We start from the raw sequence: 54,954 nt of genomic DNA on the forward strand, positions 1-54,954 counted from the left end.
CCCCCGCCCCGCCTCCACTTCACCACCCCACCCCTCCTGACCACCCCCCACCCTCCGGGCCCGCCAACGCCCCCCACGGCCTGGCCCCCACCCCAGGAGCCGTCTCCCTCGGAGGCCACGCTTCCCCTGGAGGGCGCCTCCCAGGAGTGGACTCCACCCCTGGAACAGGCCCCCCTCCCGGAGGGTGCCTCCTTCCCGGAGGGGGCGCGTTCCCAGGAAGGGGCGACGTCCTCGAAGGTGGCGCTCTCTGCTGAGGGTGCGGCCTCTTCGGGGGCTGGGGGCCCTCAGGAGACGGTTCCGTCGGAGGCGGCGGGGCCGGGTGAGGGGCTGGTCCCCTCGGAGAAGGCGCGCCTCTCGGAGGGGGTACGCCTGGCGCAACGGCCCGCCTCGCCGGAGGCCGCAGGTGGGCCTGGGGAGGGCTCCGGGCGGTCGGAGGTCGTGGTGGAGGTGAGTGACCTCGTAGTACGGGGTCGGCTGTGGTTGGCGGGGCTGCGCGTACGCCAAGGGGAGCGGCTGCTGGTCACGGGCCCGAACGGGGCGGGCAAGAGCACGCTGATGCAGGTGCTGGCCGGGGAGCTGGCTCCCGACGGGGGGACGGTGCGGCGGCCGGCCCGGGTCGGGTACCTGCGGCAGGACCAGGCCCCGGCTGCCAGGGACCTGACGCTGCTGCGGGCGTTCGCCGAGGGCCGGGCGGGTGACCTGGAGGAGCACGCGGAGACGCTGCTGGCGCTGGGCCTGTTCCGGCCGCGGGACCTGCTGCTGCGGATGGGCGAGCTGTCGTACGGGCAGCGGCGCCGGGTGGAGCTGGCCCGGCTGGTGACGAGCCCGGCGGACCTGCTGCTGCTGGACGAGCCGACGAACCACCTGTCGCCGCTGCTGGTGGAGGAGCTGGAGGAGGCGCTGGCCGGGTATGGCGGCGCGCTGGTGGTCGTGACGCATGACCGGCGGATGCGCGCCGCCTTCACGGGTTCGCGGCTGGAGCTCAGGTCTCCCTGATCGCCGAGCCGACTTCGCGGACGCGGTCGGCGAGGAGGCCGAGGGCGCCGACGGCCCGGGTCATCGGGTCGTCGCCGCTTCCGCCGAGCGCCTTGGCGCGCACGTACGCGGCCTTGATCTCGGCCCAGCGGGCGGCCTGGGCGGGGGTGAGTCGGCCGCGGAGTTCGGCGAGTTTGAGCAGGTTGGCCTCGGCGTCGGAGGTGAGGGTCTGGGCCTCGCCGAGGTAGTGGTCGTCGAGCACGGCTTCGAGCTCGTCGTCGTTCATGGCGGGGACGATGCGTTCGGCGAGCTTGTTCATGTTGCGGTAGGAGCCCTGGAGCCGGTAGGGCGGTTCGGTGCGGGCGGCGTCGGACTGGGCGGCGGAGGCGATGTAGGCGCGGTTGTTGGCCAGCACCACCTCCTGGACGCGCAGGAGCTTGCGCAGCACGCTGAGCACCTGGTCGAGCTCGGGCTTGGTGTAGGGGTGCTTGAGCTGGTCGGGGCGCACGCCCTGGTCGCCGCGGGCGAGCCGGACGAGGAGTTCGACGTCGGAGCGGTCGCGGGCGGACAGGGGGGCGAGGACGGCGTTGGAGGTGAGCGCGTTGTCGATGAAGCTGAGCGCGAACAGCTCTTCGCGTCCGGAGAGCACGTCGCCGAGGTTCCACACGTCGGCCCGGTTGGCGAGCATGTCGGGGATGCGGAAGCGCTGCCCGGACTCGGTGTACGGGTTGCCGGCCATGCACACGGCGAACCGCTTGCCGCGCAGGTCGTAGGTGCGGGTGCGCCCGTTCCAGACGCCTTCGATGCGGCGTTGGGCGTCGCAGAGCGAGATGAACTTCTGGAGCAGTTCGGGCGAGGTGTGCTGGATGTCGTCCAGGTAGAGCAGGGTGTTGTTGCCCGTCTCCAGCGCGAACGAGATCTTCTCCACTTCCTGCCTGGCGGTGGCGTCGGGCGCTTCGGCGGGGTCGAGCGAGGTGACGCGGTGGCCCAGGGCGGGCCCGTTCACCTTGACGAACACGAGCCCGAGCCGGCTGGCGACGTACTCCATGAGCGTCGTCTTGCCGTAGCCGGGCGGTGAGATGAGCAGCAGGAGCCCCATCTGGTCGGTCCGTTTGCCCGCGCCCGCCGCGCCGAGCTGCTTGGCCAGGTTGTCGCCGATGAGCGGCAGGTAGACCTCGTCGAGCAGCCGGTTGCGCACGAAGGCGCTCATCACCTTGGGCTTGTACTCCTCCAGCCGGAGCCGGCGGCGTTCGGCGTCGACGAGCTCGCCGCGCCGCTTCTGGTAGGCGCGGAAGGCGGGGACGCGTTCGGTGGCGAACCGCCGGGTCCTGGCCAGCGTCTCGTCGAGGCGGATCTCCAGTGTGCGGCCGGTGATGCGGGTGTGGGCGCCGAGGAGCCCGTCGGCGGTGGCGGTGACGGCGGCGCCGGAGTCGTGCCGGGGCAGGTCGCAGAGCTGTACGGCGACGGCTTCGGTGAGCTCGGGCTCCTGGTCGAAGGCGCCGAGCCAGGCGCGGGCGAGCTGCACCCGTTCGGGCAGCGGGACGGCCTTCAGGTCCTGCTCGAACTCGCGGGTGCGGCCGGGCCCGAGCGCCTGGTGGAACCCGGCGACGAGGTCGCGCGCCGCCTTACTGGTCACGAACCCGGCGGGCTGCCCGGCCAGCTCCTCGACCAGGTATTCGCCGGCCAGGTCGCCGGCGTCCCAGGCTCCGGCGGTCGCCAGGAAGGCCGAGATGAGCGCGCCCAGCTCGGCGGCCAGTGACGGCAGCGCCGGGGTGGGGCCGAAGACGTCGCGGGCGCGCACCAGCGACACGGCCCGGGTGGTCAATGTTTTACGTGAAACCTCGTCGATCCCGTGCGCCCAGAAGAGCTGCGCCCCGGCCCGCGCCTCGGGCGGGTAGCGCAGCAGCCCGGCGCCGTCGCGGAGCCGGACGAGCACGTCGAGGATGGCCGCGGCGTCGTGGTCGTGGACGCCGCGCTCGTACCCCTCGTCGTAGCGGTCCTGGGCGGCCTGCCGTACGAGGGCCTGGAGGTCGGCGCCCGGCACGGCGGCGTCGAGGAGTGAGGCGGCGAGGTGTTCGGCGCGGTAGACCTCCGGCGTCTCGGAGACCAGGAGCTGGTCCCAGAACGGCCGGGTGTCGGCGAACGAGGCGGGGACGGGGGCGCGGTAGTCGGTGCCGGTGATGGCGAAGTGCATCTCGGAGCCGTGCGGCACCAGCGTGAGGTCGATGGGCTGGGTGTTGACGGCGAAGCGGTGGTGGCCGAGCCGGATGGTGTCGCCGCCGTCGGTGAACAGGTCGAGCCGGTCCCGCAGTGCCCGTCCGGCCTCCTGCTGCGCCGCCTTGACCCGGCCGTCCAGCTCCTCGGCGCGTACGGCGTCGCCCAGCTCGCGCAGTTCGGCGGCGACCGAGCGGAGCTTGGTGATCATGGGGTCGGTGGCGAAGTAGGTGTTGACCTCGTCGAGCGTGCCGAGGCCGCCGAGCCGCCGGGTGACGCCGGTCAGGATGCGTTCGGCGGAGGCGAACAGCCGGTCGGCGCGCCGGGCCAGCGCGTCGAGCTGTGACTGCTTGCGGGAGGAGAACGCCTCGTAGACGTCGTCGCGCTTGGCGGCGAGCTGGGCGGCGAAGTCGTCGAACTCGCCGAACCGCGACTCCAGGTTCTCCACCTGGATCATCAGCCGGCCGAGCTGTTCGTCGCAGCTCTCGGGGCTGTCGGCGACGGCGAGCGCGCCGGTGATGGCCTGCCCGAGCAGCGCGAACTCGGCGGCGAACGCGGCGCGGCCCTCGCTGCCGAGCAGTTCGCGCCGCCGTCCGTCGAGCACGGCCCGCGCCCGGTTGACGCCGCCGAGCACCTCGGCGATGCGGCCCAGGATGGCGGTGCGGACGGTGGCGTCGGCGATGTCGAGCGAGCCGACGACCTCGGTGACGACCTCCAGTCCTTCGGCCTGCGTCGACAGCCGGTCGGCGACGGGCTCGGCCTCGGCGGCGGTGGTGATCGCGCCGGCCTGGGCGGCCAGCTCCTCGACGGCGGCGTGGTAGCCGGTGAACGCGTCGGCGCCCTCCAGGAACGCCACCGCGCGCCGGCCCGCCGCGTCCAGCTCGGCGCGCACCTCGGCGGCCAGCTCGTCCAGCCGGGCCAGGTCGACGTAACGCACCTCGCGCAGCGTCACCAGGTGGCCCTGGGCGCGGCGGAGGGTGGCCAGCAGCGTCACCCAGGCGTCGGCGGTCGCGGGCGTGTCGCCGCGCGAGCGCCGGACGAGCTGGGTGACCTCGTCCTCGGCCTCTTCGAGGGTCCGCTCGGCCTGCCGGGTGAGCTGCTCGACGTTCTCGTACTCGTCGAGGACCTGTTCGGCGGTGGCGCGGACGTCGCCGAGCGGGCCGTCCAGGCCCTGCTCGCCGAGCCAGTGGTAGCTGTCGAAGGCGCGCGTGCAGGCGGCGATCAGCGCCTCGAACGTGGCCGCCGACGGCGCCATCTCCTCGATCATCCGGGCGACCGACAGGCAGTCGGAGATGCCGCGCACCAGCTCGGCGTTGCCGATCCGCTCCAGCGGCCCGGTGCCGGCGGGCTGCGCCGCCGCGTAGGTGTCGGAGACGTACGGCGTCTGCCACACCTGCATGGGGTGGACCCGCGTCGGCTCCTCGGAGGTGGCGCGGAAGACCACCATCGTGCCGTCGTCGAACAGCGAGTAGCCGTGGCACACGATGGGGTTGGCCACCTCCTTCCTGATCACGTTGTACGGCAGCAGCAGCGAGCGGCCGTCGCCCCTGGCGTGGAAGACGTAGAGCACGTCCTCGCCGTTGGGGGAGCGCACCACCCGCTCGAACTCCAGGTCGGTCACGTCGGTGTCGAACGTCTTGCTGACGCCGGTGGCCAGGTAGTAGCCGCCGGGGAAGATCAGGCCCTGGTCCTCGGGCAGCCGCTGGCAGGCCTGGCCGATGCCGTCGAGCCTGGTCACGGCCTTGGTGCGGGTGTTGAAGACGAGGTGGCGCCAGGCGGTCTCCTTGTACGGCCTGATCCGCATGAGGATGAGCGGGCCGACGCGGGCGTGCTCGACGTCGGCGTCGGCCAGGCTCTGCAACTGCTCGGTGACGGGTTCGGCGTAGATGCCCTCGCCCGACTCCGTGTTGTTCTCGATCTTGATGGTGAGGTCGCCGCCGACGGTCTCGACGAACACCTCGCCCTGCACGGAGATGTGCGGGTGGCGGCCGAGGACGTGGTCGTCGCGGGTGGTGGGCGTCCACTCGAAGTCGTGGGAGGGCGGGAAGACGTGGTCCCGCTCCCCACGGTTGTCCTGATATTTCGGGACCCCGGTGGGCGTGACCGTCCAGCGCAGCACCCGGATGTCCGCCGGCCCCGTCTTGAACACGGCCAGCAGCTTGCCCTCCACCCGCCTGAGCTGCGCCAGCCGGGTCTCCTTGTAGTAGCGGTAGAGCTCGGCGAAGTCCTTCCTGAACGCCTCGTCGTCCAGCGTCTCCAGCTTGTCCTGGTCGAAGCGGAACGCGTCCCCGTCACGGGTGAACCGGTGCACCGCGAACACGTCCGACACCGCGGTCTCCGGCTTGAGCCCGATGAACACGTTGTAGCCGAACAGCATCACCCCGCCCAGGGAGACGATGTCCCTGGGCACGCAGTTGTTCTCGGTGCGGATCCGCTCGGTGCCCAGCAGCCGCAGCTCGGCGCCGCCGAACACCTCCAGCCGCTGGGCGTTGACCGACTCGGCCGCCTTCGTCAGCGCCTTGGCCTGGGCCCCGAGCCGGTTCCTGAGCACCTCGTAGGTGCCGGCCTCCAGATCGGGCCGGACGTCCTCGGCCACGCGTCAGACCTTCGCCGGGGTCAGCGCCGCCACGGGGGAGTCGGCCACGCCCAGCCGGCGCGCCGTCTCCAGCAGCTCGCCGAGCGGCCCGGAGTCCGGCCCGCCCCGCTGGATGAGCTGCATGAGCAGCGCCGACACGGTCAGGTTCTTCAGGTCCTCGCTGCCGATCCCGCCGACCAGCCGCCCGATGTCCTCGACCAGGCTGGCGCTCCCGTTCAGGTACGGGGTCGCCATCGACCGGACGACACCGGAGTGCTCGACGAAGCCGTCGACCACCTTGCCCGCGGTGATGGAGCCGACGACCTTGTCGAAGAACATCGTGTCGCCGCCGACGATGTCGATGTTGGCCTTGGCCAGCCCGGCGGCCAGCACACCGGCCTGCGACTCGGCCACCTGGCGGGAGACGTCGATCTGCTTGAGCCGCACTTCCTTGTCGGCCTCCAGCCGCAGGCGGTACTCCTCGTGCGCCCGGCTGGCCTCGTCCAGCGCGGCCAGCGCGGCGGCCTTCTCCGTCAGACCCTCGGCCTCGGCCTTGAGCTTCTCGCCCACCGCCGCGGCGGTGGCCAGCGCCATCGCCTGCTCGCCCTCGGCCTTGGCCTTGAGCCGGTCGCCCTCGACCAGCGCCATCGCCTTGGCGCCGTCGGCCTCGGCCCGCAGCTTCTCGCTCAGCACCAGCGCCTCGGCGCGGCCGACCTTCTCGATCGCCTCCGCGTCGCGCTCCCTGACCTGGACGTCGGCCAGCCCGGCCGCGGCCGACTCGGCCTGGATGCCCTCCGCCAGCCGGATCTTGGCCCGGGCCTCCAGCTCGGCGGCCTGCTGCTTGGCCTCGGCGAGCACGAGCTCCTCGCGGGCCCGAAACTTCGACGCCGCCTCCGCGGCCTCGGCGGCCTTGATGCCCTTGACCAGGTTCTCCTGCGCCTCGGCCTCGGCGGCGATGATCACCGACTGGCGGGTGCGCTCGGCCTCCTCGACCACGCGCAGCCGCTTGATGGCCTCCTCCTGCTCGGCCACGGTCTTGTCGACGGCGATGCGCTCGCGGATGACCTCGGCGATCGACCGCTTCTCGGTCTCGACCTCCTTGTCCTTGGCGATGCGCGACAGCTCGGTCTCCCGCTCGCGGGCGATGACCTCCAGCAGGCGGTCCTTCTCGATGCGCTCGGACTCGATGGCGATCACGCGCTCGCGGTTCTTCTCCGCGACGGCGACCTCGCGGGCCCGGTTCTCGTGCTGGACGCCGAGCTGTTCGTCCGTCTTGATGTTGGCGGCCTGCGCCTTGAGCCGCTCCTCGGCCTGGACGCGGGCGATCTCGGCCTCCTCGCGCGCCTTCATGGTCTCGATCTCGCGCTTCTGCTTGATCTCGGCGTCGGCCTGGCGGCGCTGCAGCTCCAGGATGGCCTCACGGGCGTCCACGTTCTGGCGGGTGATCTCCTTCTCCTCGGTGCGCTGGAACTCGTTGGTGCGCACGTGCTCCAGCGCCGTCAGCTCGGTGATCTTCCGGATGCCCTGGGCGTCGAGGATGTTGCTCTTGTCGAGCTGGTTGAGCGAGGTCTGCTCCAGGTAGTCGATCGCCGCGTCCTCCAGGCTGTAGCCGTTGAGGTCGGTGCCGATCAGCCTGACGATCTGGTCGCGGAACTCGTCGCGCTTGGTGTAGAGGTCGACGAAGTCGAGCTGCTTGCCGGCGGTCTTGAGCGCCTCGGAGAACTTGGCGCTGAACAGCTCCTGGAGCGTCGACTCGTCGCTGGCCCGGACGGTGCCGATGGCCTGGGCGACCTTGATGACGTCCTCGGCGGTCTTGTTCACCCGGACGAAAAAGGTGATCTTGATGTCGGCCCGGATGTTGTCGCGGCAGATCAGCCCTTCCCGGCCGGTCCGCCCGATCTCGATGGTCTTCACCGAGATGTCCATGATCTCGGCCCGGTGGACGACAGGCAGCACGATGGCCCCGGTGAACGTCACGTCGACCTTGTTGACCTTCGAGATGATCAGCGCCTTGCCCTGCTCGACCTTCCGGAAAAGGCGGCCGACGAGGATGAGCAGTCCTATGACGATGACCAGGACGACGGCGAGGAATATACCGAATCCGGTGGAGATGACATCCATCAGTGCTCACTTTCGTAAGGCATGACCCAGAAGAATTCGCCGTCTGCGTCGTATTCGAAGATCAATGCGCTGTCGCCGCGGGACAGCCTGTCCTGACCGGTCGTGCGGACCTGGATCACGGCCGAGGAGCCGTCGGCGGCGGTGACTTCGGCCTGGCCGAAGTCGGCTGTCGCCGAGCCGGTGCGGATCACGCACATCTGGCCGACGAAGTCGCCGCGCGAGGGCTGCCGCTCGCGGGGGGCCAGCCGCCGCAGCGGCGCGAGCAGGGCGCGCGTGCCCAGCCAGCCGCCGGCCAGGGCGAGCAGCGGCACGACGGGAAGGGTGGTGATCTGGCTGCCGATCAGCGTCAGCAGCCAGGAGAACGCGATCAGCAGCGAGAGCGTGACGCCGGCCGGCACACCGCCGAGACCGAGCCACGGCGCGTCATGGTCGCCGGTGTCGAACAGGCCGGTCACGACCACGATCCAGTAGCCGACGACCACGATCAGCGGGTAGGTGAAAACGGCCATCGGATAGCTGAATGCGACATGCAGAAACTCGCCCAATGCTGGTTGCCCCGTCCCCCGGTGCGTATCCGTTGTCGGACTATATCGAGATAAAGAGCGAGTAAAGGAAAAAGTTCCCGAAAGGTTAGCTGGCTTGACCTCAAGTGCGGTTGAGGGATCAGGCTGGCCGGCATGAGCCAAGAGATGATGCGGGCCGCGGCGTTCTCCGCCTTCGGCGGCCCCGAGGTGTTGCGTGTGATGGAGCTGCCCGCCCCGCAGGCGGGCCCCGGCCAGGTGCGGGTGCGGATCAGGGCGGCCGGGGTGCAGCCGTTCGACACGGCGGTGCGCGCCGGCTGGACCCCGCCGAACGTGACCGGCGACCTGCCACGCATCCCCGGCAACGAGTTCGCCGGCGTGGTGGACCAGGTGGGCGAGGGCGTGGCGGAGGTGGCGGTGGGCGCGGAGGTGCTCGGCTTCTCACTGCTCAACTGCTATGCCGAGTACGTGGTGGTGCCCGCCGGTGACGTGACGCCCAAGCCGCCGGAGCTGCCGTGGGAGGTGGCGGGCGGGCTGACCTCCGGGGTCCAGTCGGCCGAGCTGGCCATCGACGGGCTCGGCGTGGGCGAGGGCGACACGCTGCTCGTGCACGCCGCCGCCGGCTCGGTCGGCACCGCGGCCGTCCAGATCGCCCGGCGCCGCGGCGCCACCGTGATCGGCACCGCCCGCGAGGAGAACCACCCCTACCTGCGCGAGCTCGGCGCGATCCCGGTCACGTACGGGGACGGGCTGGCCGACCGGGTGCGCGAGCTCGCGCCCGGCGGGATCGACGCCGCGCTCGACGGCGCCGGCGGCCACGCGCTGGAGGTCTCGCTGGAGCTGGTCAAGGACCGCTCCCGCATCCTCACGCTGGTCGAGCACGGCAAGGCCGCCGAGCTGGGCATCAAGGTCACCCAGGGCGTCCGCACCGCCGAGCGCCTCGGCCGCTACGCCGCCCTGGTCGCCGCCGGGGAGTTCGTCTTCCCGGTGCGCAGGACGTACCGGCTGGAGGAGGCCGCGGACGCGCACCGGGAGAGCGAGGCCGGCCACGGCCGCGGCAAGATCGTGATCACGGTCGGCGCCGCTGGTTGAACCGGCCCACCTTGGACCGGTTGCCGCAGACCTCCATCGAGCACCAGCGTCGGCTGCCGTTCTTGCTGACGTCGAGGAACCACAGCACACACTGAGGGTTGGCGCACTTGCGCACTCGTTCCGGCCGCTCGCCCAGCACCCGGGCGAGGTCGGCCGCCGCGGCCCAGGCCGCGTGCCAGTCCGCCGCGTCGACCACCACCAGCTCGTACGGCCCCGCCTCCCCGAGGCGGGGCCGTCGGCCGCCGTGGTCGAGCACGGCGTTGAGCCGGTCGGGAGGGCCGCCGCCGAGCAGGGTGCGCATCGCGTCGCGGGTGGTCACCAGCCGGTCGCGGACCCGCTCGGCGTCGTCCGCGCCGGGCAGGTCGTGGTCGGCGAGCCAGGCGCGGACCCCGTCGAGATCGTCGAACTGGTCGAGGAGCCCGCCCTGCTCCACCCACACGGTGTCGACCAGGTCGAGCCCCAAGGGCTCACCGCGCAGCGGCCGGATTCTCACTACTAACCCCTGAAACGAGTTTGACCGGTTATCGACTGCCATGCTATCACTTAACCGTCTAAACCATTTTGACCGGTTAGGGGTTGCTGTGACCATTCGCTATCGCACCACCGTCGTCGACGGGCTCGACGTGTTCTACCGCGAGGCCGGAGACCCGTCCGCGCCCACGCTCGTGCTGCTGCACGGCTTCCCGACCTCGTCCGTCGCCTACCACGAGCTGATCACCGAGCTGGCCGACGAGTTCCACCTCATCGCGCCCGACTACCCGGGGTTCGGGCACAGCTCCGCGCCCGCCGCCGACGAGTTCACCTACACCTTCGACCGGCTCACCGACGTGGTGGACGCGCTGCTCGACTCGCTGGGGCTGCGCTCGTACGCCCTCTACGTGCACGACTACGGCGCGCCGGTCGGCTTCCGGCTGGCCCTGCGGCACCCGGAGCGCATCGCCGGCATCGTCACGCAGAACGGCAACGCCTACGAGGAGGGGCTGACGCCGTTCTGGGAGCCGTTCAAGAAGGTCTGGGCCGACCCGTCCGCCGACGTCGCGCCGCTGCTCGGCCTGCTCACCCCGGAGGCCACCCGCTGGCAGTACGCCCACGGCGTGTCCGACCTGTCGCTGGTCAACCCGGACAAGGCGGCGCTCGACCAGGCCAGGCTCGACCGGCCGGGCAACCACGAGATCCAGCTCGCGCTCTTCCGCGACTACGGGACCAACCCGGGGCTCTACCCGCTCTGGCAGGAGTACCTGCGCGAGCACCGGCCCCCGCTGCTGGCCGTCTGGGGGCGCAACGACGAGATCTTCGGCCCGGACGGGGCGCGCGCCTTCGCCCGTGACCTCCCGGACGTTCGCATCCACCTCCTGGACGCCGGCCACTTCCCCCTGGAGACCCGGGGCCGCCAGATCGCCGGCCTGGTGCGCGACTTCCTGCGCACGCTGTCGGACCGGCCGTAGGGCGGGCTACCGCTCCCGGGGCAGCACCCGGAAGCGCAGGTGGACGGCTTCGCGGCCCTGGGCGGTCCGCAGGATCTCCAGGTGCACGTGCCGCTCCACCTGCTCGAACAGCCTCGTCCCGGCGCCGAACAGCACCGGGACCAGGTGGATGGACAGCTCGTCCACCAGGCCCGCCCTGATGCCCTGGCAGATCGTCTCGGCGCCGCCCATGATCGCGACGTCCTGGCCGCCCGCCGCCTCCTTGGCCAGCGCCACGCCTTCCTCGATGCCGGGGGCGAACTCGTACACGCTGTTGGCGGGGACGTCGTCCGGGACGCTGTGGGAGACGACGATCAGCGGCAGCCGGGCGGGGCCGGACGGGCCGTCGGCCCGCCAGAAGCGCAGGGAGGCGTCGTAGGTGCGGCGCCCGGCGACCATCGCCCCCATCGCCGGGACGTCGGCGACGGCGCGCTCGCCGAGGTCGAAGAACCACTCGTGCAGCCGCTCCCCGCCCACGCCCATCGGCTCTTCCGGGGTGCGTCCGTCGGCCTCGACGAAGCCGTCGAGGGACATGCTGATGTCGGCGATGACCTTGCTCATGGTGGCGCTCCTCCGGATCGGCTGTCACTGAAGCGTCGAACACACTCATCCCCGATCGACACTTTGCCGCAACCCGTGATATGTATGCATATGCAACATTTGCAGACGCTCAGTACATCGGGGAGCAAGTATCATGGACACCCGTAACGGCAAGCCCGTCACCGTCGAGGACCTCTCGCCGCTGGCCTTCGCCGGATTCGCCCACTTCACCGCCATGCAGGTGCGCGACGGTCGCGTACGAGGGCTGGACCTGCACCTGGAGCGGCTGCGCAACGCCTCCAAGGAGCTGTTCGGCCGGGCGGTTCCGGACGACCGGGTGCTGGCGTACATCAGGTCGGCCGTGGAGGCGGGCCCCGCCGACCTCTCGCTCAGGGCCACCGTCTACTCGCCCGCGGGCGAGTTCACCGCCGCCGACGCCGAGCCCGAGGTGCTGGTCAGCACCGGCCCCGCCTCCGACGGCCCGCGCGGCCCGCTGGCGCTGGCCGTCGTGGAGCACGAACGCTTCCTGCCCGCCATCAAGCACGTCGGCGAGTCCGCCAAGACGTACGTGCTCCGCCAGGCCGTCGAGCAGGGCTTCGACGACGCGGCGTTCGTGGACCGGCGGGGCCGCCTGAGCGAGGCGTCGATCTGGAACCTGGCCTTCTGGGACGGCGAGGCCGTCGTGTGGCCCGAGGCCGCGATGCTCACCGGCACCACGATGGGCATCCTGCGCAGGCGGCTCGACGACCTGGGCGTGCCCCAGCGGGTCAGGGAGATCACGGTCGCCGACCTGCCGTCGCTGGCCGGGGCCGTGGTGATGAACTCGTGGACGCCCGGCGTGCCGGTGCACCGGATCGGCGGCGAGGCGCTGCCCGAGGCGCCGGAGTTCGTCGGGCTGCTGCACCGCGCCTTCGAGGCGGAGCCGCTCACCACACCGTGACGACGGCCTCCGCGACCGCTAGCTGCACGTCGTCCAGCCGGGTCTCGCCGTCCTCGACACTCCACAGCGAGTTCTGCAGGACCCGGCCGAGCGTCCAGCCCGCGGCCCGCTGCCGGTCCAGGCCCAGCAGATCGGTCATCAGGTCGAAGCGCCGCAACACCGCCCCCCGCACGTCACCGGTGGAGACCACGTCGTCCCAGCGGTTGTGCAGCGCGGGCATCAGGTCGAACCCCGGGTCGCCGGCCAGCGGCTTGGGGTCGATCGCCAGCCACGGCTCACGCTCGGCGGCCAGCACGTTGTCGTAGTGCAGATCCCAGTGCAGCAGCCGGTCGCCGGCCTCGCCCGCCAGCTCGCCGACGGCCCCGGCGCACACCCGCAGCCAGCGCCGGTCGCCCTGGCCGGGCAGCGCGTCCAGCGCGGCGGGCACCTCGTCCAGCATGCCGCGGGCGATGTCGGCCAGCCGCCGCGTCCCGGCCGGCGCGGGGACCGCCACCAGCCGCCGCAGCAGCCCGGTCAGGATCTCCAGCGCCGCCAGGTCGTCCGGCACCGACGACAGCGTCGTGCCCCCGTCGAGCCGCTCCAGCAGCAGCGTGCCCGTCGCCGGGTCCGACTCCAGCAGCAGCACGCTGGCCCGGCCCGCCCAGGCGAGCAGCCCGGGCCCCTCGCTCGCGTTCTCGTCGCTGACCGGCTGCAGCTTCAGCGCCGCCGGGGTGCCGTCGGCCCGCACCACGGGCAGCACCAGCGACACCACGCCGTGCATCGGCTCCCCGTCGAGCCGCAGCTCCCACTCCTCCAGGTAGCGCTCGGCCAGCGCGGGCAGCCCCGCCGACCACGCCCGGCCCGCCTCGCCGTCCCACTTCACGTGACTCTCGGTCAGCGCGGGCGGCACCACGATCCGCACGGTCAGTAGTGCCAGGGGAACGGCGACCAGTCGGGCTCGCGCTTCTCCAGGAAGGAGTCGCGCCCTTCGGCCGCCTCGTCGGTCATGTACGCCAGCCGCGTCGCCTCACCGGCGAACACCTGCTGGCCCACCAGCCCGTCGTCGATCGCGTTGAAGGCGAACTTGAGCATCCGCTGCGCGGTCGGCGACTTGCCGTTGACCTTGCGCGCCCACTCCAGCGCCGTCGACTCCAGCTCGCCGTGCGGCACCACCGCGTTGACCATGCCCATCCGGTGCGCGTCGGCGGCGCTGTAGGTGTCGCCCAGGAAGAAGATCTCCCGGGCGAACTTCTGCCCCACCTGCCGGGCCAGGTAGGCGGAGCCGAAGCCGCCGTCGAAGCTCGCCACGTCGGCGTCGGTCTGCTTGAACCGGGCGTGCTCGGCGCTGGCCAGTGTGAGATCGGCCACCACGTGCAGGCTGTGGCCGCCGCCCGCCGCCCAGCCGGGCACCACGCAGATGACCACCTTGGGCATGAACCTGATCAGCCGCTGCACCTCGAGGATGTGCAACCGGCCGGTCGAGGGCGTGCCGTCGGCGTACTGGTAGCCGTCCTTGCCCCGGATGCGCTGGTCGCCCCCGGAGCAGAACGCCCAGCCGCCGTCCTTGGGCGACGGGCCGTTGCCGGTCAGCAGCACGCAGCCCACGTCGGTGCTCTGGCGGGCATGGTCGAGCGCGCGGTAGAGCTCGTCGACCGTCTGCGGCCGGAAGGCGTTGCGCACCTCCGGCCGGTTGAAGGCGATGCGGACCGTGCCCTGGTCGACCGCGCGGTGATAGGTGATGTCGGTGAAGTCGAACCCGTCGACAGCCTGCCACGCCCGGGGATCGAACAGCTCGGAGACCATGGGGCAGAGCCTAACGCGTGGGTCAGGGGACCTCCGCGCGGAGCTCGGCCAGAAGCTGTCCCTGGTCTGCGAGCATGTCGGTGAGGATGCGGCGGGCGGTGCCGAGCAGGTCGGCGAGCTCCGGCGTGGCCAGTGTGTAGACCACGGTGCTGCCTTCGCGGATCGCGCTGACGATGCCCGCCCTGCGCAGGACCGCGAGCTGCTGGGAGAGGCTGGACGCCTCGATGTCGATCTGGGCCAGCAGATCCCTCACGGGTAGTGGCCCTTCCTGGAGTAGCTCCAACACTCGGATGCGAGCGGGGTGGCCGAGCGTCCGGAAGAAGTCGGCCTTGGCCTGGTTGACCTCCACGTGCATAGTGCCAGACTAATCCAGCGCAGTTGCATAATTCTTCAAGTCGTAACGTTGTTGGATAGCATGACAGCGGGGACTAGGGAGTAGCCATGGGCCGAGGAAGAGCCAAGGCGAAGCAGACGAAGGTCGCTCGCCAGCTGAAGTACACCAACCATCACATCGACTATGACCGACTCCGCGAGGAGTTGGGCGCCGATGCCGGGCGCGACGAGATGCGCCCGGCTACGGCGTCCGAGCAGGAGTCCGAGCGCGCGCAATGACGCGTGTCAGCTCCGCCGGGGCAAGGGTGACGTTCGCGAGCCGCCTGGCCTCGGGCGCCTGATCAGGCGCCACGAGTTCCAGGCGGTGCAGCACCTCACGGATGATCACGCGCATCTCCAGCAGGGCGAGCTGCGCGCCGACGCAGAAGCGCCGGCCGCCGCCGAAGGGCATCCACGCCCGGCTCTGCTGCCCCTCCAGAAAGCGTTCCGGGCGGAACTCCGCCGGTGACGGAAACGCGGCGGGGTCCTGGTGCACGAGCGGGATGAACGGTCCCGCGTACCATCCCGCGGGGATGTCATAGCCGCCCAGCCGGAGCGGGGCGTCCAGCAGCCGGGGCGCCTCATAGACCACGGGCCTGGCGCGCAGGGCCTCCTTGACGACCGCGTCGAGGTAGGGCTCGTCGTCGGGCAGCCGCCGCAGCACGTCGGGCAGGCGCAGCAGCCGCTCGAAGGTCCAGGCCAGCCCGGTGGCCGTGGTCTCGTGACCGGCGATGAGCAGTGTGACCAGCTCGTCGCGGACCTCCTCGTCGCCGAGCCCGGCGTTCAGCAGCCGGCTCAGCACGTCCGTGCCGTCCGGGTCCGCGCGCCTGCGGCGGATCTCGTCGTACAGGATGGCGTCGACGGCCGCCCGCAGCCTCAGGAACCGCGCGTACGGCAGGAACGGCAGCGCCGCCGCCGGGCCGCGCAGCCGTGCCGGGAGCATCGCGACGGAGGTCGAGCCGCCCGACTCGATCAGGCGGGGGAGCAGCGCGCGCAGGCGGCCCATGCGCTCGGCGTCGCGGATGCCGAAGATCAACCGGATGATGATCTCCAGCGTGATCTCCTGCATGCGGTCGCGCAGCGCGAACGGCCTGCCGAGCGGCCAGGCGGCGATCTTCTCTGCGGCGATGGCCGCGATCTCGTCCGCGTAGCCGGCGACCTGCCTGGCGCGCAGCGGCGGCGTCAGCGACTTGCGGTGCCCGGCCCAGGCGTCGCCGTCGAGCGTCAGCACCGAGTGCGCCCCCACCAGCGGTTCGAGGAAGTCGCGCCGGGCGGCGCCGGCCAGCCCGCCGCCCTGGTCGGTCCTGAAGACCTGCTCGGCCAGCTCGGCCGTCGCGACGTACACCTCCGGCGGGAAGCCGAACCAGCGGATCATGAAGACGTCCCCGTATCTGGCGTGACAGCGCTCGATCAGCCCGGCGGGATCACGCATGAACCAGGCCGTCTGGAGAGCGGCGGGCAGCCGGGGCCCGGGTGGCAGCACGTGCATCAGCTCCAATTGATATGTACGTACGTCATATACGCTCGTATACATCTGTAGCATGGATCACGTGTCACGAAAAGAGGCGGGATACCGCGAAAAACTCCTTGCCGGCGCGGTGAGCTGCCTTCAGGAGAAGGGCTACGCCCGCACCACGGCCCGCGACCTGGTCGCCGCCTCGGGGACCAACCTGGCCTCCATCGGCTACCACTTCGGCGGCAAGGACGCCCTGCTCAACGAGGCCATCGCCGGCTGCTACGAGGCGTGGACCGAGCGGGTGGAGGAGGCGATGTTCGGCGACGCCGTCGGCTCGCCGCGCGACCTGCTGGAGCGGGCGATGGTCGCGCTCATCGACGTGTTCGACGAGATGCGGCCCCAGCTCGTCGTCTGCATCGAGGGCTACCCCGCGGCGCTGCGCGAGAGCGTGCTGCGCGAGCGCCTGGCCGCCGCCTACGGCAGGGGCCGCGAGGCGGGCGTCGCCATGCTCCACCGGGGCGCCGCCGAGCTGGGCATCGAGCTGCCGGTCCCGCCCGAGGCGCTGGTGTCGGTGCTGATCGCGATCTCCGACGGGCTGATGATCCAGTGGCTGCTCGACCCGGCGAGCACGCCCGACGCCCGCCAGGTCGTCGACGTGCTCGCCGCGCTGGGGGCGTTCACCGGGCCGTGTGAGTGAGGATGGCCGCCGCCAGCTCGTCCGCGAACCGGGGCGCGATCATGTGCCCCATGTCCTGAACCATCAGCAGCTCGGCGTCCGGGATCTGCTCGGCGATGAGCGCCCCGTGGCCCGGCTTGGCCGGCTCGTGCGTGCCCTCGACGACCAGCGTCGGCGCCTTGATCCGGGGCAGCGCGCCCACCGGCTCGAAGTCCGGAGCCGTCTGGCCGGCCCGCCGATGGTTCATCGCCGCCCCCAGGTCACGCGCCCGCTCGTGCACGCGCTCGGCCAGCCGCCGCTCCGCGTCCTCGTCGAACGGCAGCGCGGTGCCGTTCATCACCCGCGCCTCGGCGATCAGCGCGTCGATCTCCTCACCCCGGCTCGCGGGCGGCGGGCTCGCGATCACCGCGCGGAAGTGCGCCACGAACTCCGGCGTCGGCGGCGGCAGGCTGCCCTCCGGCTGCGGCTCGCCCATCAGCGCCCGCATGATCACCTGGCCCTCGCCCCCGCCCAGCGGCGACGCGCCGACGACCGTGAGCGTCCGCACCCGCTCCGGCTGCTCCACCGCGACGAGCTGGCCGATCAGCCCGCCCGCCGAATGGCCCACGAGATGCACGCTCTCCAGCTCGTACGCGTCCATCACGCGCAGCATGTCGTCCTTGATGTCGAGCCAGCTGTAGGGATGCGCGTCGAAGTCCACGGTGCCCGACCTGCCGGTGTCGCGGTGGTCGTAACGGATCACCCGGCGACCGCCCGCCACCAGCCTGCCGACGAGCTCGTCCGGCCAGGTGACGCCCTGCGCGCCCGAGCCCGCCACCAGCAGGATCGGCGGGTGCGCCGCGTCCCCGAACTCCTCGGTCCAGATCTCGACGCCGTCACTGTCAATCAGGTTCGTTTGCATGCCTGTCAGCCTGCCGGACCGGGCCCGTGCCGCCTTCCGTAGGACTACTGGCCTCCTACAGTAGGCGGGCCAGTTCAGTACGGCTGGTGATGCCCAGCTTGGGATAGATCTTGTACAGGTGATACTCGACGGTCCGCGGGCTGAGGAACAGCCGCGCCGCCACCTCCTTGCTCGACGCCCCCTCCGCCACCAGCCGCGCGATCCGCAGCTCCTGCGGCGTCAGCGCCGCCAGCGCGTCGCCCGCCGGCCGCTCCACGGCCTCGCCCGCCGCCCGCAGCTCCGCGTGCGCGCGCCGCGCCCACGGCTCCGCGCCCAGCCGCTGGAACGTCTCCAGCGCCGCCCGCAGCGGCCCGCGCGCCTGCCCCGGCTGATGTCCCCGGCGCAACCGCTCCCCGTACAGCAACGCCGTACGCGCCTCCTCGAACGGCTCCCCGTGCAGCCGCAACGCCTCCTCGAACGGCTCGATCGCGCCCTCCACCAGCCCCACGCAGCGCAGCCGCAGCGCCCGCGCCTCGTCGGTCCTGGCCTGGGCCGCCCACCGGTCGAGCCCCTCCAGCGCCTCCCGCGCCGCCGCCGAGTCCCCGGCGGCCATCGCCGCCTCCACCCGGTCAGGGGTCGAACGCCACACCACGGTCGGATGCCCCGCCCCCGGCCCCGCCGCCCGGATCGCCTCGAACCGGTCGTGCGCCGCCGCGAACCGCCCCATCCCCAGATCCAGCATCGCCAGCGCGTACGCCGCCACCGCCGCCCGCAACCCCACCCGGTGCGGCACCGCGATGGCCAGCGCCTCACCCGCGTACGCGCGGCACCGCTCCTCCTCGCCCCGCAGCGCCGCCACCACCGCCAGGTTCGCCAGGTGGGCCGCCTCCGAGTTCGTGTAGCCCGCCTCCCTGGCCAGCGCCAGGCCCTCCTCGGCCACCGCCGCGCTCTCCGCCAGCCTGCCCCCGACCCGCTCGGCCGTCGACACGAACTCCAGCACCACCGGGAGCTGCCCCACCATCCCCGACACGCGCGCCACCCGGCCCGCCCGCCGGATCAGCTCCGCCGACACGTCCGCTTCCCCCAGGTACGACGCTGCCGCCGCGGCCCACAGGAACTCCGCCGCCCCGCTCAGCTCGCCGGTCCGCGCCAGCGCCCCGCGCAGCAGCTCGCCGCCGCTCCCGTCACGCAGCATCGCCGCGACGCCCACCAGGATGTCGCGCAGGAAGCCCGGCGCGAACCCCTCCGCCCGCCGGCCGACGTCCACCATGGCCGCCACGTCCCCGACCACGCTGGCCGCCTCCCACGCGTCGGCCAGCATCTCCAGGCTGTCGCCGGCCGCGAACACCCGCATCGCCTCGGCGGCGTCCCCGGAGTTCAGCTCGAACCGGCCCCGCAGCCGAGCCACCTCCCCCGCCACCTCCCCCCGCCCACCCCTTTCCAGGACACACCCCTCCACGGGCCCGCGCCCCTCCCCGAGGGCGCCCGCCTCCGCCAGGCCGCCCGCCTCCGTGAGGGCGGGCGTCTCCAGCCGCTCGGACGGGGCCTCTACCAGGAGGCGGGCTTCTGCCAGGTAGGTCTGGGCCTGGCCCGGGCGGCCGCCGAGCCAGGCGGCCTCGGCGGCGTCCTTGAGCCGGCGCGCCCGGATGAGGGGGTCGGGGGTGAGCTCGGCCGCCCGAGCCAGCGCCGTGGCCGCGTCACCGTAGCCGCCCCGGGCCTGCGCCCGCCCGGCAGCGGCCGCGAGGGCGCCGGCCACGGACTCGTCCCGGCCCACGGCGGCGGCGGCCAGGTGCCAGGCCCGCCGGTCCCCGTCGACCAGCTCCGCCATCACCTCATGGGCCCGCCGCAGCTCACGGGCTCCGGCGGCGGCGTGCACGGCGGACCGCACCAGGGGGTGCCGGAACCGCACCACGGCCCCGGACACCACCACCAGCCCGGCCCGTTCGGCCTCGTGCAGCCCGGCCTCGTGCGTCCCGCGCTCACGGGCCCCGGCGAGCGCGTCCGCCGCCCCCAGCGCCGGCCCCAGGTCGCTCTCCAGGGAGGCCGCCAGCAGGACCCGCCGCGCCCCCTCCGAGAGCAGCGCCACCTGGTCGCCGAACAGCTGCTCGCCTCCGGGCAGCGGGTCCGGCAGCGGCGTCCGCCCGGCGAGCTGGTCGGCGGTCAGCACCGCGACCGCCTCGCCGAGCACGAGCGGGTTCCCGCCGGTGAGCGCCACGAGCCGCGACCGCACCCCCGGCGCCACCTCGGCCCGCGCGTCCAGCAGGGCGTCGGCGCTCTCGGCGTCGAGCCCGTCCACCCGCAGCTCGGGCACCCCTTTGACGGGCGCGTCCCCGCGTACGGCCAGCACCATCCCGACCCGTTCGGTACGCAGCCGCCTGGCCGCGAACAGCAGCGCGTCGGCCGACGCCCGGTCCACCCACTGGAAGTCGTCCACCACGCAGATCAGCCCGCTGTCGGCCGCCGCCTCGACGAGCAGCGAGAGCACCCCCGCCGACACCAGGAACCGGTCCTGGCTGGGCGCCGCCATCCCGAACGCCCCGGCGACGGCGTCACGCTGCGGCCCCGGGAGGGCGTCGAGCAGCCCGATCACCGGCCACACGAGCTGGTGCAGCGCCGCGAACGCCAGATCCGCCTCCCCTTCGACGCCTCCGGCGCGCAGCACGGTCGCGCCTCCGGCCCGGGAGGCCGCCAGGTCGAGCAGGGCCGACTTGCCGACCCCCGCCGCCCCGCGCAGCACCAGCGCCCGTCCGTCTCCGGCCAGCGTCGATCCGATGAGCTCGTCGATCGCGGCAGTCTCCGCGGTTCTGCCGTACAGCATGCAGGTGACGATATAGGCCCCTGAACATGCGAAAAGCGCGCCCCCGGTTGTCGGGGGCGCGCTTCAGGCGCCGATCACGGCAGCTTGCGCGAGACCTCGTCCGCCTTGTCGGACGCCTTGGCGCCCGTGTGGCGCACGGTGTCCGCAGCCCTGTCGGACTTCTCGCCGACCCAGCGCGAGGCGTCGGAGGCGGAGTCCTTCATGTGCTCGGTCCACTGCTGGGCGTTGCGGCGGTAGACCATGTAGCCCACCGCCCCCACAGCCAGACCGGTGATCAGCGCGAGCATCGGCCAGCGCCGCGACTTCGGCCTCGCGGGATTCACCTTGTACGCGGCCGAGTTGAGCATCGAACTCACGGCCGGGGCGAGTTGGTCCTCGACCCGGTGCGCGGCGTTCTCTAGCCTTGGAGCAGCCCAGTAGCGGGCGTCTTCCACTCGCCGGTTGGCGACCAGTTTTGCCTGGTCGGCCATCGGCGCCATACTGCGGCCGGTCTTGACGGCCTGGGCCTTCATCCGGCCCATCCACGTGGTGGGAACTTCTATGGCCACGTGGCGCTTCCTCAGTGTCAGGGACACGTCTACCTCCCCTGTCGTTGGGGCCCCGCGCCTGACCTTCCCGGTAGAAGGCGGCTCAATCATGACGGGGCGTGGGAGGATGGGCCCGAAGGCCGTACGGCCATAATCGTCAAAACACCACAAAACCAACCCGGTGCATAGAGGAAGGCCGCTGTCTCGTGGCTGAGAAGCTGATCGCAAACCTGCAGACCAATCACGGCAATATCAAGGTAGAGCTCTTCCCCAACAAGGCTCCCAAAACGGTCCGTAACTTCGTCGAGCTGGCCGAGGGCAAGCGCGAGTGGACCCACCCGGGCACCGGCGAGAAGAGCACCAACCGCTACTACGACGGCACGATCTTCCACCGTGTCATCCCCGACTTCATGATCCAGGGCGGCGACCCGCTGGGCCAGGGCACCGGCGGCCCCGGCTACGAGTTCGACGACGAGATCCACCCGGACCTGTTCGCCTTCAACCGCCCCTACCTGCTGGCCATGGCCAACGCGGGCGTCCGCTTCGGCAAGGGGACCAACGGGTCGCAGTTCTTCATCACCACGGTCAACACCACGCACCTCAACGGCAAGCACACCATCTTCGGCGAGGTGCTGGAGGGCCAGGACGTGGTCGACGCGATCTCCAAGGTCCGCACCGGCCGCAACAACAAGCCGGTCGAGGACGTCGTCCTGCAGAGCGTCACCATCGAGCGCGTCCAGGAGTAGAAGCGCCGACGCACGACCGGGCCGGGCATGGCAGGGGGGACGCGGCATGCCCGGCCAAGTCATAGGCTGCGGTCATGACCGCCCAGCCGCCCAGCACGCCTCCGCAGCCCGAGCAGCCCGCCGAGGCGGTGCCGACGTGTTTCCGCCATCCCGATCGTGAGACGTGGGTGCGCTGCCAGCGCTGCGAGCGGCCCATCTGCCCTGACTGCATGCGGGATGCCGCGGTCGGGTTCCAGTGCCCGGAGTGCGTCGCCGAGGGCAACCGGGGGATCCGGCAGGCGAGGTCGACGTTCGGCGGGGCGGTGGTGCGCACGCCGTTCGTGACGTGGACGCTGCTGGCCGTCAACGTGCTGGTGTTCGGGGCGCAATACCTGACTGGAGACGCCGTCAGCGGCCTGCTGGCGATGAACCCCTACTGGGTGCTCGTCGACGGCGAGTATTACCGGCTGCTCAGCGCCGCGTTCGGGCACTTCGGCGTCTTCCACATCCTGTTCAACTGCTGGGCGCTCTACGTGACCGGGCCCTACCTGGAGCGGGCGTTCGGGCATGTCAGATTCGTGGCGCTCTACCTGATCAGCGCGCTCGGCGGATCGGTGCTGGGGCTGTGGTTCGATTCGGCCAACACGTTCAGCATGGGCGCGTCCGGGGCGATCTTCGGCCTGTTCGGCGCCGTGTTCGTGGTCGGGCGCAGGCTGAACATGGACGTGCGCGGCATCATCGTGCTGCTCGTGATCAACCTGGCCATCACGTTCCTCGTGCCCGGCATCAGCTGGACCGGACACATCGGCGGGCTGATCACGGGGGCGGCGCTGGCCGCCGGGATGGCCTACGCCCCCGGGAACAACCGGACCCTGTGGCACGTGGTGACGATCGCGGGAGCGGTGGTGCTGCTCGCGGCGCTCGTCGTGGTGCGGGCGGTCACCCTCACCCTCTGAGCTCTGTCCCCAGGTGTGGAAAAGACTGTGGAAAGAACTAACGCCAGCGAGTGGAAAGCACCACACCGAAGATGATGAAAACAAACCCGATCAGCAGATTCCAGTTCTGCAGATCGCCGATGAAGGGCGCCTGAGGGGCCACGTAGTAGGTGGCGATCCACAGAATGCCGATGAGCCAGGCGGCGACCATCGTCGGCGCGAGCCAGCGCGGGCTGACCTTCACCTGCTGGGACTTCTGCGGCGGCGTGTAAACCGCCTTCTTGCGGGCCTTCGACTTGGGCACTGGGTTAACTCCTGCTGAGGGCCTGGGCTTCCGGATCGTCCGCAGGCTCTTCGTTAAGGGTAGCGGCCCCAGGATAGTCGCCACGCGCACGACATGGCGATCCCCAGGGTCACGGTTCGGACCTGCTTACTCTGGGCGGGTGCGGGCCTTGCTGCGGACCGTGGGGGAGCTGAGCGTCACCGCGGGCCTGATCCTGATGCTGTTCTGCGCCTACCTGCTCTGGGGTACGGGCGCGTACACGCAGAGCCAGCAGCTCCTGCTGCAGCGCGAGCTGGAGGAGCGCAACGCCGGCCGCCTGGCGAGGATCGAGCTGGGCGAGGCCGTGGCGTTGCTGCGCATCCCGAAGCTGGGCCGGGGCTATCGCTACGCGGTGGTGGAGGGGGTGGACGCCGAGCACCTGAAGAAGGGGCCGGGGCACGACCCGGCCAGCGCCCCGCCCGGCAAGGTGGGAAATTTCGTGGTCTCGGGGCATCGGACCACGTACGCGGCCCCGTTCAACCGCCTGGACGAGCTCGAACGCGACGACGAGATCATCGTCGAGGCCCGCGAGGCCCGCTACACCTACCGGGTGACCTCACAGGACATCGTGGAGCCCGACGAGGTCGAGGTGCTCGCCCCGGTGCCCGGCAAGCCCGACATCCGGCCCATCCGCGCCTTCATCACCCTGTCGACCTGCCACCCCGAATACTCAGCCGCCCAGCGGCTCATCGTGTACGGGGTGCTCAAGAAGACCGAGCTCAGGAAGGAGTGACGTGTACGGCTGGATCTGGCGCAAGCTGCCGGGCGGCACCGGCGCCAAGGCGGCCTGGGCCGTGGTGCTGAGCGCGGTCGCGGTCGCCGTACTCTGGTATGCCGTGTTTCCGCTCCTGGAGCCGGCGGTGACGCTCGACGAGGTGACCGTACGCCGATGACCCGTGTCCTCGTGGTGGACAACCACGACAGCTTCGTCCACAACATCGTCCAGTACCTCAAGGAACTGGGCGCCGAGTGCGACGTGCGCCCGCGCGACGAGGTGCGGGTGGCCGACGCCGACGGCTTCGACGGCGTCCTGATCAGCCCGGGGCCCGGCACGCCCGAGGCCGCCGGGGTGAGCGTCCCGCTCGTCCACCGGGCCCACCGCGACGCGCGGCCGCTGCTCGGCGTCTGCCTCGGCCACCAGGCCATCGCCCGCGCGTTCGGCGCCTCGGTCGGGCGGGCGCCCGAACCGGTGCACGGCCGGACCAGCGCCGTCGAGCACGACGGGCGCGGCGTGTTCGACGGGCTGCCCACGCCCGTGCGGATGACCCGCTACCACTCGCTGGCCGTGCTGCCGGGCACCGTCCCGGACGCGCTGGAGGTGACCGCCCGCACCGCCGACGGCGTCATCATGGGCCTGCGTCACCGCGAGGCGCCCATCGAGGGTGTCCAGTTCCACCCCGAATCCGTGCTTTCCGAGCACGGCCACCGGCTCCTTTTGAACTGGTTGCGTGGATTGGTGTAACGCACGCCGAACGCGGAGCGACATCCAGATGAGCGTCCCCGCCGTTGCCCCCGAGCGGCGGGGGCGCTTCTTTCATGCGGAAGGCCGCCACCCCGCGAACGGGATGGCGGCCTTCGGCACGCCTGGTCAGCCGTTGAGGCCGCCGTCGAGCGGACCGTCGTCACCCGGAGGCTCGTCCTCCGACGGGAACTCGTCCGTCGGCGTGTCGGTCGGCAGGCCGTCGGTCGGGAAGTCGTCCGTCGGCTCCTGCGTGGGCGTCGACACGTCCGGCCCCTCCGAGACCACGATCGTGACCGTCATCCTCGGCGCGAGCTTGGCGCCCTCGCCCGGGTTCTGCTGGATGACGGTGCCGGCCGCCTGCTCGCTCGGCTGCGGGACGCTCTTGACCTTGAAGCCCTCCGACTCCAGCAGCGCCTTGGCCTCCTGCTCGGTCATGCCGAGCACGCTGGGCACCGTGGCCAGCTCCTTGGGGATGAAGAGCTTGACCGTGCCGCCCTTCTCCACTTCCGCGCCGGCCTTCGGGTCGGTCTGGAAGACCTTGCCCTGCGCCTTGGTGGACGCCCTGGGCTCGACCACGCCCTTGAGCCCGAGCTCGCTGAGCATCTGGTTGGCCTCGTCGATGCTCATGCCCACGAGCCCGTCGGGCACCGCGACCTTCTCCGTGCCCTTCGACACGTACAGCGTGACGGTGGCGCCCTCGTCGACCTTGGTGCCGGCGGCCGGGTCGGTCTTGATGACCGTGCCCTTGTCGAACTCGGCGCTGAACTCCTCGACCACCTTGGGCGTGAGCTTGGCGCTCTTCACCTGGGCCTCGGCGTACTCCTGCTCGGTCGAGACCAGCTCCGGCACCGCGATCTGGGAGTCGGCCGGGGTTTCGCTGCCGCCGCCGCTCAGCACCACGTAGCCGATGGTGATGAACGCGCCGATGATCAGCAGCGGGATGATGATCCACAGAGCCGTCTTGACCGCGCTGCCGCCGCCACCGCTGTTGGCCCGGCGCCGGCCGCGACCGCCGCCGCCACCGCCCTCGTCGTACTCGTAGGGCGGGACCGTGCCGGTGCGCTGCGTCGCCGGACCCTGCGCGGCCTGGGTGGCCGTCATCATGCGGGTGCCCTGGCCGTAGTTGCCCGTCATCGCCATCGTCTGCGCGTCGACCGGCATGCCGGACATCGCGCGCTGGATGTCGGCCCGCATCTCGCCCGCGCTCTGATAGCGGTGGGCGGGGTCCTTGGCCATGGCCTTGAGCACGATCGCGTCGGCCCACGCGGGGATCTCCGGGTCGATCTGCGACGGCGGGATCGGCTCCTCGCGCACGTGCTGGTAGGCGATCGCGACAGGGGAGTCGCCGGTGAACGGCGGCTGGCCCGTCAGCAGCTCGTAGAGCACGCACCCGGTGGAGTAGATGTCGCTGCGCGCGTCGACCCGCTCGCCGCGGGCCTGCTCCGGCGACAGATACTGGGCGGTCCCTATCACCTGCGCGGTCTGCGTCATCGTCGCGGCCGAGTCGGCCATCGCGCGGGCGATGCCGAAGTCCATCACCTTGACGTCGCCGGCCCGGGTGATCATCACGTTGGCCGGCTTGATGTCGCGGTGCACGATGCCGCCGCGGTGGCTGTAGTCGAGGGCGCGCAGGATGCCGTCGACCAGCTCGACCGCGCGCTCGGGAAGCAGCCGGCGGTCGGCGCGCAGCAGGTCGCGCAGCGTCCGCCCGTCGACGTACTCCATAACGATGTAGGGCACGGGAGTGCCGTCCGTGACGTCCTCGCCCGTGTCGTAGACGGCCACGACCGCCGGGTGGTTCAGCGACGCCGCCGACTGCGCCTCACGGCGGAAACGGGCCTGGAAGGTGTGGTCACGAGCCAGATCCGACCGGAGGGTCTTGATCGCGACCACCCGGTCGAGCCGGATGTCCCGGGCGCGATACACCTCGGCCATGCCGCCGCGCCCGACGACACCGTCGAGCTCGTAACGACCTCCGAGTTGCCGAGGCTGAGTCATTTCCTGCACTGTCCCTTACCGTTCATCTTGGTGCCGGCCTGCGCGGGGGGCGGCCGCCGGTGTCCATCGTCGACCCGTTGGCACGTCACGTCTGCTCCTTCGTCGGGTTTGTCTCACCCGGGTCCGGTGTGGCCGACGTCGTCGGTGTCGGCGTGGGCGTCGGCGTCGGGGTCGGTGTGGGGGTCGGGGTTCGGGTGGTGGTCGGGGTCGGTTTCGGCGTCGGCGTCTTCGTCGGTGTTGCTGACTTGCTTACCGTAGCCGACCGCGAGGGTACCGGCTTCGTCGACTTCACCGTAACAACCGGGGGCCGCCGGGTCTCCTTCTTACCGGGCGACGGTTTCGGTTTCACCGGTGAGGCCGTCCGCGAGGCGGGCTCGGTGACCGGGGGCGGCGCCTGGACCGGGGCCCTGGCCGGGGTGAGCGCGAACGCGCCGATCCCCACCGCCGCCGCGCATCCGGCCCCCGCGACCAGCGCCAGCGCGCGGCTGCGCCGCCGCTTGGGGGCGCGCTCGTGCAGCACCGTCGACGGGCTCTCGCCCAGGCTGTCGGTGGTCCGCTCGTCCTCGGGGTCAGGCGGGCGCACCTTGAAGCCGGACGGGTCGGTCAGCATGCTCAGCTCCGCGCCGCCGTCGCCGCCGCCCGCCAGCGACTCGCGCAGCACGTACGCGCGGTCCGCGATCTCCAGCGCCGACCCGGGCCGCCGCGCCGGGTCCTTGGCCAGCAGCGCCATGACGAGCTCGCGCACCGGCGCGGGCACGTCGACGCCGAGCGGCGGCGGCGTCTCGTTCAGGTGCAGCAGCGCGATCGCCACCGCGCTGTCGGCCTGGAACGGGGTCCGGCCCGACAGGCACTCGTAGGCCACCACGCCCAGCGAGTAGAGGTCGGTCGCGGGCGTCAGCGGCAGGCCCTGCGCCTGCTCCGGGCTGACGTACTGGGCGGTGCCGAGCACGGTGCCGGTCTGCGTGACCGGCGCGGCCTCCAGCGCGCGGGCGATGCCGAAGTCGGTCACCTTGATGGCGCCCTCGGGCGTCACGAGCAGGTTGCCCGGCTTGACGTCGCGGTGGATGATCCCGGAGGCGTGCGCCGCGTGCAGCGCCCTGGCCGTCTGGTGCAGCACGTCGAGCGTCACCTCGGGGCCCAGCGAGCCGTTGCGCGCCAGGATGGCCGACAGCGGCTCGCCGTGCACCAGCTCCATCACCAGATAGGCGAGGTCGCTGTGCTCGCCGTAGTCGAAGATCTGGGCGATGCCGCTGTCGGCCAGGCCCGCGGTGATGCGCGCCTCGTTGCGGAAGCGCTCGCGGAAGGTGTGGTCGGCGTAGACGTGGCTGCGCAGCACCTTGACGGCGACCTCGCGGCCCAGCAGCTCGTCGCGGGCACGCCAGACCTCCCCCATGCCTCCGGTGGCGATGCGGGAGATCAGCAGATAGCGGTTACCGAGCCGCATGGTCCTGCACGTTACAGTCCCTCACTACTTCAGCACCGCCTCCATCACGGTCCGCGCGATCGGGGCGGCCGTGCCGCCGCCCGTCGCCTCGGCGCCGACCCTGGCGGCGCCGGACTCCACCAGCACCGCCATCGCGATCTGCGGGTCGTCGGCCGGCGCGAAGGAGATGAACCACGCGTGCGGCGCCTGCCCCTCAGCGGTCTCGGCCGTGCCGGTCTTGCCCGCTACTTGGACGCCTGAGACCTGAGCTTGGTTCGCGGTGCCGTTCTGCACGACGCTGACCATCATGTCGCGCAGCTTGCCCGCCGTCTCGGAACTGACCGCCTCGGTCAGCTCGTCGGGCTCGGCCTCGTCGATCGTGTCACCCTTGGCATCGGTGATCTTGTTCACGAGGTACGGCTTCATCACGGTGCCGTCGTTGGCGATGCCGGCCGCGATCATGGCCATCTGCAGCGGCGTCATCTGGTTGCTGCGCTGGCCGATCGAGGCCATGGCGACCGCCGACTGGTCCTCGCGGGGGCCGAAGTCGCTCTTGGCCACCGGCATCGGGACGCTGACGGGCACCCCCATGCCGAACCGCTCGGTCTGCTCGCGCATCTTGTCGTAGCCCAGGTCCATGCCCATCGAGCCGAACGGCGTGTTGCACGACCTCTCCAGCGCGTACACGAGCGTGACCTGGCCGGAGCCGCACGCCGCGCCGCCGTAGTTGGGCAGGCCGACCGTGGTGTTGGGCAGCTTGAGCACCTGCGGCGCGTCGACCACCGTCTGCCCGTCGCGGCTGGGGTCGTCCTCCAGGTACGCCGCCGCCGTCACGACCTTGAACGTCGAGCCGGGCGGGTAGGTGCGGTCGATGTTGCGGTTGAGCAGCGGCTGGTTCTTGTCCTTGGCGAGCTCGTCGTAGCGGGAGAACACCTGGCTCTTGTTGGTGCCGGACAGCTCGGCCGGGTCGTAGGTGGGCAGCGAGACCATCGCCAGGATCGCGCCGGTCTTCGGGTTGAGCGCGACCACGGCGCCGCGCTTGCCGCTCTGCCGCAGCGCGTCGTAGGCGGCCTGCTGGGCCTTCGGGTTGATCGTCAGGTCGACGTTCGCGCCGCGCGTCGGCTCGCCGGTGAACAGGTCGATGCCGCGCTGGAGCAGCAGGTCGGCGCTGGAGCCGTCGAGCAGGTCGTTGCGGTAGTGCTCGATGCCCGACTCGCTCTCGGGCGAGAAGAAGCCGGTCACGTGCGCGTACAGCTTGGCCTCGGGATACTGCCTGACGAACTTGAACTCGTTGCTGTCGGTCTCCTTCGACTGGGCGAGGATGACCTTGCCGCCCGTCGTGATGCGACCGCGCTGCACCGCGTAGCGCTCGTAGAAGTTGCGGGTGTTGCGGGCGTCGTCGCTCAGGTCCTTGGCGTTGACCGCCTGCAGCACGTTCACGTTGATCATCAGCAGCGCGAACATGGCCAGGCAAGCTACGGCCGCTCGCTTGATCGTTCCGTTCATCGCTGGAACACCTGCGTCATTCCCTCGTTCTGGATCGCCTGGGGCGGGGGGCGCCGAGCGGCATCAGACATGCGTACCAGGAGCGCGATAAGGATCCAGTTAGCCAGCAACGCCGAGCCACCCTGCGACATGAACGGGGTGACGAGGCCGGTCAGCGGGATGAGGTTGGTCACGCCGCCGACGATGATGAAGACCTGCCAGGCCAGCAGGAACGACAGGCCGCCGGCGAGCAGCTTGGAGAACGGGTCGCGGGCCGCGAGCGAGGTGCGCAGGCCGCGCTCGACCAGCAGCGCGTAGAGCATCAGCAGCGCCATCAGGCCGGTCAGGCCCAGCTCCTCGCCGGTGGCGGCGAAGATGAAGTCGGAGAAGGCCAGCGGGATCAGCTCCGGGTGGCCCTGGCCGAGGCCGGTGCCGAGGATGCCGCCCGAGCCCATGGCGAACAGGCCCTGCATGAGCTGCTCGCTGCCGCCGATCTTCTTGAAGAGCTCCGGGTCCTCGGGGTTGAGATAGACCTCGAACCGGGCCTGTACGTGGTCGAAGAGCATGCCGGCCAGCAGCGCGCCGCCGACGAAGAGCAGGATGCCGATGATGACCCAGGAGCTGCGCTGCGTGGCGATGTAGAGCATCACGATGAACGTGCCGAACAGCAGCAGCGACGAGCCCAGGTCCTTCTGCATGACCAGGATGCCCAGGCTGACGCCCCAGGTGATGAGCACCGGGCCGAGGTCGCGGGCACGCGGCAGGTCGATGAACAGCAGCCGCCGCCCGGCCAGGGCGAGCACGTCGCGCTTGGCCACCAGATAGCCGGCGAAGAACACGACCAGCGCGAGCTTGGCGAACTCGGCGGGCTGGAGCTGGCCGAGGCCGGGGATGCCGATCCAGATCCGGGCGCCGTTGAGCTCCTGGCCGAGGCCCGGGGTGAGCGGCGAGACGAGCAGCAGCAGCCCGAGCGCGCCCGCGGTGTAGGTGAGCCGCTGGAGCGCGCGGTGGTCGCGCATGAAGATCAGGGTGACGCTGAACAGCACGACGCCGACCAGGGTCCACAGGATCTGCGAGTTGGGCGAGGCCAGCGTGGCCGACGGCAGCTTCGACGGCGACTCGGACAACCGGAAGATCATCACGAGCCCGAGCCCGTTGATGACCGTGACCAGCGGCAGGATCAGCGGATCGGCCCACGGGGCGAACTTGGCGAGCACGAGGTAGGCGGCCAGCATCAGCCCGCCCAGGCTCAGGCCGTAGGTCAGCATCCCCGACGGGATCTCCCCGTTCATCGCCAGGCCGACGTTCGCGTAGGCGCCCATGGTGATGGCGACCGCGAACGCGAGCATGACCAGCTGGGCCAGGCGACGCTTGGCGGGCATGGGGACGGGGGAAGCGGCCACTTCGCTCATTTATTGGGGTTTCGTCTTCGTCGGCGTGGTGGATGGCGACGTGGTCGCCTCGGGCGTGCTGGTGGCCTTCTGGTCGGAGAAGTCAAGGCTGTTGATCTTGGTGAGGCCCTCGGCGACGTTGGTGACCTCGATGCCGTCCCTTATGAGGGCCTGGTCCGGGGGGGACAGCTCCGACAGCGAACGGCCGGTGCGCTCGGCGACCTTGAAGAACTGCAGCGGCCCGACCTCCTGCTGGATGCCCTGGAACACGACCACCTCGTCGTCCCAGGCGCCGACGAAGAAGTGGTCCTGCGTGTACTGCCAGCCGAAGTAGCCGCCGACGCCCACGATCGCGGCCACGGAGACCACCGAGGCCAGCACGGGCCACACGCGGCGGCGGCGCGGCCGGCCGGCCGCCCTGGCGACCGGCTCGTCGAAGTCCTCGTCGTCACCGATCACCGGCTGGGGCGCGGTGGCCGCGCCCGCTCCGCCCGGCGAGGTCTCCTCCGCCATCAGGCGGTTCATGCCCGCCGCGCCGACCACCGCGGCCTCCGTCACCGGCTGCGGCTCGTCGCCGATCTCCAGCACGTCGGCGAGCACGCAGGTGATGTTGTCCGGCCCGCCGCCCCGGTTGGCCAGGTCGATGAGCTGGCGCACCACCTCTTCGGGATCGTCGAGGTTGGTCAGCGTGGCGTGCAGCGTCTCCGCGCTCACCACGCCGGACAGGCCGTCGGAGCAGAGCAGGTAGCGGTCGCCGACCTGGGCCTCGCGCAGCGTCAGGTCGGGGTCGACCTCGCCGCTGCCGTCGAGCGCGCGCAGCAGGATCGACCGCTGCGGGTGCGTCGCCGCCTCCTCGGGCGTGATGCGGCCGTCGTCGACGAGCTGCTGCACCAGCGTGTGATCGTGGGTGATCTGGTAGAGCTCCCCGCGTCTGAGCAGGTAGGCGCGCGAGTCGCCGACGTGCACCAGCGCGACCTGGGTGCCGTTCCACAGCATGGCCGTGAGCGTTGTGCCCATGCCTTTGAGGCTGGGATCGCGACCCACCATCTCGTGCAGCTTGCGATTGGCGTCGCGGACGGCCGCCTCGATGGCGTTGAGCAGGTCACCCCCCTGCTGGGCCTCTTCGAGAGAGGCCATGGCGGCGATGGCGACGGAGCTCGCCACCTCGCCGTGTGCGTGCCCGCCCATGCCGTCGGCGACGGCGAGCAGGCGGCCGCTGGCGTACGCCGAGTCCTCGTTCCCTTCGCGGAGGAGGCCGACGTCCGAGCGGGCGGCGTAGCGGAGTGCGATGGTCATTTGCGCAATTCAATGACTGTCTTGCCGACGCGGATCGGAACACCGAGCGGCACCGGGGTCGGACGGGTGACTTTCGAGCGGTCGAGATACGTGCCGTTGGTTGAGCCGAGATCTTCCACGATCCACTGACCGTCCTGAGGGAAGAGCCGGGCATGGCGGCTGGATGCGTAGTCATCGCTGACGACCAGCGTCGCGTCGTTGGCCCGGCCAATGGTGATGGGCGTCTCCGTGAGGTTAATGGTGGTGCCTTGCAGTGGGCCACCTGTCACGATGAGCTGGCGTGGCTCGCCCTTCTTGCTCTTGGGCTTTGCCATGGGTTTGGCGGGTTTGACCCCCTTGCGCGGGCCGGCGGGAGCAGTGCGTGATCCGAACAAGTCCGTCCGGATCACGCCGACTGCGGCAATGACGAAGAACCACAGCACCGCCAGGAAAGCGAGCCGGATCAGCAGCAGCGTGAGCTCGGACATGGACCGTTTGTCTACCCCTAATCGCGCCGGAACACCAGAGTCGTACGCCCCAACGTCACTCGCGTGCCGTTCTGGAGCTCGATTCTGCGTACCGGCTGGCCATTGACGAAAGTGCCGTTCGTCGATCCGAGATCGACGAGGACGACCTGCTGACCCTCGACGCGCAACTCCGCGTGGTGACGCGAGACGCCGGGGTCGACGAGACGAAGGTCGCAGTCGGTGCCGCGGCCCAGCAAGGTCACCGGAGTGGTGAGCTCGTAGGAGCGGTCGCCCTGCGGGTCGTCCTGGGTGGAGACGAGCAGCCGGGGCCGCCCGCCGAAAGCGTTGGGCCGCGACGGGGGCAGGTCGCTCGCCGGCTGGCGGATCTCGTCCTGCTCGACGGTCGCGCCACGGATGACGCCGGACCTGATGCGGAACAGTCCCACCGCCAGATCGCCGGCAGTCTCGAATCGGACCCGGACCGGTCCCACGAAGGAGTAGCCCTGCTCCTTGGCGTACTCCCTGGCGAGGTTGGCCAGCTCGTGGCTGATGCTGTCGGCGTACACCTCAAGCCGCTCGCTGTCGGTCGTCGACAGCTCAACCACGAAGTCGTTGGGCACGAGAGTGCGACCCTGGGCGACGATCGCCGCCCGCTCGTCCATCTCCCGCTGCACCGCGCTGGCGACCTCGACCGGCTGAAGGTCAGATTTGAACGCCCGCGCAAAGGCCCCCTCAACCAAGCCTTCGAGCCGTCGCTCGAAGCGCTGAAGGACTCCCACCGGGTACCTCCCTTCCTCCGTGCATATGATCGCGGCCCCCAGACGCTCGTGGCGCCCGGTCTCCGCTCGTCCCACGGTCACGGCGATCCTGGCGCTCGTCGGCTGTCGCGCCCTGCTCATCCGCTCCCGTGTCTTATGCGATCGTATCCGGGTTCAGTACCAGTGGCTGTTCCGTGCTACTGTTTCTCCGCACCCACAAGGGCGGGTGGCGGAACGGCAGACGCGCACGGTTCAGGTCCGTGTGTCCGAAAGGACGTGAGGGTTCAAATCCCTCCTCGCCCACTTCGGTCTCACCGATGAAATCGGCAGACCCACACTGACGAAAGACAGCCCCGGTTGGCAAGAGCCGGGGCTACTTCTTTCTCACAGGCTGCCTGGCGCGGCCGCCTCCCGCAGGGATGACGCTAGATCTCCCCACTTTCAGATCACTTTCGGATGACTTGCGTGATTTAACGCACATTTCCGTACGCGCGATGCCCGGCCCCGGGAAATCCGGGGCCGGGCATCGTCGGTCAGGCCGCCAGGGCCCTCGTGTCGAGAAGCTGGCCGAGCAGGTCCGTGAGACTCACCATGCCGATGACGGCGCCACCGGCCCCGGTGACCAGCGCCAGGTGCGCGCGGGCCTCCTGGAGCGCCGTGACGGCCTCGGGGACCTGTGTGACGCACTCCAGGCGCGGCACCGGCCTGGCGAGCTCGGCCGCCGTGCGTCCGGGCTCCAGGAGCGCGTCACGGGCGTGCAGGACCCCCTCCACGCCGGCCGGCCCGCTCACGAGCAGCCTCAGGTGACCGCTGCGGGCGGCCGCCTCACGGATCTCCGCGGTGCCGGCGGCCGGGGCCACCCCGACGACCTGGCCGATCGGCACCATCAGGCGCTCGATGCCCTCGGCCTCGAACCGCAGCGCCCGCGTCAGCAGGTCGTGCTCCTCGCGGTCGAGCAGGCCCATCCGGCCCGACTCGCCGACCAGCATGGCGAGCTGGCGCGGCGTCCTGGTGGTGGCCAGCTCGTCCCGGGTCTGGACGCCGAACAGGCGCAGCATGACGTTCGTCACGCCGTTCAGCGTCGACAGCAGCGGCCGCATCACCCAGGTGAACGCCCGGAACGGCAGCGTCAGCAGCAGCGCCGCCCGCTCGGGATGGGTCAGCGCCCACGACTTGGGCGCCATCTCGCCCACCACCATGTGCAGGAACGTGACCAGCGCCAGCGACAGCGTCAGCGCGATCGGCATCCGCAGCGCCTCCGGGATGCCGATGGTGGCGAAGACCGGCTCCAGGTAGTGCTCGATGGCCGGCTCGGTGACCTGGCCGAGCCCCAGCGTGCACAGCGTGATGCCGAGCTGGGCGCCGGCCAGCATGAGCGAGAGCTGGCGGCTGCCGCCCACGGCGGACCTGGCGGCGATCCTGACCAGGCGGTTGCCGCCGCCCGCCATCTCCTCCAGCCGGTGCCGGCGCGAGGAGACGAAGGCGAACTCGGCGGCCACGAACAGCGCGTTGAAGGCCAGCAGCGCGAGGCTGACGAGAATCATCGTCATCGGGCCGCCTCCGCGTGCCGGACCGGGGCCAGGCGCACCCATTCGGGCACCCGGCGGTTGATCGACATCACGGTCAGCTCGGCCAGGGGCGGCTCGGCGTCCTCGGCGAACGGGTCGAGCTCGGGGACGATCTCGACCGTCACCGTGTCGCCCGCCTCCGGCATCCGGCCGAGCTTGGCCAGGATGAGCCCGCCGAGCGTGTCGTAGTCGTCGCTCTCGGGCAGCGCGACGCCGGTGGCGCGCTCGACCTCGTCCAGCCGGAGCCGTCCGGGCACGTCCCAGACGCCTTCGGCCTGCGCGACCGCGCCGACCGGGTCGGGGTCGTTCTCGTCGACGAGCTCGCCGACCAGCTCCTCGGCCAGGTCCTCGACGGTGACGACGCCCGCGAGGCCGCCGTACTCGTCGATGACACAGGCGATGTCGTCCTTGGCCACCCGCATGCGGTCGAGCACGGCCGGCAGCGGCAGCGAGTCGGGGACCAGCAGCGGCGGGCGCGTGATGGCCGCGACGCGGCCCTCGTCGAGCCCGGAGGCGAGCAGCTCGCGCACGCCCGTCACGCCGAGCACGTCGCCGTCGGCGCCGAGCACCGGGTAGCGGGAGTGCCCGCACTCGCGCATGGTCTCCACGAGGTCGGAGATCGGCTGGGAGGAGCGCAACACGACCACCCGCGGGCGCGGCACCATGATCTCCTCAGCCGTGTGGTCGCCGAACTCCAGCGCCCGTTCGAGCAGCTCCGACAGGCGCGGCGGCAGCTCGCCGGCCTCGGTCGACTCCTCGATGATGCGCGAGAGCTCCTCGGGCGTGGCGCCCTGCTCCACTTCTTCGACCGGCTCGATGCCGACCTTCCTGAGCAGGCCGGTGGCCGCCGAGTCGAACAGCCGGATGACCGGGCCGACGACGGCCAGGTAGGCGAGGGTGGAGCCGGCCAGGAACTTGGCGACCGGCTCCGGCCTGGCGATGCCGAGGTTCTTGGGGGCGAGCTCGCCGAGCACCATCTGCACGATGGTCGCCACGAACACGCCGATGGCCACCGACAGGCCGGTGATCAGGCCGTCGGACAGCCCGGCCTCGGTGAGCCAGGGACGTACGAGGACCGCGATGGCGGGCTCGGCCAGGAAGCCGACCAGCAGCGCGGTGACGGTGATGCCGAGCTGCGCGCCCGACAGCATGAAGGACAGGCGGGAGGTGACCCGGAGCGCCTTTTCGGCGGCCGGGTCGCCGGCGGCGGCCTGCTCGCGCAGGACGCCCCGGTCGGCGGCGACGAAGGCGAACTCCTGGGCGACGAAGTAGCCGGTCGCGGCTGTGAGCAGGAAGAGGGCCAGAAGGCCCATATAGGCGCTCACCGTTGCGAGCTCTCAGGGGTACCCGTGCTCGTGCACGGGCCAATACTCCATGAGTCCGGAGCGGACACGATCTTCCCTTCGATAGAGGTCGTCCACAAACCTAACGACCGTGATGGCCGCTGTGTTTCCGGAGGGTCCGGGGAGCGCGTTCCGCGTACTTTTCCGTAGGAATTCCTTGGCGAGAAGTCTGCACTGGTAAGGCGATCGACGTAGCGTCTATGTCAAGCGAAGGGAAGAAGAAACCACGTGTCTGAGGACGACCGGACGCGGGCCATGCGCTCGCCGGGTGACGGCCGCCCGCTGCCTCCCCGCCATGACGACGGGCTGCGCGCGGCGGGGGCGCCGGCGCATCCGCAGCCGCAGGGGCGGCCGATCCCGGGCGCCGCCGAGGCGACCAGGATCAACCCCCCGCCGCAGGGCGAGCCCCGCAAGGGCGCCTCGCGGGTCTACGGCAAGCAGCGCTCGGGCAACAGCCCGATCAGGCCGCTCCGCGGCGGCGGTGGCGGTGACGGCGGCGGTGGGGCCGCCGCGCAGAGCCCGGCGGGGCCGAGGCGGCCGAGGAGGCCGCGCGGGCGTCTGATCGCCGGGATCATCGGCGCGTTCCTGGTGGTGCTGCTCGTCGGGGCCGCCGGGATGCTGTTCTGGATCGACGGCCGGCTGGCCGGCATCGACGGCGTGCTCGACGACTACGAGGGCCGCCCGGCCGACACGCCGGGCACCAACTGGCTGCTGGTCGGCTCCGACAGCCGCAAGGGCCTGACCGCCGCCCAGCGCCGCAAGCTCGCCACCGGCCGCAGCGCGGGCCAGCGCACCGACTCGATGATGCTGCTGCACCTGCCCGAGGGCAGCGACCGGCCCACGCTGGTCAGCCTGCCCCGCGACTCGGCCGTCACCATCCCCGGCCAGGGCCGCAACAAGCTCAACGCCGCCTACGCGATCGGCGGGCCCAGGATGCTCGTGCGGACCGTCGAGACCGTCACCGGCCTGCGCGTCGACAACTACATGGAGATCGGGTTCGCCGGCTTCGTGGACATCGTCGACGCCGTCGGCGGCGTGGAGATCAACGTACGCGCCGCCGTCAACGACCCGAAGGCGGGGCTGAAGCTCAAGAAGGGCACCCAGACGCTCACCGGCGGCCAGGCGCTCGGCTACGTCCGCACCCGCAAGGGCGGCGCGCTGCCCGACTTCGAGCGGACCAAGCGGCAGCGCCAGTTCCTCAGCGCGGTGGTCAAGAAGGCCGCCAGTCCCGGGGTGCTGATCAACCCGTTCACCTCGATCCCGCTGGCGGTCAGCGCCACCGACGCGGTCGAGGTCGACTCCGGCACCGGCGTGTTCGACATGCTGTCGCTGGGGCTGGCGATGGGCGACAGCCCCGTGACGACGGTGGTGCCGTTCGGCGGCAGCGAGATCGCGGGCGGCGGCACCGCCGTCAAGTGGGACCGGACCAAGGCGCTGGCGCTGTTCGACGCGCTCAAGGCGGACAAGCCGGTCCCTCAGGACGTCATCGACGCGAACTGACGGGTCAGCTCGCCGCCACGACGGCGCTCGTGGCGGCGGTGACCGCGATGGCCGCGTGGATCGCGGTGATCGTCTGGGCCACGGCCTCGGCCGCCCAGGTGCCCTCGGCGATCTCCTTGACCCGCGCCTTGTCGGCTCCGGGGAACGCCTTGCGGTCGAGCTTGGCGGCGTGCATGACGGCGATGAGCACGGCGGTGCGCGCCGTCGGGTCGGCGCCGCCGAGCGCGGAGGCGACGCGCTCGCGGACCTCCGCCTCGGTCCGGCCGTCGACCTCGGGCCAGCGGGTCGTGGGGAACAGCCCGAGCACCTTGGCGCGCTCCTCGGCCAGCACGCCGGCCCGGGCGAGGCGGGTGAGCAGGCGGGCGCGCAGCTTGACCGACTGGAGCTTCTGCACCCACCAGGCGGCCTTGCGCTCCTTGCCTTCGGCGATCGCGGCGAGCACGGCGTCGAGCTCCTCGTCGCCGAGCGGCGTGGGGTCGACGAGCTGGACCTTCTTGCCGTCCAGCGTCACCCGCTCGTTGACGGCCAGCTCGGCGAGCAGGGCGCCGGCGAGCGCGGGGTCGAGCTGGGTGGAGGGGATGAGGGGCTTGCCGTCATCTTCCTTGTGGGCGAGAAGGAGGATTTCCTCCGCAATCGTCACTTTCATGCTTCGACACTAACGTTTCGGCCATGACTATCTCCGAGAAGTTGCACGCGATCGGCCGGCCGCTGCTGGACGCCCAGCTCGCCCACCCCACGGTGGTGGGCATCGGGCGCGGCGACCTGCCGGAGCCGGTGTTCAGGTCGTGGCTGGAGCAGGACTACCTGTTCCTGATGGACTACACGCGGGTGTTCGCCCGGCTGGCCTGGCAGGCGCCCGACGGGCACCTGGGCGATCTGGTCGACCTGGCGCACGCGACCTTCCACGAGGAGCTCGACCTGCACCGGTCGCTGTCGGCCGGGTTCGGGGCCGACCTGGAAGGGGCGCGCAAGGGCCCGGCGTGCGCGGCCTACACGGCGTTCCTGCTGGAGTCGGCGGGCTCGTACGCCGAAGGACTGGCCGCCCTCTATCCGTGCATGTGGGGGTATTCGACGCTGGGGCAGATCCTGGCCGAGAACCCGCCCGCCGAGCCGCGCTACCGCGCGTGGGTCGACACGTACGCCGATCCGGGGTTCGCGGCGCTGGCGGCCAGGATCGCGCAGATGATCGACGAGGCCGATCCCGACCCGGCTCGGGCGGAGGCGATGTTCACCGAGGGCATGGCCCACGAGCTGGCGTTCTGGGACGTGCCGTAGCCGTCCACAGCCTGTGGACGGGGATCGTACCCTGGTGGCATGCCGGAACTTCCCGAAGTCGAATCGCTCGCCGCGTTCCTGCGGGAGCGGGCGGTGGGCCGCGCCGTGCTGGGCGTCGACGTGGTGGCCATCCAGGCGCTCAAGACGTTCGACCCGCCGGTCACCGCGCTCGGCGGGCTGACCATCACGGGCGTGTCGAGGCACGGCAAGTTCCTCGACTTCGACTGTGACGGGCTGCACCTGGTCATCCACCTGGCCCGGGCGGGCTGGCTGCGCTGGCGTGACGACCTGTCGGGCGCCAAGCCGGTGCGTCCGGGCAAGGGCCCGCTGGCCGTACGGGTGCGGCTGGCGCCCGACGAGCTGGGCCTGGCGCCCGGGTTCGAGCTGACCGAGGCGGGGACGCAGAAGCGCTTGGCCGTCTATGTGGTGAAAAATCCGGACGAGGTGCCCGGCGTCGCCGCCCTCGGCCCCGACCCGCTCGCCGACACCTTCACCATCGACGCGCTCAAGGCCATCGTGGGCGGCAACCGCACCCAGATCAAGGGCCTGCTCCGCGACCAGAAGGTCATCGCCGGCATCGGCAACGCCTACTCCGACGAGGTGCTGCACGCCGCCCGGATGTCGCCGTTCAAGATCGCCTCGTCGCTGACCGACGCCCAGATCGCCGACCTGCACGAGGCCATCGTCACGACGTTGCACGAGGCCGTCGAGCGGGCGCGCGGGCTGGCCGCCAAGGACCTCAAGGCCGAGAAGAAGTCCGGGCTGCGCGTGCACAACCGCACCGGCCAGCCGTGCGACGTGTGCGGCGACACGATCCGCGAGGTGTCGTTCGCCGACTCCTCGCTGCAGTACTGCCCGACCTGCCAGACAGGCGGCAAGCCGCTGGCCGACCGCCGCCTGTCCAAGCTGCTGAAGTAGCTCACGCCTCCACGGGCACCGGGGTCCGGCGGCGCAGCCCGGAGGCCACCACGACGACCGACACCAGCGTGGCCAGCACCGGCACCACCAGGGCCGCGCGCACGGCGTCGATGCCGCTCGCGCCGCCGTCGAGCGCCGCCACGTTCACCACGGTCACCATCGAGATCCCGAGCGCCGCGCCGAACTGGAACGACGAGGTGATCAGCCCGCCGGCCAGCCCCTGCTCGTGCTCGGCGATGCCCTCCGTCGCCACGATGGTCACGGGCCCGTACACGAAGGCGAACATCAGCCCGATCAGCAGCATCGAGGGCACCATCGCGGCGTAGGTCCAGTCCATCCCGACGCCGAGGAACATCGCGAAGGCGACCACCCCCGACAGCAGCCCGCCGAGGATCACCCGCGCGTTGCCGTAGCGGTTGACCAGCACCGGCGTGAGCGTCGGCGCGAGCAGCACGTCGGCGGCGGCGATGAGCAGCGCGAGCCCGGTCTGGATGGGCGTCCAGCCGCGCAGCTCCTGGAGGTAGAGGGTGACGAGGAACTGGAAGCCCATGAACGACGCGGTGAGCAGGGTGGCGACCACGTTCGCGCGCACGAGCGAGGCCGACCTGAACACGCCGAGGCGGACCAGCGGGTCGGCCGAGCGGCGTTCGATCGCGGTGAACGCCGCCAGCAGCGCGAACGCGCCGGCGAACGCGGCGACGGTCCAGCCCCAGCCCTCGCCTGGGTGCTCCAGCCGTACGACGCCGTAGACCAGCAGCATCATGCCGCCGGTCATCGTGACCGCGCCCGGCACGTCGAAGCGGCCACCGGCGGGACGCGGGACGGCCGGCTCCTTGATCAGCACGACGGCGGCGAGCAGGATGGCGGCGGCCAGGATCACCGGCGCGAAGAACACCCAGCGCCAGCCCACCGCCGTGAGCAGGCCGCCGATGACCAGGCCGAGCGCGAACCCGGCGGCGCCCGTCCCGGCGTAGACGAGCAGCGCCTTGTTGCGCTGCCTGCCCTCGGCGAACGACGTGGTGATCAACGAGAGCCCGGCCGGGGTCATGAACCCGGCGGCCACCCCGGTCACGAACCTGGCGACCAGCAGCACCCAGCCCTCGTTCGCGAACCCGCCGAGCCCGGAGAACACCAGGAACACCGTCAGCCAGAACAGGAACATGCGCCGCCTGCCCAGCAGGTCGGCCGCCCGGCCGCCGAGCAGCGTGAAACCGCCGTAGCCGAGCACGTACGCGGTGACCACGCCGCTCAGCACGCTCGTGGACACGCCGAGGTCGGCGCGGATGGCGGGCAGGGCGACGTTCAGCATGGCCACGTCGACGCCCTCAAGGAAGATCGTTCCGCACAGCACCAGCAGCACGCCCAGCGGGCGGCCTGTCAGCCGTTCGGATGCACGCATGATCAAACTCCAGTGGTTACGTTCTCGCATGTCGGTTATCTCTTGTAACCGTCAGAATCATGCGGCAGCATGGATCGACATGGAAGACGGCACTTTGAAGTCACCTGGTTACGTCGACAGCACCACCACCGACGCCGACTTCGACGTCCGCCACTGGGACGCCCGCGAGGGCTGCGAGGTCAGGCAGATCCTCGACCGCGTCGCCGACAAGTGGTCACTGCTGGTCATCGCCATGCTCGACTGCGAAAGCCTGCGCTTCTCCCAGCTCCGCCGCGAGATCGACGGCGTCAGCCAGCGCATGCTCAGCGTGACCCTGCGCAAGCTCGAACGCGACGGCCTGGTCAGCCGGACCGTCCACCCGGTGGTGCCGCCCCGGGTCGACTACGCGCTCACGCCGCTCGGCCGCACCCTGCACGAGACCATCAAGGCCCTGGTGACCTGGACCGAGACCCACCAGCAGGAGATCGCCGAAGCGCGTGCGGCCTACGACGCGAGGCACGGGATGATGGAGGCATGACGGTTCCAGAAGTCGAGGCACGCGATGTCCCAGAAGGCGCCTACCTGCTCGACGTGCGCGAGCAGAACGAATGGGACGCGGGCCACGCCCCCGAGGCGGTCCACATCCCGATGACGCAGATCCAGGCCCGCGTCGAGGAGGTCCCCGCCGACCGCCAGGTCTACGTCGTCTGCCGGGTGGGCGGCCGGTCGTTCCAGGTCGCCGCCTGGCTCAACCAGATCGGCCGCGACGCGGTCAACGTCGACGGCGGCATGCAGGCATGGGCTCTCGACAAGCGCCCCCTGGTCAGCGAAACAGGACAGACTCCCTTTGTAGCCTGAAAACTGGCATAATGCGCGGCGGAAAATTACACAACGCGGGAGCTCGGGGCGTACCGGGCTGAGAGGGCGACCGAGGCCGTCGCCGACCGCATGAACCTGTCCGGGTAATGCCGGCGTAGGGAGCAGTGCGATGGCGCATGACGTCCGCGACGACGAAGTCCCTCTCACTCTTGAAGGGGCCGCCCCCAAAACCCTCGGAGTCCTCGACCAGGGAGCCCTCTGGGCCAACCTGGCCGTCAGCCTCCTGGGGTTCTCGGGCGCCCTGTTCCTGCTCGACCCGCTGGGCAACGCACCGCTCAGCCTGACCGCCGCGCTGGCCGCCGCCGTCGTCGGCAGCCTGATCGGCACCGCGATGGTCGGCCTGTCGGCCATCCCCGGGACCCAGACCGGCCAGCCCGCGATGGTGCTGCTGCGCGGGCTGTTCGGGGCCCGGCTCTCGTACGTGCCGACCGTGCTCAACATCATCCAGATGATCGGCTGGGGGGCGTTCGAGCTCTGGGTCATCTCCCAGGGCGCGATGGCCGTCTTCGGCGACACCGTCCCGTACGCGGTGTGGGTGATCGTCGCCGGGGTGCTGACCACGGCCCTGACGATCTGGCCGCTCGGCGCCATCAGGCTGCTGCGGCGCTACATCACGGCCCTGGTGATCGTGGCGCTGATCTGGTTCACGTTCCAGTTCCTGGGCGACGCGCCCCCGCAGAGCGGCGGGTCCTGGACCGCGTTCGCGCCGGCCGTCGACTACGTGATCGCGCTGTCGGTGTCGTGGGTGCCGCTGGCCGCCGACTTCGCCAGGCACTCGCGCTCCAGCCGGGCCGCCTTCACCGGCGTCGTCGGCGGCTACACGCTCGCCCAGGTCGCCTGCCTAGGGCTGGGCGTCTACGCGGTGGCGATCGCCGGGGCCGCCGCCGTGCAGAACGACAGCACCGCCGTGTTCGGGCCGTTCGTGGCCGTGCCGCTGGGCGCGGTGTTCTTCGGCATCCTGGTGCTGCGCGAGGCCGACCAGTCGTTCGCGAACGTTTACTCGACCACCGTCTCGCTGCAGAACCTCATGCCCCGGGTGGACCGGCGGATCCTCAGCGTCGCCATCGGCGTGCTGACCGTCGCGATCGCGCTGGTGGTCGACGTGACCTCCTACGGCGCGTTCCTGGGCGTGATCGGCGCGGTGTTCGTGCCGATGTTCGCGGTGCTGGCCGTGGACTACTTCCTGCTCGGCGGCGCCACCCGGTGGAACACCGCCGAGGACGCGCCGGCCCGCTGGTCCATGCTGGCGCCGTGGGCGCTCGGCTTCGCCGCCTACTGGCTGACGACCTCCACGCCCACGGTGGAGCAGTGGGACGGCATCTGGGCCGCCGTGCGCGAGGCGATCGGCTTCGAGCGGCAGCCGTGGATGAACGGCGCGCTCGGCGCCGCCCTCGTGGCGGCCCTCGTGACGCTGGCGCTCGGCGCGCTCAGGCGGCGCGGCGCTCGACGTTGAGCAGGTGGCGCTTGGCGGCTTCGCCCCCGGCGTAGTCGCCGAGCCCGCCGTCGTCACGCACCACCCGGTGGCACGGCACCACCACGCACACCGGGTTGGCGCTGAGCGCGTTGCCGACCGCGCGCAGCGCGCGCGGCCTGCCGATCAGCTCGCCGATGCTCTCCAGCGTCGTGGTCGTCCCGTACGGCACCGCCATCGTCTTCTGCAGCACCGTGCGCGCGAAGGGGGTGGCGAGGGCCAGGTCGACCGGCGTGGCGAAGGCCCGCAGCCGCCCCGAGAAGTAGGCGTCGAGCTCGCGGCGCACCGGGTCGAGCCGTCTCGGGTTGGGGGCGATGTGCCGGCCCACGTGGTTGGTGACGCGCTCGTACACGTCCTGCTCGTCCTCGAAGCTGCACGAGATGATGCCGCGGCCCGTCACCGCGATGATCATCCGGCCGACCGCGCCGTCGTACGTGCCGAACGCGACATCGGGCGGCCCGTCGCCTCGATAGGTGGCGGAGGTCACCCGCAACAGGGCGTCGATGTCGTCCGACATGCCTTCACCCCCTGTTGGAAACGCCGTGACCGCAGCGTATCGGACGGATCGCCCGACAAGGCCGCCACGCCGGGGGCACTATGGAGTCGTGGGGGACGAATGGGCTGGGAGTGACGATGACATAGCCCGTGCCGTGCTCGACAGCTCGCCCAACGCCGTCGTGGTCCTCGACCGGGACCAGACCGTCCTGGTCTGGAACGCCGCGGCCGAGCGGCTCTTCGGCCTGACGGCGGCCGCGATGCTGGGCCGCCGGGCGCCGATCGTGCCGGACGAGCTGACCGCCGAGCACCACGCGGTGCTGGAGCGGGTGCGCACCGGCGGGCAGGTCTCGCTGCGCACCAAGCGCGTGCGCGGCGACGGCGAGGTGCTGGACGTCCGGGTCGACATCAGCGCGCTGCGCATCGGCAGCGCCGTCGCCGGTTACGTGTGCGTCCACCACCTGGTGCAGGCCGACGACGCGGCCAAGAACCGGATGGCCCGCCGCGCCCGGCTGGTGCGGCGGCTGACCGACGTGGTCGGCGACATCAACGCCGAGCTGGAGCTGCCCGCCGTGCTCGACCGGATCTCGGCCAGCCTGACCGAGCTCACCGGGGCCGACGCGGGCGGGTTCGTGCTCATCGAGGGCGACCGGCTGCGGCTGGTCAGCACCTACCAGCTTCCCGACGTGCCCAAGGGCACCACCACCGACCTGCACAACAGCCTCGTCGGCAAGCTGCTGCGCACCGGCAAGACCGTGCTGCTGGAGTCGGAGGGGCTCGACAGCCTGGTCTGGTCCAGCCTCAAGGGCCTGCACACGGTCGCGCTCGGCCTGGCGGCCGTCGGCGGGCGGCCGTACGGGGCGCTCTACGCGCTGTTCGCCCGGCGCAAGCCCGGCCACCTGGAGCTGGAGCTGCTGGAGCTGCTGGCCGGGCACGCCGGCATCGCCGTCGGCAACGCGGTCGCCTACCAGGAGGCGGTGCGGCAGCGGGCCCACGAGCGGGCAGTGTTCGACGCCAGCGCCGACGGCATCGCCGTGCTCGACCGCGAGGGGCGGGTGCTGCGCTGGAACCCGGCCGCCGCCCGGCTGACCGCCGTCCCGGCCGAGGAGGCCGTGGGGCAGCCGCCGCCGTTCCCGCAGCCCGCCCCGGGCGAGAAGCTGACGGTCCAGCTCGCCGACGGGCGCTGGCTGGACGTGGTGGGCGCGCGCATCCAGGAGACCGGCGAGCTGGTCGTCGACTTCCGCGACGTGACCGCGGCCAAGGAGCTGGAAGAGGCCAAGGACCTGTTCCTGGCCACGACCAGCCACGAGCTGCGCACCCCGATCACGATCGTGCGCGGCTTCGCCAGCACGCTCGACTCCCGCTGGGACAAGCTGAGCGACGCCGAGCGCCGATCCGCCGTGCACACGATCGCCGAGCGGTCCAGGTCGCTCGGGCAGCTCATGGACCACCTGCTGCTGGGCGCGCGGGCCGGCGCGGAGGAGCAGGTGGTCAGGGACGAGCCGTTCGACCTGGCCGAGCGGGTGCGCGCGGCCACGCTGGGCTTACCCGTGCTGTCCGACAGCCACCGGGTCGAGGTGAGCGTCGCCGACGGGCTGCCGCTCGCGATGGGCGACGCGCTTGCCACCGACATCGTGCTCGCGCAACTGCTGGAGAACGCGTTCAAGTACTCGCCGAAGGGCGGCCTGATCAGCGTCTCCGCACGGCCCGAGAACGGCACGCTGGTCGTGGTCGTCGACGACGAGGGCGTGGGCATCGCGCCGGCCGACCGGGAGCGGATCTTCGAACGGTTCGTGCAGGTCGACAGCGGTGACCGAAGACGGTTCGGCGGGGTCGGCTTAGGCCTCTACATCGTGCGGAGCCTGGCCAGGGCCCAGGGCGGCGAGGTGAGCGCCCATCCGGGGCCCGGCGGCGGCACCCGTATGAGACTCGTGCTCAAGCGTGCATCCCCTATCGGATCCGACACACCGATGCGGTAACGAGGTGGTCACGGTTGAGCTGATCTATCGTCCGATGTGTACAAGCTGTGATCGAGATGCGGTTTCTGGGATTGAGTAACGGGGCATTTCGGTCGTACCGGGGAGTGTTCCCGCGGGGGGCACTGGGAGCGGGGAGGTGGGTGTGTCAAGCGTGGTGCTGCTGCCGTACGCGCCGTCCAGCGTCGCCGTTGCCCGCCAGCGTCTGAGCACCGACCTGCAGGATTGCGGGGTGTTCACCGCCGCGATCGACGACGCCGTCCTCGTGGTGAGCGAGCTGCTGAGCAACGCGTTGAGGCATGCGCATCCGCTGCCGTCGGGCATGGTGAAAGTGACCTGGCTGCGCAGCGACGATCACATCGAGGTCGCCGTGAGCGACGGGGGAGCGGCGACCGAGCCGCGGGCGGGCCGGCCGGCGCTGTCGTCGCTGGGCGGCCGTGGGCTGGGCATCGTCGAGTACGTCGCGGAGAGCTGGGGGGTTCGCCACGACGGCGACACGACCACGGTGTGGGCGATCCTGCCCGCGCCCACGGGGACCGTGAACAACGGGCAGGTGCACGCGCTCAGAGAGGCCGGGTAGCCAGCACCGCGCGCTCTCCGGCCGTCCAGGCCGTCGACACGAGCAGGTAGAGCCCGGCGGCCAGGGGAAGCACCGCCGCGGCCAGCAGCGAGCCGAACGGCAGCAGCGGCATGATCCGGCGCATGAGCTCCGGCTGCTCCTCGGTCATCATGGCCGTGGTCTTGTGTGACATCCACCACGCCACCAGCGCCATCAGAGTGATGACGAGTGTAAAGACCAAAACCGGCACGCTGAACAGACCGTAATTCACCGTTATCGCGGCCACGTGCTGCCCGAGCGGCGCGCCGAACAGGTCGTGCCCCGCCAGCGCGGTCGGATGCGTCGCCACCCGGTACATCAGCCACATGAACGGCAACTGCGCCAGCCCCGGCAGGATCCCGGCGAACGGCGACGTGCCCTCCTTGGCGTAGAGCGCGCGCGTCTCGCCGGCCAGCTTCGCCGGATCGCGCCCATAGCGCTTCTGGAGCGCCCGCAGCCTGGGCGCGAGCCGTTCCCTGACCCGGGCGCTACGCGCCTGCTTGACGGCCAGAGGCAGCAACAGCAGCCGCACCGCCAGCGTGAACAGCACGATCCCGAGCGCGGCGTGGCCGCCGGACATGCCGATGACGAACGTGACAAGTGAGTCGATCATGAGCCCTTCCCATGGGAGAGAACCTCAGGGCCCGGATGAGCCCCGCTTACCGGAAAGCGGGGCGCGCCGATGGCGCTCGCGGCCGGGGCCGCCCGGCCGCGTCGGGATCGCGCTGGCGCTGGAAAGCCGTGCGCCGCGCGTAGACCAGCGGAAACCCGGACGGCTCACCGCCGAGGACAGGCAGCAGCCTGGCGGCCCAGGAGGCCAGCAACAGGACCGCGACCATGGTCACGGCGATGAGCCACGGATCGAACAGGAAGAGCGTCACCGTGCCGACGAGGACTTACCGACCATCGTGACCACGATGAACACCAGCACGGCCACGACGCCGATGATGAGAGCGACCTTCAGAAGCCCCAGAACCATCGGGACGATGAAGTTGAACAACACGAAGAGCGCAAGCAGTGCGCCCAGCACGAGCATGATTACTCGACCCATGAGGCCACCGTACGTCCTGCCGGGACGATCTGCGACCCTTACGAACCGATGACGCGGGTGCCGCCCGATCAGGTCCGCGCCGTACCGTGCAGGGGTGAGCACCCGAATCCTGGTGGTCGAGGATGATCCGACCGTGTCCGAGGTGGTCGCCCGCTACCTGGAGCGCGACGGGCACGAGGTCGAGTGCGTCGGCGACGGCGCCGAGGCACTGCGCCGCGCGCTGGCCAGCCCGCCCGACCTGATGGTGCTCGACCTGATGCTGCCCAAGCTCGACGGCCTCCAGGTGTGCAGGAAGCTCAGGGAGCGCTGGCCCGTGCCCGTGATCATGCTGACCGCGCTCGGCGAGGAGATCGACCGCGTGGCCGGGCTGGAGACCGGCGCCGACGACTACGTGACCAAGCCGTTCAGCCCCCGCGAGCTGGCGCTGCGCGTCCAGTCGGTGCTGCGCCGCGCCCGCGGCGCCGCCGTCACGGCCGGCACCGGCGTGCTCCGCGACGGCGACCTGGTCGTGGACGTGGGCGCGCACGAGGTCCGGCTCGGCGGCGCGCCGGTGATGCTGACCGCCCGCGAGTTCGACCTGCTCGCCTACCTGATGCGCAACCCCCGCCAGGCGTTCAGCCGCTCGGCGCTGCTCGACCAGGTGTGGGGCTGGTCGTTCGGCGACTCCTCCACCGTGACCGTGCACGTCAGGCGGCTGCGCGAGAAGATCGAGCCGGATCCGACCGAACCGCGAAGGATCGTCACGGTCTGGGGGGTCGGCTACCGCTACGAGCCGCTGGCATGACCGGCGACCTCGGCATGATCGTCGCCGTCACCGCCGGGCTCGGGCTCCTGGTGGCCGGGCTCGGCCTGGCCGTGATGGGCCGCCTGCGCACCCGCTCGATTGGCGTGATGCTGGCCGTCGTCGTGGTGGTCGCGGTCGTGGCGACCCTGGCCGGCGTGGTGGCGATCACCATGCGCATGATCCTCGAAGGCCCGGCGCGCGACATCGTGCTCAGCGTCGTCGCGGTGGGCGGCCTGGTGGGGCTCGGAGTCGCGTTCGTGCTGGCCAGGCGGGTGGTGGGGGAGAGCAGGCGGCTCGTCGCCGCCGTCCGCGAGGTCCCGTTCAGCGCGCCGCGCGGGCTGCCCGCCGAGCTCCAGACGATCGCCACCACCCTGGAGGAGGCGTACGCGCGCGAACGCGCCCTGGAGGGAGCCAGGCGCGAGCTCGTCGCCTGGGTCAGCCACGACCTGCGCACCCCGCTGGCCGGGATGCGCGCCATGGCCGAGGCGCTGGAGGACGGCGTGGTGTCCGATCCCGCGACCGTCGGCCGCTATCACGCCCAGATCCGGCTGGAGGTGGACCGGCTGTCGGCCATGGTCGACGACCTGTTCGAGCTGTCCAGGATCCACGCCGGGGCGCTGCGGCTGTCGCGCAGCGGGATCGGGCTGGCGGACCTGGTCGCCGACACGCTCGCCGGGGCCGAGCCGCTGGCCCGCGCCAAGGGCGTGCGGCTGACGGCCGAGGCGGGCGCGGCGCCGCCGGTCACGGCCGACGCCGGAGCCCTCGGCCGGGCGCTGCTCAACCTGGTGGCGAACGCGATCAGGCACACGCCGCCGGGGCGCGGCGTCGTGCTGCGCGCCGGGCTCGACGACGGGCTGGCCTGCCTGTCGGTCTCCGACTGCTGCGGCGGGATCCCCGCAGAGGACCTGCCGCGGGTGTTCGACGTGGCGTTCAGGGGCGAGGCGGCGCGGACGCCGACCGCCGACGGCGGGGCCGGGCTCGGGCTGGCGATCGCCCGGGGCCTCGTCGAAGCGCACGACGGGACGATCGGCGTGGTCAACGAGGGGCCCGGGTGCCGGTTCGAGATCCGGCTCCCAGCGGGTTCGGCTGCGGGTTCGGCTGCGGCTGCGGCTTCGGTGGAGGGGGGAGGGCCCGCTCAGGGCGCCGTCAGGCGGGCTCCGTGAGGGGCCGGGGTGGGCGCCGTCAGGCCGACTCCGGGAGGGCGGACTCCGGAGGCGCGTTGAACGAGTCGGAAATAGCGCGGAATGTCGGGCAGGGCCAGCGCCACATGCAGCTCCGGCACCGCAGGATCGGATGCGCGGCGTCGCTGGTGATGCCCCCGGCGTCGCGCGGCTGGTGCAGGTCGAGCAGCCGGAGCCCCAGCTCCGAGAACCTCAGCAGGTCCTCCCGGGCGCCCGCCAGGAAGTCGAGGTCCACGCCCGCCAACCGGGTGCGGACCGGCACGTACCCCTCATGGTTGACCAGGCCGCGCAGGCGAGCGGCCTCGTCGTGCCACGAGGTGGCCTTCTCGGAGCGGATGAGGATGGCCTCCAGGTGTTCGCGGAGCCTCTGACGCTGCGGATCTTCGAGTCGGTCTGTGTTCATGGACGATCGGGCCCGCGGGTTCCAGCCCAGCCCCTCCTCCTGTGTGAAGTGGGGCCGTCGCCGGACCCCAAGGTTTCGCACCGTCAAGTTTCGCGTACTCTCCGTCGCCGTGGAGCCCAAACGGCGACTCTCGTACGACCTCGCGGCCGGCGGTCAAAGTCTCTCGCGAGCCTCGGCCAAGAACCCGTCGTTTCCCGGCGTCGCTCCATACCGGTCGTCGCCCTATCGGCGTGACAACGTGACCCGGGGCGCTCGCGCCGCTAGCCTGCCCATGTGGAGCTCAAGGTCTCGACTCGATCACATGCCGGCCACGCACTCGTCGTGATCGCCGGTGAAATCGACCTCTATACGGCACCCCACCTGCAGTCGGAGTTCACGCGACTGCTGCAGGAGGGGCCCAGCCGCGTGGTCATCGACATGTCCGCCGTGGATTTCTGCGACTCCACGGGGATGAACGTGCTGCTTTCGGCGCTCAAACGGATGAAGGAGCAGGGAGGCGCGCTCGACGTCGCCGCCCCGCGCCCCGCCGTGCGCAAGATCCTGCAGGTCACCGGGCTCGACTCGGTGTTCACCGTGCATGACGAGGTGCCGCAGGAGTTCCTCATCGCCGAGGGCTCATGACGGCCGACACGGCGGTGGTCGTCCCGGCCAAGAACGAGGCCGACCGCATCGGTCTCACCGTCGAGGCGGCGCTCGGCCTGCCCGGCGTCGACCTCGTCGTGGTCGTCGACGACGGCTCGACCGACCCGACGGGCCGGGTGGCGCGCGCGGCGGGGGCCAGGGTAGTCCGCCACAGCCGCAACCGCGGCAAGGCCGCCGCGATGGAGACGGGCGCCGAAGCCGTCCGGCTTCTCGACGGCGAGATCCCGCGCCACCTGCTGTTCCTCGACGCCGACCTGGCCGGCACCGCGCAGGCCGCGGCCCCGTTAATCGAGCCCGTGCGCACCGGCGAGGCCGACATGACCATCGCGGTCTTCGCCACCAGGGTCAAGCTCGCCGGCCACGGCATCGTCGTCCGCGTCTCCCGCGACGGCATCCGCCGCGCGACCGGCTTCGAGGCCACCCAGCCGCTCAACGGGCAGCGCTGCCTCACCCGCGACGCCTTCGAGGCGGCCCGGCCGCTGGCGCACGGCTTCGGCGTGGAGACCGCGCTGACCATCGACCTGCTGCGCAAGGGCTTCCGCGTCCGCGAGGTGGAGGTGGAGATGGCCCACCGGGCGACCGGTTCCGACTGGCGGGCGCAGCTCCACCGGGCCCGGCAACTGCGTGACGTGGCGCTGGCCCTGGCCAGCCGCGAGCCGGTGGTCGCCGACAACCTCGCCAAGCTGCGGCGCTGATCGTCCCCGTCACGTTTTCCACAGGCTGGAGATCGGCGTCCGGGCGGGCGTGGCGAGTGTGCTGGAATTTGCGGGTGACTTCCGAGACCCGGAGTGCCGGGGCCGCCGCCGCGCCGGCCGCCACGCCGGTGGCCGTCCTGGCCACGGCGGCGATCGTCGCGTCGATCCTGCTGACGATCACCATCGGTCTTCTCGGCCCGTCCGCTCTGGTGCCCGCGCTGACCGGCGCGGCCTGGCATCCGCCGTTCTCGCTGTCCGCCGCGCCCGATCCGCACCTGGTCGTCGCGATGGCCGCCGCCGCGCTCGTCCTGGGCGCCGCCGGGCTGCTCGCCGGGCTGAGCGTCCTGCCCTCGCGCGCGGGCGTCGCCCGTCCTCTCGTCGCCCGCCGTCTCGTGGCGCTCGGCTGCGTGGCCGCCGGGGTGCTGGCGTTCCTGCCGCCGTCCGGCTCCGGTGACCACCTCAACTACGCCGCCTACGGGCGCATGCTCACGCTCGGCCTGAGCCCCTACTCCCACGGCGCGACCGACCTGCCCGGCGACCCGATCGCCGACGCGGTCGAGGAGCCGTGGCGGGAGGAGCCCAGCGTCTACGGGCCCGTCGCCACGTTCGTGCAGGCCCTGGCGAGCTGGGTGGGCGGCGACTCCCTGCGCCTCACGATCTTCGTTCTCGCGCTGGTCAACGCCGCCGCCTTCGTCGCGACCGGGCTCCTGATCGACCGCTTCACCCGGCACGACCCGGCCAGGCGCGTGCGCGCCGCGCTGCTGTGGACGGCCAACCCGCTGCTGCTCTACCAGCTCGTCGCGGGCATGCACGTCGACACGCTGGCCATCGCCTGCGTGGTGGCCGCCCTGCTGGCGAGCGGCCTGCCGTCCAGAGGCGGCGCCCTGGCCACCGGCGCGCTGCTGGGGCTGGGGGTCGCCGCCAAGGTCAACGTCGGCCTCGTGGCGCTCGGGCCCGCGTGGGAGATGCGGCGGCGGCCCGGCCGGCTGGCCCTCGTGGCCGGGGTCGCGCTCGCGGTGGTGATCGCCGGTTACGTCCTTGTCGGGGCCGAGGCCGTCGGGCCCGTGACCCGCACCAGCAAGTCGATCTCCCACGCCTCGCCGTGGAAGCTCGTCCAGGGCTGGCTGCAGGAGATCGTCGGCACCGGCAGCGCCTACCGGGGCGAGATCCAGATCGGCTCGCTGCTGCTGCTCGCGCTCATCGCCTGGTCGCTGTTCCGGGTGACCCGGGCGGCGCGCGGGCCCGCCGGCGAGAGCGCGGCGGTGGTGGCGCTGGTGCTGGTCGTCGCCTACCTGTTCGCCTCGCCCTACGTGCTGCCCTGGTACGACGGGCTGGCGTTCGGGGTGCTGGCCCTGGTCGCCGCGTCCACGCTCGACCGGTTCCTCGTCGCCCACCTGCTCGTGCTGTCCCTGGCCTACCTGCCGGCCCGGGTCTACGTGCTGCCCGACGACCTCGAATGGCTCAGGAGCGTCGTGCGCGGCCAGGTGACGCCGTGGGCGCTGCTGGCCCTGACGGCGGCCCTGCTGTGGTGGGCGCGGCGAGCTGCAAGGCCCTTACACACGCCGCGAGCGTGAGCGGCACCGCCACGGTCAGCGCCATGGCCGGGATGGCGATGCCCGAGTCGTTCATGAGAAAACCGATGAGCGCGCACGTCAGCGCGCCGAACAGCCCGGCACGCAGCGTGGGCGCCAGCGCGTACGCCTGGCCGAGCGCCGAGGCGCCCCACCGCGACGGCCGGTTCAGCACCAGGAAGAGGAAGGCCAGTGCGACCAGCGACAGGAGGGTCAGCGACCAGTTCCCCACCGTGACGCCCACCATCGCCCCGAACTTGCGGGCCACCACGGTCAACGCCTGACCGTCGATGATCTGCTGGACGAACGTGCCCAGATGCGTCCGCTGGCTGTCCGGGCGCAGCCAGTCGAACACCGCGATCGCGCCGATCAGCACCGCCCCGGCCAGGCCCACCAGCAGCAGCTTCACGACCGACACCCGGCGTCCCGACAGGAGGATGAGAAACACCGCCAGCCCCACCACGAACGCCGGCACCCCGCCGAAGTCGGCGCCCCACGACGGCCACCCGTCAGCGAACACCGCCAGCCCGCCGTACGCCGCGCACACCGCCATCACCACGACCCGCGGCGTCCCCCGGCCGTTCAGCCACTGCGCCACCCCGGCCAGGGCCAGGATCGTGCCCGTGGCGTAGATGGCGAACGCGATGTTGCTGAAGCCGTAGAAGCGGCCGCCGGTGACGGGCTCGTAGCCGGACACCGCGTTCACCTGGAGGGTGGAGCCGGTCATCACGTCCACCAGCATCGCCACCGACGTCACGGCCGCCACCACGGTCAGCGGGCCCAGCACGTGCGCCCGCCACGGGCCCGCGAACGCCAGACCGGTGATGAGGGCGGCGGTGGCCAGGATGGTGCCGATCAGCGCCGTCATCGGCGCCCCCAGGCTCCACCACGGGACCAGCTGGGCCAGGAACGTCGACACGGCGATGGCGCCACTCACGACGGACACCACCTGCACGGCCACCAGCAACCGTGAGGCACTGGCCACATCGATCCCCCCGGCCGCCCGGAGCCCACTGCCGGTGGCGTGGGCCGACCGCCCGCCCTGGGTCGCTCCCGGAGACGCCGGGCGGCCTGCGGCCCCGGCCTCTCCGGCTTGGGTCGGGCGGCCTGCGGCCCCGGTCTCTCCGGCCTGGGCTGGGTGGCCTGCGGTCCCGACCTCTCCGGTCGGGCGGCCTGCGGCCCCGGCCTCGTCGCCCGGGGCCAGGGGGCCTGCCATCCCGGTCTCTCTGACGTGGGCTCGGTGGTCTGCGGTGCCGAGTTCTTCGGTCCGGGCCTGGTCGGTCTCGGGGGTGGGGTGTCCGGCTTGTGTGGGGTGGTCCTCGGGGGTGGGGGCTCCGGCGGTGGGGGTGCGGCGGCGGCGTAGGGCCAGGGCGGCGAAGGCGTAGAAGAGGAGCTGCACGGCGACGAAGACGGCGAAGAAGGGGCCGCGGACCTCGCGGAGGACCTGGCTGGCCAGGTCGGCGTCCGCCAGGCCGGTGACCGTTTCGGCCGGGGTGGCCGCGGCGCCGTTCGGTTGCCAGGGGCGGCCGACGACCTGGCGCGGGTGTTCGGCGCCGGTGAGCTGGATGGCCGTGGCCGTCAGGTCGGAGATGGTGACGAGGGCGTCCTGGCGGGTGGAGGTGGCGGTGAGGTGGCCGGGCCCGTACGGCCGGCCGGTGGGCGAGGGGCCGGCGGCGATGGCGACGTGCAGGTGGGCGCTGGGGGTGACGTCCGAGATGCCCGCGACGAGGGTGGTGAAGCCGGGCGGGAGGGTGGCGAGGAACGCGCCGATCCGGGCGTCGGCCTTGGCCACGGCGGCGTGGCGGGTGGCGGCGGGCATGGCGGTGGGGACGCCGTACTGGTCGAGGGGCCGGTGGGACCAGGCGTCGGCGAGTTCGGGGGCGTCGAGGACGATCAGGGTGTAGGCGGACGGGTCCGGGAGGGCCTCGGGGGTGTCGGCGTATCGGGTGATATTTCCCGCCTTGTCGGCGGCGGCGAGGGCGGCTCCCGGCCCGATCGCGGCCGTCCTGCCCCCGGCGTCGGCCACGGACTGG

General features: G+C 71.6%; 53 protein-coding genes, 1 tRNA gene, 1 pseudogene and 1 riboswitch (1 of these 56 only partly in view). Of the genes and pseudogenes, 25 read left to right on the forward strand and 30 right to left on the reverse strand.

What is annotated here, in order from left to right; genetic code table 11:
- Positions 1–304: 304 nt before the first annotated feature.
- Positions 305–996 (forward strand): annotated as a pseudogene (locus tag ACBI99_RS38210) (ATP-binding cassette domain-containing protein); the annotation flags it as partial.
- Here the strand turns inward: ACBI99_RS38210 and ACBI99_RS38215 are convergent.
- From ACBI99_RS38215 to ACBI99_RS38225, 3 genes are read right to left on the reverse strand one after another with little or no spacing between them, the layout of a single operon-like run.
- Positions 983–5,785, reverse strand: a complete 4,803-nt coding sequence (locus tag ACBI99_RS38215; protein ID WP_375074710.1) for a DNA repair ATPase — start codon at positions 5,783–5,785, stop codon at positions 983–985. The pseudogene ACBI99_RS38210 and the gene ACBI99_RS38215 sit on opposite strands and share 14 nt — an antisense overlap.
- A gap of 3 nt (positions 5,786–5,788) precedes the next feature.
- Positions 5,789–7,885, reverse strand: coding sequence for a flotillin family protein (locus tag ACBI99_RS38220; RefSeq protein ID WP_219519273.1), 2,097 nt, complete (start codon positions 7,883–7,885; stop codon positions 5,789–5,791).
- Positions 7,885–8,430: a hypothetical protein gene (locus tag ACBI99_RS38225; protein ID WP_357591172.1), complete on the reverse strand. Its 546-nt coding sequence runs from the start codon at positions 8,428–8,430 to the stop codon at positions 7,885–7,887. The genes ACBI99_RS38220 and ACBI99_RS38225 overlap by 1 nt, the downstream gene beginning before the upstream one ends.
- A 132-nt stretch (positions 8,431–8,562) precedes the next feature.
- Here ACBI99_RS38225 and ACBI99_RS38230 point away from each other — a divergent pair, with 132 nt between their 5' ends.
- Positions 8,563–9,498 (forward strand): NADP-dependent oxidoreductase, encoded by a 936-nt coding sequence (locus tag ACBI99_RS38230; RefSeq protein ID WP_375074711.1) that lies wholly within the window; start codon positions 8,563–8,565, stop codon positions 9,496–9,498.
- Here the strand turns inward: ACBI99_RS38230 and ACBI99_RS38235 are convergent.
- On the reverse strand, positions 9,476–9,991 hold the full coding sequence (locus ACBI99_RS38235) for a CGNR zinc finger domain-containing protein (protein ID WP_375074712.1): 516 nt from the start codon (positions 9,989–9,991) through the stop codon (positions 9,476–9,478). The genes ACBI99_RS38230 and ACBI99_RS38235 overlap by 23 nt on opposite strands.
- 88 nt (positions 9,992–10,079) lie before the next feature.
- Between ACBI99_RS38235 and ACBI99_RS38240 the strand changes: the two genes are divergently transcribed.
- Positions 10,080–10,943, forward strand: coding sequence for an alpha/beta fold hydrolase (locus ACBI99_RS38240; RefSeq protein ID WP_375074713.1), 864 nt, complete (start codon positions 10,080–10,082; stop codon positions 10,941–10,943).
- 6 nt (positions 10,944–10,949) lie between these two features.
- Here the strand turns inward: ACBI99_RS38240 and ACBI99_RS38245 are convergent, their stop codons facing one another.
- Positions 10,950–11,522, reverse strand: coding sequence for a dihydrofolate reductase family protein (locus ACBI99_RS38245; protein WP_219519298.1), 573 nt, complete (start codon positions 11,520–11,522; stop codon positions 10,950–10,952).
- A gap of 133 nt (positions 11,523–11,655) precedes the next feature.
- Here ACBI99_RS38245 and ACBI99_RS38250 point away from each other — a divergent pair, with 133 nt between their 5' ends.
- On the forward strand, positions 11,656–12,441 hold the full coding sequence (locus tag ACBI99_RS38250; protein WP_219519300.1) for an aminotransferase class IV family protein: 786 nt from the start codon (positions 11,656–11,658) through the stop codon (positions 12,439–12,441).
- On the opposite strand, the gene ACBI99_RS38255 is transcribed toward ACBI99_RS38250, so the two are convergent.
- From ACBI99_RS38255 to ACBI99_RS38265, 3 genes are read right to left on the reverse strand one after another with little or no spacing between them, the layout of a single operon-like run.
- Positions 12,428–13,348: an aminoglycoside phosphotransferase family protein gene (locus tag ACBI99_RS38255; protein WP_375074765.1), complete on the reverse strand. Its 921-nt coding sequence runs from the start codon at positions 13,346–13,348 to the stop codon at positions 12,428–12,430. The genes ACBI99_RS38250 and ACBI99_RS38255 overlap by 14 nt on opposite strands.
- Positions 13,345–14,223 (reverse strand): 1,4-dihydroxy-2-naphthoyl-CoA synthase, encoded by an 879-nt coding sequence (locus ACBI99_RS38260; RefSeq protein WP_219519302.1) that lies wholly within the window; start codon positions 14,221–14,223, stop codon positions 13,345–13,347. The genes ACBI99_RS38255 and ACBI99_RS38260 overlap by 4 nt, the downstream gene beginning before the upstream one ends.
- 22 nt (positions 14,224–14,245) lie before the next feature.
- On the reverse strand, positions 14,246–14,578 hold the full coding sequence (locus ACBI99_RS38265; RefSeq protein ID WP_049574618.1) for a helix-turn-helix transcriptional regulator: 333 nt from the start codon (positions 14,576–14,578) through the stop codon (positions 14,246–14,248).
- Positions 14,579–14,664: 86 nt separating this feature from the next.
- Here ACBI99_RS38265 and ACBI99_RS38270 point away from each other — a divergent pair, with 86 nt between their 5' ends.
- The gene (locus ACBI99_RS38270; RefSeq protein WP_219519304.1) at positions 14,665–14,835 is read left to right on the forward strand and encodes a DUF3073 family protein; all 171 of its coding nucleotides are present in this window, start codon (positions 14,665–14,667) and stop codon (positions 14,833–14,835) included.
- Here the strand turns inward: ACBI99_RS38270 and ACBI99_RS38275 are convergent.
- Positions 14,798–16,084 (reverse strand): cytochrome P450, encoded by a 1,287-nt coding sequence (locus ACBI99_RS38275; RefSeq protein WP_375074714.1) that lies wholly within the window; start codon positions 16,082–16,084, stop codon positions 14,798–14,800. The genes ACBI99_RS38270 and ACBI99_RS38275 overlap by 38 nt on opposite strands.
- 61 nt (positions 16,085–16,145) lie before the next feature.
- Between ACBI99_RS38275 and ACBI99_RS38280 the strand changes: the two genes are divergently transcribed.
- Positions 16,146–16,748 (forward strand): TetR/AcrR family transcriptional regulator, encoded by a 603-nt coding sequence (locus ACBI99_RS38280; protein WP_308126261.1) that lies wholly within the window; start codon positions 16,146–16,148, stop codon positions 16,746–16,748.
- Here ACBI99_RS38280 and ACBI99_RS38285 read toward each other — a convergent pair.
- The 3 genes from ACBI99_RS38285 to ACBI99_RS38295 form a co-directional block, all read right to left on the reverse strand.
- Entirely contained in the window at positions 16,729–17,628 is a 900-nt protein-coding gene (locus ACBI99_RS38285; protein ID WP_375074715.1) for an alpha/beta fold hydrolase, read from the reverse strand. The two genes, ACBI99_RS38280 and ACBI99_RS38285, sit on opposite strands and share 20 nt — an antisense overlap.
- A 55-nt stretch (positions 17,629–17,683) precedes the next feature.
- A complete protein-coding gene (locus ACBI99_RS38290) occupies positions 17,684–20,425 on the reverse strand; it encodes a LuxR C-terminal-related transcriptional regulator (RefSeq protein ID WP_375074716.1) in 2,742 nt (913 codons plus the stop codon).
- A 74-nt stretch (positions 20,426–20,499) separates the two neighbouring features.
- Positions 20,500–21,000 (reverse strand): hypothetical protein, encoded by a 501-nt coding sequence (locus tag ACBI99_RS38295; protein WP_219498456.1) that lies wholly within the window; start codon positions 20,998–21,000, stop codon positions 20,500–20,502.
- A gap of 158 nt (positions 21,001–21,158) precedes the next feature.
- On the opposite strand from ACBI99_RS38295, the gene ACBI99_RS38300 reads away from it, so the two are divergent.
- Positions 21,159–21,698 carry a peptidylprolyl isomerase gene (locus tag ACBI99_RS38300; RefSeq protein WP_308125554.1) on the forward strand — a complete coding sequence of 180 codons (540 nt, stop codon included), beginning with the start codon at positions 21,159–21,161 and terminating at the stop codon, positions 21,696–21,698.
- 74 nt (positions 21,699–21,772) lie between these two features.
- Positions 21,773–22,633, forward strand: a complete 861-nt coding sequence (locus ACBI99_RS38305) for a rhomboid family intramembrane serine protease (protein ID WP_219498457.1) — start codon at positions 21,773–21,775, stop codon at positions 22,631–22,633.
- Between the two features lie 37 nt (positions 22,634–22,670).
- Here the strand turns inward: ACBI99_RS38305 and ACBI99_RS38310 are convergent, their stop codons facing one another.
- Positions 22,671–22,916 (reverse strand): cell division protein CrgA, encoded by a 246-nt coding sequence (locus ACBI99_RS38310; RefSeq protein ID WP_219498459.1) that lies wholly within the window; start codon positions 22,914–22,916, stop codon positions 22,671–22,673.
- Positions 22,917–23,055: 139 nt separating this feature from the next.
- Between ACBI99_RS38310 and ACBI99_RS38315 the strand changes: the two genes are divergently transcribed.
- Genes ACBI99_RS38315 through ACBI99_RS38325 form a run of 3 tightly spaced genes read left to right on the forward strand, consistent with a single transcriptional unit; the run spans position 23,056 to position 24,396 of the window.
- The gene (locus ACBI99_RS38315; protein ID WP_219498461.1) at positions 23,056–23,667 is read left to right on the forward strand and encodes a class E sortase; all 612 of its coding nucleotides are present in this window, start codon (positions 23,056–23,058) and stop codon (positions 23,665–23,667) included.
- A 1-nt stretch (position 23,668) separates the two neighbouring features.
- Positions 23,669–23,827 (forward strand): hypothetical protein, encoded by a 159-nt coding sequence (locus ACBI99_RS38320; protein ID WP_219498462.1) that lies wholly within the window; start codon positions 23,669–23,671, stop codon positions 23,825–23,827.
- On the forward strand, positions 23,824–24,396 hold the full coding sequence (locus tag ACBI99_RS38325; protein WP_219498465.1) for an aminodeoxychorismate/anthranilate synthase component II: 573 nt from the start codon (positions 23,824–23,826) through the stop codon (positions 24,394–24,396). Before ACBI99_RS38320 ends, ACBI99_RS38325 begins: the two co-directional genes overlap by 4 nt.
- 126 nt (positions 24,397–24,522) lie before the next feature.
- Here the strand turns inward: ACBI99_RS38325 and pknB are convergent, their stop codons facing one another.
- From pknB to ACBI99_RS38360, 7 genes are all read right to left on the reverse strand, one after another.
- A complete protein-coding gene (gene pknB, locus ACBI99_RS38330) occupies positions 24,523–26,394 on the reverse strand; it encodes a Stk1 family PASTA domain-containing Ser/Thr kinase (RefSeq protein ID WP_375074717.1) in 1,872 nt (623 codons plus the stop codon).
- An 85-nt stretch (positions 26,395–26,479) separates the two neighbouring features.
- Complete coding sequence (locus ACBI99_RS38335) at positions 26,480–27,838, reverse strand: protein kinase (protein WP_357591192.1); 1,359 nt, start codon at positions 27,836–27,838, stop codon at positions 26,480–26,482.
- Positions 27,839–27,862: 24 nt separating this feature from the next.
- Positions 27,863–29,323, reverse strand: coding sequence for a penicillin-binding protein 2 (locus tag ACBI99_RS38340; RefSeq protein ID WP_219498473.1), 1,461 nt, complete (start codon positions 29,321–29,323; stop codon positions 27,863–27,865).
- Positions 29,320–30,714: an FtsW/RodA/SpoVE family cell cycle protein gene (locus tag ACBI99_RS38345; RefSeq protein WP_219498476.1), complete on the reverse strand. Its 1,395-nt coding sequence runs from the start codon at positions 30,712–30,714 to the stop codon at positions 29,320–29,322. Before ACBI99_RS38345 ends, ACBI99_RS38340 begins: the two co-directional genes overlap by 4 nt.
- Entirely contained in the window at positions 30,715–31,989 is a 1,275-nt protein-coding gene (locus tag ACBI99_RS38350; RefSeq protein ID WP_219498479.1) for a Stp1/IreP family PP2C-type Ser/Thr phosphatase, read from the reverse strand. It lies immediately after the preceding gene.
- The gene (locus tag ACBI99_RS38355) at positions 31,986–32,456 is read right to left on the reverse strand and encodes an FHA domain-containing protein (RefSeq protein ID WP_219498481.1); all 471 of its coding nucleotides are present in this window, start codon (positions 32,454–32,456) and stop codon (positions 31,986–31,988) included. The genes ACBI99_RS38350 and ACBI99_RS38355 overlap by 4 nt, the downstream gene beginning before the upstream one ends.
- A gap of 17 nt (positions 32,457–32,473) precedes the next feature.
- Positions 32,474–33,214: a DUF3662 and FHA domain-containing protein gene (locus ACBI99_RS38360; RefSeq protein ID WP_219498484.1), complete on the reverse strand. Its 741-nt coding sequence runs from the start codon at positions 33,212–33,214 to the stop codon at positions 32,474–32,476.
- A 199-nt stretch (positions 33,215–33,413) separates the two neighbouring features.
- Here ACBI99_RS38360 and ACBI99_RS38365 point away from each other — a divergent pair.
- Positions 33,414–33,496, forward strand: a tRNA-Leu gene (locus ACBI99_RS38365).
- A 230-nt stretch (positions 33,497–33,726) separates the two neighbouring features.
- On the opposite strand, the gene ACBI99_RS38370 is transcribed toward ACBI99_RS38365, so the two are convergent.
- Both ACBI99_RS38370 and ACBI99_RS38375 read right to left on the reverse strand, forming a co-directional pair.
- Positions 33,727–34,743 carry a hemolysin family protein gene (locus ACBI99_RS38370; protein ID WP_219498486.1) on the reverse strand — a complete coding sequence of 339 codons (1,017 nt, stop codon included), beginning with the start codon at positions 34,741–34,743 and terminating at the stop codon, positions 33,727–33,729.
- A complete protein-coding gene (locus ACBI99_RS38375) occupies positions 34,740–36,074 on the reverse strand; it encodes a hemolysin family protein (protein WP_246643583.1) in 1,335 nt (444 codons plus the stop codon). Before ACBI99_RS38375 ends, ACBI99_RS38370 begins: the two co-directional genes overlap by 4 nt.
- A 258-nt stretch (positions 36,075–36,332) precedes the next feature.
- Between ACBI99_RS38375 and ACBI99_RS38380 the strand changes: the two genes are divergently transcribed.
- A complete protein-coding gene (locus tag ACBI99_RS38380) occupies positions 36,333–37,604 on the forward strand; it encodes an LCP family protein (protein ID WP_357591195.1) in 1,272 nt (423 codons plus the stop codon).
- A 4-nt stretch (positions 37,605–37,608) separates the two neighbouring features.
- Here ACBI99_RS38380 and ACBI99_RS38385 read toward each other — a convergent pair whose 3' ends face one another.
- Complete coding sequence (locus ACBI99_RS38385) at positions 37,609–38,250, reverse strand: GPP34 family phosphoprotein (RefSeq protein WP_375074718.1); 642 nt, start codon at positions 38,248–38,250, stop codon at positions 37,609–37,611.
- Between the two features lie 23 nt (positions 38,251–38,273).
- On the opposite strand from ACBI99_RS38385, the gene ACBI99_RS38390 reads away from it, so the two are divergent.
- Both ACBI99_RS38390 and ACBI99_RS38395 read left to right on the forward strand, forming a co-directional pair.
- Positions 38,274–38,879, forward strand: a complete 606-nt coding sequence (locus tag ACBI99_RS38390) for a TenA family protein (RefSeq protein ID WP_219498498.1) — start codon at positions 38,274–38,276, stop codon at positions 38,877–38,879.
- 39 nt (positions 38,880–38,918) lie between these two features.
- Positions 38,919–39,797, forward strand: a complete 879-nt coding sequence (locus ACBI99_RS38395) for an Fpg/Nei family DNA glycosylase (protein ID WP_219498501.1) — start codon at positions 38,919–38,921, stop codon at positions 39,795–39,797.
- 1 nt (position 39,798) lies between these two features.
- Here ACBI99_RS38395 and ACBI99_RS38400 read toward each other — a convergent pair whose 3' ends face one another.
- Positions 39,799–41,196, reverse strand: a complete 1,398-nt coding sequence (locus ACBI99_RS38400; RefSeq protein WP_219498503.1) for an MFS transporter — start codon at positions 41,194–41,196, stop codon at positions 39,799–39,801.
- Between the two features lie 79 nt (positions 41,197–41,275).
- Between ACBI99_RS38400 and ACBI99_RS38405 the strand changes: the two genes are divergently transcribed.
- The 3 genes from ACBI99_RS38405 (at position 41,276) to ACBI99_RS38415 (ending at position 43,507) form a co-directional block, all read left to right on the forward strand.
- On the forward strand, positions 41,276–41,713 hold the full coding sequence (locus ACBI99_RS38405; RefSeq protein ID WP_219498505.1) for a helix-turn-helix domain-containing protein: 438 nt from the start codon (positions 41,276–41,278) through the stop codon (positions 41,711–41,713).
- On the forward strand, positions 41,710–42,033 hold the full coding sequence (locus ACBI99_RS38410; protein ID WP_375074719.1) for a rhodanese-like domain-containing protein: 324 nt from the start codon (positions 41,710–41,712) through the stop codon (positions 42,031–42,033). Before ACBI99_RS38405 ends, ACBI99_RS38410 begins: the two co-directional genes overlap by 4 nt.
- A gap of 25 nt (positions 42,034–42,058) precedes the next feature.
- A riboswitch (TPP riboswitch) is annotated at positions 42,059–42,172 on the forward strand.
- Entirely contained in the window at positions 42,164–43,507 is a 1,344-nt protein-coding gene (locus ACBI99_RS38415) for a purine-cytosine permease family protein (RefSeq protein ID WP_375074720.1), read from the forward strand. (Overlaps the previous riboswitch by 9 nt.)
- Here ACBI99_RS38415 and ACBI99_RS38420 read toward each other — a convergent pair.
- On the reverse strand, positions 43,482–44,042 hold the full coding sequence (locus tag ACBI99_RS38420; RefSeq protein ID WP_219498599.1) for a methylated-DNA--[protein]-cysteine S-methyltransferase: 561 nt from the start codon (positions 44,040–44,042) through the stop codon (positions 43,482–43,484). The genes ACBI99_RS38415 and ACBI99_RS38420 overlap by 26 nt on opposite strands.
- A gap of 133 nt (positions 44,043–44,175) precedes the next feature.
- On the opposite strand from ACBI99_RS38420, the gene ACBI99_RS38425 reads away from it, so the two are divergent.
- Positions 44,176–45,999: an ATP-binding protein gene (locus ACBI99_RS38425; RefSeq protein ID WP_375074721.1), complete on the forward strand. Its 1,824-nt coding sequence runs from the start codon at positions 44,176–44,178 to the stop codon at positions 45,997–45,999.
- A gap of 142 nt (positions 46,000–46,141) precedes the next feature.
- Positions 46,142–46,576, forward strand: coding sequence for an ATP-binding protein (locus ACBI99_RS38430; protein ID WP_308125557.1), 435 nt, complete (start codon positions 46,142–46,144; stop codon positions 46,574–46,576).
- Here the strand turns inward: ACBI99_RS38430 and ACBI99_RS38435 are convergent.
- From ACBI99_RS38435 to ACBI99_RS38445, 3 genes are read right to left on the reverse strand one after another with little or no spacing between them, the layout of a single operon-like run.
- Positions 46,560–47,207 carry a membrane protein insertase YidC gene (locus tag ACBI99_RS38435; RefSeq protein WP_219498608.1) on the reverse strand — a complete coding sequence of 216 codons (648 nt, stop codon included), beginning with the start codon at positions 47,205–47,207 and terminating at the stop codon, positions 46,560–46,562. The two genes, ACBI99_RS38430 and ACBI99_RS38435, sit on opposite strands and share 17 nt — an antisense overlap.
- 46 nt (positions 47,208–47,253) lie before the next feature.
- Positions 47,254–47,475 (reverse strand): DUF6412 domain-containing protein, encoded by a 222-nt coding sequence (locus ACBI99_RS38440; protein WP_219498612.1) that lies wholly within the window; start codon positions 47,473–47,475, stop codon positions 47,254–47,256.
- A complete protein-coding gene (locus ACBI99_RS38445; RefSeq protein WP_219498614.1) occupies positions 47,472–47,630 on the reverse strand; it encodes a hypothetical protein in 159 nt (52 codons plus the stop codon). The genes ACBI99_RS38440 and ACBI99_RS38445 overlap by 4 nt, the downstream gene beginning before the upstream one ends.
- Before the next feature lie 109 nt (positions 47,631–47,739).
- Here ACBI99_RS38445 and ACBI99_RS38450 point away from each other — a divergent pair, with 109 nt between their 5' ends.
- Both ACBI99_RS38450 and ACBI99_RS38455 read left to right on the forward strand, forming a co-directional pair.
- Positions 47,740–48,429 carry a response regulator transcription factor gene (locus ACBI99_RS38450; protein WP_219498615.1) on the forward strand — a complete coding sequence of 230 codons (690 nt, stop codon included), beginning with the start codon at positions 47,740–47,742 and terminating at the stop codon, positions 48,427–48,429.
- Positions 48,426–49,592 carry a sensor histidine kinase gene (locus ACBI99_RS38455; protein ID WP_375074722.1) on the forward strand — a complete coding sequence of 389 codons (1,167 nt, stop codon included), beginning with the start codon at positions 48,426–48,428 and terminating at the stop codon, positions 49,590–49,592. Before ACBI99_RS38450 ends, ACBI99_RS38455 begins: the two co-directional genes overlap by 4 nt.
- 19 nt (positions 49,593–49,611) lie before the next feature.
- Here ACBI99_RS38455 and ACBI99_RS38460 read toward each other — a convergent pair whose 3' ends face one another.
- The gene (locus ACBI99_RS38460) at positions 49,612–50,013 is read right to left on the reverse strand and encodes a hypothetical protein (protein WP_219498620.1); all 402 of its coding nucleotides are present in this window, start codon (positions 50,011–50,013) and stop codon (positions 49,612–49,614) included.
- Positions 50,014–50,286: 273 nt separating this feature from the next.
- Between ACBI99_RS38460 and ACBI99_RS38465 the strand changes: the two genes are divergently transcribed.
- The 3 genes from ACBI99_RS38465 to mptB all read left to right on the forward strand — a co-directional run bounded on the left by ACBI99_RS38465 (position 50,287) and on the right by mptB (position 52,924).
- Entirely contained in the window at positions 50,287–50,634 is a 348-nt protein-coding gene (locus ACBI99_RS38465; RefSeq protein ID WP_082309855.1) for an STAS domain-containing protein, read from the forward strand.
- Entirely contained in the window at positions 50,631–51,350 is a 720-nt protein-coding gene (locus ACBI99_RS38470; RefSeq protein WP_219498622.1) for a glycosyltransferase family 2 protein, read from the forward strand. The genes ACBI99_RS38465 and ACBI99_RS38470 overlap by 4 nt, the downstream gene beginning before the upstream one ends.
- Before the next feature lie 74 nt (positions 51,351–51,424).
- Positions 51,425–52,924, forward strand: coding sequence for a polyprenol phosphomannose-dependent alpha 1,6 mannosyltransferase MptB (mptB, locus tag ACBI99_RS38475; RefSeq protein WP_375074723.1), 1,500 nt, complete (start codon positions 51,425–51,427; stop codon positions 52,922–52,924).
- Here the strand turns inward: mptB and ACBI99_RS38480 are convergent.
- Positions 52,812–54,954, reverse strand: partial view of a hypothetical protein gene (locus tag ACBI99_RS38480; RefSeq protein WP_375074724.1) — the 3' portion only. It continues 761 nt past the right edge of the window; only the last 2,143 of its 2,904 coding nucleotides appear in the window; its start codon lies off the right edge, out of view; the stop codon is at positions 52,812–52,814. The genes mptB and ACBI99_RS38480 overlap by 113 nt on opposite strands.

This window comes from Nonomuraea sp. ATR24 (genome assembly GCF_041950485.1).
GTDB classification, from domain to species: Bacteria; Actinomycetota; Actinomycetes; order Streptosporangiales; family Streptosporangiaceae; genus Nonomuraea; species Nonomuraea ceibae.

Excerpts from the sequence above, each read along its gene's own strand:
- ACBI99_RS38370 (WP_219498486.1), bottom strand. The coding sequence starts at position 34,743 with ATGACGATGATTCTCGTCAGCCTCGCGCTGCTGGCCTTCAACGCGCTG.
- ACBI99_RS38435 (WP_219498608.1), bottom strand. The coding sequence starts at position 47,207 with ATGATCGACTCACTTGTCACGTTCGTCATCGGCATGTCCGGCGGCCAC.
- ACBI99_RS38410 (WP_375074719.1), top strand. The coding sequence starts at position 41,710 with ATGACGGTTCCAGAAGTCGAGGCACGCGATGTCCCAGAAGGCGCCTAC.
- ACBI99_RS38375 (WP_246643583.1), bottom strand. The coding sequence starts at position 36,074 with ATGGGCCTTCTGGCCCTCTTCCTGCTCACAGCCGCGACCGGCTACTTC.
- ACBI99_RS38250 (WP_219519300.1), top strand. The coding sequence starts at position 11,656 with ATGGACACCCGTAACGGCAAGCCCGTCACCGTCGAGGACCTCTCGCCG.
- ACBI99_RS38290 (WP_375074716.1), bottom strand. The coding sequence starts at position 20,425 with ATGCTGTACGGCAGAACCGCGGAGACTGCCGCGATCGACGAGCTCATC.
- ACBI99_RS38405 (WP_219498505.1), top strand. The coding sequence starts at position 41,276 with ATGGAAGACGGCACTTTGAAGTCACCTGGTTACGTCGACAGCACCACC.
- ACBI99_RS38460 (WP_219498620.1), bottom strand. The coding sequence starts at position 50,013 with ATGAACACAGACCGACTCGAAGATCCGCAGCGTCAGAGGCTCCGCGAA.
- ACBI99_RS38220 (WP_219519273.1), bottom strand. The coding sequence starts at position 7,885 with ATGGATGTCATCTCCACCGGATTCGGTATATTCCTCGCCGTCGTCCTG.
- ACBI99_RS38285 (WP_375074715.1), bottom strand. The coding sequence starts at position 17,628 with ATGCAAACGAACCTGATTGACAGTGACGGCGTCGAGATCTGGACCGAG.
- ACBI99_RS38350 (WP_219498479.1), bottom strand. The coding sequence starts at position 31,989 with ATGACCATCGCACTCCGCTACGCCGCCCGCTCGGACGTCGGCCTCCTC.
- ACBI99_RS38335 (WP_357591192.1), bottom strand. The coding sequence starts at position 27,838 with ATGCGGCTCGGTAACCGCTATCTGCTGATCTCCCGCATCGCCACCGGA.
- ACBI99_RS38230 (WP_375074711.1), top strand. The coding sequence starts at position 8,563 with ATGAGCCAAGAGATGATGCGGGCCGCGGCGTTCTCCGCCTTCGGCGGC.
- ACBI99_RS38270 (WP_219519304.1), top strand. The coding sequence starts at position 14,665 with ATGGGCCGAGGAAGAGCCAAGGCGAAGCAGACGAAGGTCGCTCGCCAG.
- ACBI99_RS38340 (WP_219498473.1), bottom strand. The coding sequence starts at position 29,323 with ATGAACGGAACGATCAAGCGAGCGGCCGTAGCTTGCCTGGCCATGTTC.
- ACBI99_RS38390 (WP_219498498.1), top strand. The coding sequence starts at position 38,274 with ATGACTATCTCCGAGAAGTTGCACGCGATCGGCCGGCCGCTGCTGGAC.
- ACBI99_RS38245 (WP_219519298.1), bottom strand. The coding sequence starts at position 11,522 with ATGAGCAAGGTCATCGCCGACATCAGCATGTCCCTCGACGGCTTCGTC.
- ACBI99_RS38275 (WP_375074714.1), bottom strand. The coding sequence starts at position 16,084 with ATGCACGTGCTGCCACCCGGGCCCCGGCTGCCCGCCGCTCTCCAGACG.
- ACBI99_RS38305 (WP_219498457.1), top strand. The coding sequence starts at position 21,773 with ATGACCGCCCAGCCGCCCAGCACGCCTCCGCAGCCCGAGCAGCCCGCC.
- ACBI99_RS38265 (WP_049574618.1), bottom strand. The coding sequence starts at position 14,578 with ATGCACGTGGAGGTCAACCAGGCCAAGGCCGACTTCTTCCGGACGCTC.
- ACBI99_RS38400 (WP_219498503.1), bottom strand. The coding sequence starts at position 41,196 with ATGCGTGCATCCGAACGGCTGACAGGCCGCCCGCTGGGCGTGCTGCTG.
- ACBI99_RS38470 (WP_219498622.1), top strand. The coding sequence starts at position 50,631 with ATGACGGCCGACACGGCGGTGGTCGTCCCGGCCAAGAACGAGGCCGAC.
- ACBI99_RS38415 (WP_375074720.1), top strand. The coding sequence starts at position 42,164 with ATGGCGCATGACGTCCGCGACGACGAAGTCCCTCTCACTCTTGAAGGG.
- pknB (WP_375074717.1), bottom strand. The coding sequence starts at position 26,394 with ATGACTCAGCCTCGGCAACTCGGAGGTCGTTACGAGCTCGACGGTGTC.
- ACBI99_RS38420 (WP_219498599.1), bottom strand. The coding sequence starts at position 44,042 with ATGTCGGACGACATCGACGCCCTGTTGCGGGTGACCTCCGCCACCTAT.
- ACBI99_RS38385 (WP_375074718.1), bottom strand. The coding sequence starts at position 38,250 with ATGAAAGTGACGATTGCGGAGGAAATCCTCCTTCTCGCCCACAAGGAA.
- ACBI99_RS38345 (WP_219498476.1), bottom strand. The coding sequence starts at position 30,714 with ATGAGCGAAGTGGCCGCTTCCCCCGTCCCCATGCCCGCCAAGCGTCGC.
- ACBI99_RS38260 (WP_219519302.1), bottom strand. The coding sequence starts at position 14,223 with ATGGTCTCCGAGCTGTTCGATCCCCGGGCGTGGCAGGCTGTCGACGGG.
- ACBI99_RS38325 (WP_219498465.1), top strand. The coding sequence starts at position 23,824 with ATGACCCGTGTCCTCGTGGTGGACAACCACGACAGCTTCGTCCACAAC.
- ACBI99_RS38395 (WP_219498501.1), top strand. The coding sequence starts at position 38,919 with ATGCCGGAACTTCCCGAAGTCGAATCGCTCGCCGCGTTCCTGCGGGAG.
- ACBI99_RS38445 (WP_219498614.1), bottom strand. The coding sequence starts at position 47,630 with ATGCTCGTGCTGGGCGCACTGCTTGCGCTCTTCGTGTTGTTCAACTTC.
- ACBI99_RS38455 (WP_375074722.1), top strand. The coding sequence starts at position 48,426 with ATGACCGGCGACCTCGGCATGATCGTCGCCGTCACCGCCGGGCTCGGG.
- ACBI99_RS38355 (WP_219498481.1), bottom strand. The coding sequence starts at position 32,456 with ATGTCCGAGCTCACGCTGCTGCTGATCCGGCTCGCTTTCCTGGCGGTG.